General features: G+C 73.5%; 54 protein-coding genes and 1 riboswitch (1 of these 55 only partly in view). Of the genes, 27 read left to right on the forward strand and 27 right to left on the reverse strand.

What is annotated here, in order from left to right; translation table 11 throughout:
* Window positions 1-143: 143 nt before the first annotated feature.
* On the reverse strand, window positions 144-1,091 hold the full coding sequence (locus IF30_RS0110045; RefSeq protein ID WP_030235050.1) for an ROK family protein: 948 nt from the start codon (window positions 1,089-1,091) through the stop codon (window positions 144-146).
* A gap of 322 nt (window positions 1,092-1,413) precedes the next feature.
* On the opposite strand from IF30_RS0110045, the gene IF30_RS0110050 reads away from it, so the two are divergent.
* Entirely contained in the window at window positions 1,414-2,694 is a 1,281-nt protein-coding gene (locus IF30_RS0110050) for an extracellular solute-binding protein (protein WP_030235053.1), read from the forward strand.
* 54 nt (window positions 2,695-2,748) lie between these two features.
* Here IF30_RS0110050 and IF30_RS0110055 read toward each other — a convergent pair whose 3' ends face one another.
* Entirely contained in the window at window positions 2,749-3,159 is a 411-nt protein-coding gene (locus tag IF30_RS0110055) for a cupin domain-containing protein (protein WP_051709701.1), read from the reverse strand.
* Between the two features lie 102 nt (window positions 3,160-3,261).
* On the opposite strand from IF30_RS0110055, the gene IF30_RS0110060 reads away from it, so the two are divergent.
* Both IF30_RS0110060 and otsB read left to right on the forward strand, forming a co-directional pair.
* Window positions 3,262-3,489 (forward strand): DUF3263 domain-containing protein, encoded by a 228-nt coding sequence (locus IF30_RS0110060; protein ID WP_078891276.1) that lies wholly within the window; start codon window positions 3,262-3,264, stop codon window positions 3,487-3,489.
* Window positions 3,490-3,552: 63 nt separating this feature from the next.
* A complete protein-coding gene (gene otsB, locus IF30_RS0110065) occupies window positions 3,553-4,392 on the forward strand; it encodes a trehalose-phosphatase (protein ID WP_030235061.1) in 840 nt (279 codons plus the stop codon).
* Here the strand turns inward: otsB and IF30_RS0110070 are convergent.
* Together IF30_RS0110070 and IF30_RS0110075 are read right to left on the reverse strand one after the other, a co-directional pair.
* Entirely contained in the window at window positions 4,379-5,863 is a 1,485-nt protein-coding gene (locus IF30_RS0110070) for an alpha,alpha-trehalose-phosphate synthase (UDP-forming) (RefSeq protein ID WP_030235064.1), read from the reverse strand. The genes otsB and IF30_RS0110070 overlap by 14 nt on opposite strands.
* A gap of 38 nt (window positions 5,864-5,901) precedes the next feature.
* The gene (locus IF30_RS0110075; protein WP_037899557.1) at window positions 5,902-6,933 is read right to left on the reverse strand and encodes a glucosyl-3-phosphoglycerate synthase; all 1,032 of its coding nucleotides are present in this window, start codon (window positions 6,931-6,933) and stop codon (window positions 5,902-5,904) included.
* Window positions 6,934-7,081: 148 nt separating this feature from the next.
* A riboswitch (SAM riboswitch) is annotated at window positions 7,082-7,217 on the forward strand.
* Between the two features lie 17 nt (window positions 7,218-7,234).
* On the opposite strand from IF30_RS0110075, the gene thrC reads away from it, so the two are divergent.
* The 5 genes from thrC (at window position 7,235) to IF30_RS0110100 (ending at window position 12,201) form a co-directional block, all read left to right on the forward strand.
* Entirely contained in the window at window positions 7,235-8,530 is a 1,296-nt protein-coding gene (gene thrC, locus IF30_RS0110080) for a threonine synthase (protein ID WP_030235070.1), read from the forward strand.
* Window positions 8,531-8,711: 181 nt separating this feature from the next.
* Window positions 8,712-8,990, forward strand: a complete 279-nt coding sequence (locus tag IF30_RS0110085) for a ubiquitin-like small modifier protein 1 (protein ID WP_030235072.1) — start codon at window positions 8,712-8,714, stop codon at window positions 8,988-8,990.
* A gap of 556 nt (window positions 8,991-9,546) precedes the next feature.
* Window positions 9,547-9,753 carry a cold-shock protein gene (locus IF30_RS0110090; RefSeq protein WP_030235075.1) on the forward strand — a complete coding sequence of 69 codons (207 nt, stop codon included), beginning with the start codon at window positions 9,547-9,549 and terminating at the stop codon, window positions 9,751-9,753.
* 355 nt (window positions 9,754-10,108) lie between these two features.
* Window positions 10,109-11,731: a chaperonin GroEL gene (groL, locus tag IF30_RS0110095; protein WP_030235077.1), complete on the forward strand. Its 1,623-nt coding sequence runs from the start codon at window positions 10,109-10,111 to the stop codon at window positions 11,729-11,731.
* A 113-nt stretch (window positions 11,732-11,844) separates the two neighbouring features.
* Complete coding sequence (locus IF30_RS0110100; RefSeq protein ID WP_030235080.1) at window positions 11,845-12,201, forward strand: hypothetical protein; 357 nt, start codon at window positions 11,845-11,847, stop codon at window positions 12,199-12,201.
* Here IF30_RS0110100 and IF30_RS0110105 read toward each other — a convergent pair.
* Window positions 12,198-12,860, reverse strand: coding sequence for a hypothetical protein (locus IF30_RS0110105; protein ID WP_107054371.1), 663 nt, complete (start codon window positions 12,858-12,860; stop codon window positions 12,198-12,200). The genes IF30_RS0110100 and IF30_RS0110105 overlap by 4 nt on opposite strands.
* Before the next feature lie 64 nt (window positions 12,861-12,924).
* Here IF30_RS0110105 and IF30_RS0110110 point away from each other — a divergent pair, with 64 nt between their 5' ends.
* The 3 genes from IF30_RS0110110 to IF30_RS0110120 all read left to right on the forward strand — a co-directional run bounded on the left by IF30_RS0110110 (window position 12,925) and on the right by IF30_RS0110120 (window position 15,063).
* A complete protein-coding gene (locus tag IF30_RS0110110; RefSeq protein WP_051709703.1) occupies window positions 12,925-13,308 on the forward strand; it encodes a PadR family transcriptional regulator in 384 nt (127 codons plus the stop codon).
* On the forward strand, window positions 13,305-14,264 hold the full coding sequence (locus tag IF30_RS0110115) for a hypothetical protein (RefSeq protein ID WP_030235087.1): 960 nt from the start codon (window positions 13,305-13,307) through the stop codon (window positions 14,262-14,264). Before IF30_RS0110110 ends, IF30_RS0110115 begins: the two co-directional genes overlap by 4 nt.
* 112 nt (window positions 14,265-14,376) lie before the next feature.
* On the forward strand, window positions 14,377-15,063 hold the full coding sequence (locus IF30_RS0110120; protein WP_030235090.1) for a copper homeostasis protein CutC: 687 nt from the start codon (window positions 14,377-14,379) through the stop codon (window positions 15,061-15,063).
* Between the two features lie 51 nt (window positions 15,064-15,114).
* Here IF30_RS0110120 and IF30_RS0110125 read toward each other — a convergent pair whose 3' ends face one another.
* Window positions 15,115-17,190, reverse strand: coding sequence for a HelD family protein (locus tag IF30_RS0110125; RefSeq protein ID WP_030235093.1), 2,076 nt, complete (start codon window positions 17,188-17,190; stop codon window positions 15,115-15,117).
* A 427-nt stretch (window positions 17,191-17,617) separates the two neighbouring features.
* Between IF30_RS0110125 and IF30_RS47640 the strand changes: the two genes are divergently transcribed.
* The gene (locus tag IF30_RS47640; protein WP_158834905.1) at window positions 17,618-17,779 is read left to right on the forward strand and encodes a hypothetical protein; all 162 of its coding nucleotides are present in this window, start codon (window positions 17,618-17,620) and stop codon (window positions 17,777-17,779) included.
* A 76-nt stretch (window positions 17,780-17,855) separates the two neighbouring features.
* Here the strand turns inward: IF30_RS47640 and IF30_RS0110135 are convergent, their stop codons facing one another.
* Together IF30_RS0110135 and IF30_RS0110140 are read right to left on the reverse strand one after the other, a co-directional pair.
* Window positions 17,856-19,493, reverse strand: coding sequence for a DNA repair helicase XPB (locus IF30_RS0110135; RefSeq protein ID WP_030235096.1), 1,638 nt, complete (start codon window positions 19,491-19,493; stop codon window positions 17,856-17,858).
* Between the two features lie 171 nt (window positions 19,494-19,664).
* On the reverse strand, window positions 19,665-20,069 hold the full coding sequence (locus IF30_RS0110140) for a hypothetical protein (protein WP_030235098.1): 405 nt from the start codon (window positions 20,067-20,069) through the stop codon (window positions 19,665-19,667).
* A gap of 127 nt (window positions 20,070-20,196) precedes the next feature.
* Between IF30_RS0110140 and IF30_RS0110145 the strand changes: the two genes are divergently transcribed.
* On the forward strand, window positions 20,197-20,448 hold the full coding sequence (locus IF30_RS0110145; protein WP_030235101.1) for a hypothetical protein: 252 nt from the start codon (window positions 20,197-20,199) through the stop codon (window positions 20,446-20,448).
* Between the two features lie 110 nt (window positions 20,449-20,558).
* On the opposite strand, the gene IF30_RS0110150 is transcribed toward IF30_RS0110145, so the two are convergent.
* A complete protein-coding gene (locus IF30_RS0110150) occupies window positions 20,559-23,060 on the reverse strand; it encodes a helicase C-terminal domain-containing protein (protein ID WP_030235104.1) in 2,502 nt (833 codons plus the stop codon).
* Between the two features lie 458 nt (window positions 23,061-23,518).
* On the opposite strand from IF30_RS0110150, the gene IF30_RS0110155 reads away from it, so the two are divergent.
* Window positions 23,519-24,283, forward strand: coding sequence for a hypothetical protein (locus IF30_RS0110155; protein WP_158834908.1), 765 nt, complete (start codon window positions 23,519-23,521; stop codon window positions 24,281-24,283).
* Between the two features lie 121 nt (window positions 24,284-24,404).
* On the opposite strand, the gene IF30_RS49190 is transcribed toward IF30_RS0110155, so the two are convergent.
* On the reverse strand, window positions 24,405-27,224 hold the full coding sequence (locus IF30_RS49190) for a PKD domain-containing protein (RefSeq protein WP_030235109.1): 2,820 nt from the start codon (window positions 27,222-27,224) through the stop codon (window positions 24,405-24,407).
* 250 nt (window positions 27,225-27,474) lie between these two features.
* Complete coding sequence (locus IF30_RS0110165; RefSeq protein ID WP_030235111.1) at window positions 27,475-27,696, reverse strand: hypothetical protein; 222 nt, start codon at window positions 27,694-27,696, stop codon at window positions 27,475-27,477.
* 161 nt (window positions 27,697-27,857) lie between these two features.
* On the opposite strand from IF30_RS0110165, the gene IF30_RS0110170 reads away from it, so the two are divergent.
* The 4 genes from IF30_RS0110170 (at window position 27,858) to IF30_RS47645 (ending at window position 30,648) form a co-directional block, all read left to right on the forward strand.
* Window positions 27,858-28,907 carry a fatty acid desaturase family protein gene (locus tag IF30_RS0110170; RefSeq protein ID WP_030235113.1) on the forward strand — a complete coding sequence of 350 codons (1,050 nt, stop codon included), beginning with the start codon at window positions 27,858-27,860 and terminating at the stop codon, window positions 28,905-28,907.
* A 124-nt stretch (window positions 28,908-29,031) separates the two neighbouring features.
* A complete protein-coding gene (locus IF30_RS0110175; RefSeq protein ID WP_030235115.1) occupies window positions 29,032-29,787 on the forward strand; it encodes a DUF6879 family protein in 756 nt (251 codons plus the stop codon).
* Window positions 29,788-29,799: 12 nt separating this feature from the next.
* On the forward strand, window positions 29,800-30,198 hold the full coding sequence (locus IF30_RS0110180) for a Scr1 family TA system antitoxin-like transcriptional regulator (protein ID WP_267884523.1): 399 nt from the start codon (window positions 29,800-29,802) through the stop codon (window positions 30,196-30,198).
* Between the two features lie 297 nt (window positions 30,199-30,495).
* Window positions 30,496-30,648, forward strand: a complete 153-nt coding sequence (locus IF30_RS47645) for a hypothetical protein (protein ID WP_158834911.1) — start codon at window positions 30,496-30,498, stop codon at window positions 30,646-30,648.
* Between the two features lie 6 nt (window positions 30,649-30,654).
* Here IF30_RS47645 and IF30_RS0110195 read toward each other — a convergent pair whose 3' ends face one another.
* Window positions 30,655-31,515, reverse strand: a complete 861-nt coding sequence (locus tag IF30_RS0110195; RefSeq protein ID WP_030235118.1) for a helix-turn-helix domain-containing protein — start codon at window positions 31,513-31,515, stop codon at window positions 30,655-30,657.
* 260 nt (window positions 31,516-31,775) lie between these two features.
* Between IF30_RS0110195 and IF30_RS41255 the strand changes: the two genes are divergently transcribed.
* Window positions 31,776-32,138: an ATP-binding protein gene (locus IF30_RS41255; protein ID WP_051709709.1), complete on the forward strand. Its 363-nt coding sequence runs from the start codon at window positions 31,776-31,778 to the stop codon at window positions 32,136-32,138.
* On the forward strand, window positions 32,135-32,383 hold the full coding sequence (locus IF30_RS0110205) for a hypothetical protein (RefSeq protein ID WP_030235124.1): 249 nt from the start codon (window positions 32,135-32,137) through the stop codon (window positions 32,381-32,383). The genes IF30_RS41255 and IF30_RS0110205 overlap by 4 nt, the downstream gene beginning before the upstream one ends.
* Before the next feature lie 174 nt (window positions 32,384-32,557).
* On the opposite strand, the gene IF30_RS0110215 is transcribed toward IF30_RS0110205, so the two are convergent.
* Window positions 32,558-32,926, reverse strand: a complete 369-nt coding sequence (locus tag IF30_RS0110215) for a nuclear transport factor 2 family protein (RefSeq protein WP_030235127.1) — start codon at window positions 32,924-32,926, stop codon at window positions 32,558-32,560.
* Between the two features lie 297 nt (window positions 32,927-33,223).
* On the opposite strand from IF30_RS0110215, the gene IF30_RS0110220 reads away from it, so the two are divergent.
* Together IF30_RS0110220 and IF30_RS0110225 are read left to right on the forward strand one after the other, a co-directional pair.
* On the forward strand, window positions 33,224-34,201 hold the full coding sequence (locus tag IF30_RS0110220; RefSeq protein WP_030235129.1) for a PRC and DUF2382 domain-containing protein: 978 nt from the start codon (window positions 33,224-33,226) through the stop codon (window positions 34,199-34,201).
* A 129-nt stretch (window positions 34,202-34,330) separates the two neighbouring features.
* Window positions 34,331-35,218 (forward strand): LysR family transcriptional regulator, encoded by an 888-nt coding sequence (locus tag IF30_RS0110225; protein WP_030235132.1) that lies wholly within the window; start codon window positions 34,331-34,333, stop codon window positions 35,216-35,218.
* Here the strand turns inward: IF30_RS0110225 and IF30_RS0110230 are convergent.
* Window positions 35,215-35,802: a TIGR03086 family metal-binding protein gene (locus tag IF30_RS0110230; protein ID WP_030235135.1), complete on the reverse strand. Its 588-nt coding sequence runs from the start codon at window positions 35,800-35,802 to the stop codon at window positions 35,215-35,217. The genes IF30_RS0110225 and IF30_RS0110230 overlap by 4 nt on opposite strands.
* A gap of 160 nt (window positions 35,803-35,962) precedes the next feature.
* Here IF30_RS0110230 and IF30_RS0110235 point away from each other — a divergent pair, with 160 nt between their 5' ends.
* Entirely contained in the window at window positions 35,963-36,763 is an 801-nt protein-coding gene (locus tag IF30_RS0110235; protein WP_030235138.1) for a helix-turn-helix domain-containing protein, read from the forward strand.
* On the opposite strand, the gene IF30_RS0110240 is transcribed toward IF30_RS0110235, so the two are convergent.
* The 5 genes from IF30_RS0110240 to IF30_RS0110260 all read right to left on the reverse strand — a co-directional run bounded on the left by IF30_RS0110240 (window position 36,745) and on the right by IF30_RS0110260 (window position 41,797).
* The gene (locus IF30_RS0110240; RefSeq protein WP_030235141.1) at window positions 36,745-37,452 is read right to left on the reverse strand and encodes a VC0807 family protein; all 708 of its coding nucleotides are present in this window, start codon (window positions 37,450-37,452) and stop codon (window positions 36,745-36,747) included. The genes IF30_RS0110235 and IF30_RS0110240 overlap by 19 nt on opposite strands.
* 272 nt (window positions 37,453-37,724) lie before the next feature.
* Window positions 37,725-38,801: an iron-siderophore ABC transporter substrate-binding protein gene (locus tag IF30_RS0110245; RefSeq protein WP_051709714.1), complete on the reverse strand. Its 1,077-nt coding sequence runs from the start codon at window positions 38,799-38,801 to the stop codon at window positions 37,725-37,727.
* An 88-nt stretch (window positions 38,802-38,889) separates the two neighbouring features.
* The gene (locus IF30_RS0110250) at window positions 38,890-39,708 is read right to left on the reverse strand and encodes an ABC transporter ATP-binding protein (protein WP_030235147.1); all 819 of its coding nucleotides are present in this window, start codon (window positions 39,706-39,708) and stop codon (window positions 38,890-38,892) included.
* Window positions 39,708-40,754 carry a FecCD family ABC transporter permease gene (locus tag IF30_RS0110255; protein WP_030235149.1) on the reverse strand — a complete coding sequence of 349 codons (1,047 nt, stop codon included), beginning with the start codon at window positions 40,752-40,754 and terminating at the stop codon, window positions 39,708-39,710. Before IF30_RS0110255 ends, IF30_RS0110250 begins: the two co-directional genes overlap by 1 nt.
* Window positions 40,751-41,797, reverse strand: coding sequence for a FecCD family ABC transporter permease (locus tag IF30_RS0110260; protein ID WP_030235151.1), 1,047 nt, complete (start codon window positions 41,795-41,797; stop codon window positions 40,751-40,753). The genes IF30_RS0110255 and IF30_RS0110260 overlap by 4 nt, the downstream gene beginning before the upstream one ends.
* A gap of 99 nt (window positions 41,798-41,896) precedes the next feature.
* On the opposite strand from IF30_RS0110260, the gene IF30_RS0110265 reads away from it, so the two are divergent.
* Complete coding sequence (locus IF30_RS0110265) at window positions 41,897-42,526, forward strand: HAD family hydrolase (RefSeq protein ID WP_030235154.1); 630 nt, start codon at window positions 41,897-41,899, stop codon at window positions 42,524-42,526.
* Window positions 42,527-42,619: 93 nt separating this feature from the next.
* Here the strand turns inward: IF30_RS0110265 and IF30_RS0110270 are convergent, their stop codons facing one another.
* Entirely contained in the window at window positions 42,620-42,856 is a 237-nt protein-coding gene (locus IF30_RS0110270) for a hypothetical protein (RefSeq protein ID WP_030235157.1), read from the reverse strand.
* A gap of 471 nt (window positions 42,857-43,327) precedes the next feature.
* Between IF30_RS0110270 and IF30_RS50550 the strand changes: the two genes are divergently transcribed.
* Window positions 43,328-43,711 carry a cold-shock protein gene (locus tag IF30_RS50550; protein WP_030235160.1) on the forward strand — a complete coding sequence of 128 codons (384 nt, stop codon included), beginning with the start codon at window positions 43,328-43,330 and terminating at the stop codon, window positions 43,709-43,711.
* An 11-nt stretch (window positions 43,712-43,722) separates the two neighbouring features.
* Here IF30_RS50550 and IF30_RS0110280 read toward each other — a convergent pair whose 3' ends face one another.
* The 4 genes from IF30_RS0110280 to IF30_RS0110295 all read right to left on the reverse strand — a co-directional run bounded on the left by IF30_RS0110280 (window position 43,723) and on the right by IF30_RS0110295 (window position 47,421).
* Entirely contained in the window at window positions 43,723-44,577 is an 855-nt protein-coding gene (locus IF30_RS0110280) for a 1,4-dihydroxy-6-naphthoate synthase (RefSeq protein WP_030235162.1), read from the reverse strand.
* A complete protein-coding gene (locus tag IF30_RS0110285; RefSeq protein WP_078891278.1) occupies window positions 44,562-45,356 on the reverse strand; it encodes a futalosine hydrolase in 795 nt (264 codons plus the stop codon). Before IF30_RS0110285 ends, IF30_RS0110280 begins: the two co-directional genes overlap by 16 nt.
* Before the next feature lie 10 nt (window positions 45,357-45,366).
* A complete protein-coding gene (locus IF30_RS43395; protein WP_051709719.1) occupies window positions 45,367-45,897 on the reverse strand; it encodes a hypothetical protein in 531 nt (176 codons plus the stop codon).
* Window positions 45,898-45,969: 72 nt separating this feature from the next.
* The gene (locus IF30_RS0110295; protein ID WP_420791134.1) at window positions 45,970-47,421 is read right to left on the reverse strand and encodes an MFS transporter; all 1,452 of its coding nucleotides are present in this window, start codon (window positions 47,419-47,421) and stop codon (window positions 45,970-45,972) included.
* 445 nt (window positions 47,422-47,866) lie between these two features.
* Here IF30_RS0110295 and IF30_RS0110300 point away from each other — a divergent pair, with 445 nt between their 5' ends.
* On the forward strand, window positions 47,867-48,748 hold the full coding sequence (locus tag IF30_RS0110300) for a DUF3027 domain-containing protein (protein WP_030235170.1): 882 nt from the start codon (window positions 47,867-47,869) through the stop codon (window positions 48,746-48,748).
* A 173-nt stretch (window positions 48,749-48,921) separates the two neighbouring features.
* Window positions 48,922-52,218, forward strand: a complete 3,297-nt coding sequence (locus IF30_RS0110305; RefSeq protein ID WP_063752564.1) for a sacsin N-terminal ATP-binding-like domain-containing protein — start codon at window positions 48,922-48,924, stop codon at window positions 52,216-52,218.
* Between the two features lie 6 nt (window positions 52,219-52,224).
* On the opposite strand, the gene IF30_RS0110310 is transcribed toward IF30_RS0110305, so the two are convergent.
* From IF30_RS0110310 to IF30_RS0110320, 3 genes are all read right to left on the reverse strand, one after another.
* Entirely contained in the window at window positions 52,225-52,434 is a 210-nt protein-coding gene (locus IF30_RS0110310) for a hypothetical protein (RefSeq protein WP_158834917.1), read from the reverse strand.
* 112 nt (window positions 52,435-52,546) lie between these two features.
* The gene (locus tag IF30_RS0110315) at window positions 52,547-55,063 is read right to left on the reverse strand and encodes an HAD-IC family P-type ATPase (protein WP_037899563.1); all 2,517 of its coding nucleotides are present in this window, start codon (window positions 55,061-55,063) and stop codon (window positions 52,547-52,549) included.
* A 52-nt stretch (window positions 55,064-55,115) separates the two neighbouring features.
* Window positions 55,116-55,185, reverse strand: partial view of a DUF2530 domain-containing protein gene (locus IF30_RS0110320; protein ID WP_030235181.1) — the 3' end only. It continues 233 nt past the right edge of the window; only the last 70 of its 303 coding nucleotides appear in the window; its start codon lies off the right edge, out of view; its stop codon occupies window positions 55,116-55,118.

Genomic DNA, 55,185 nt, shown 5'->3' on the forward strand with positions numbered 1-55,185 from the left:
CAGGTCGAGGTCGCCGGGTTCGGTGTCGCCGCCGAGGCCCGCGATGCGGTCGCCCGCGATCGTGAGCCGGTCGCCGTCGACGACGCCGCCGGGCAGGACGAGTCGGGCGCCGGCCAGGGCGGTACGGTCACGGTCCGCGGTGGTCACGCGGTCACCTCCATGGAGAGCAGGTCCCAGGCGAGCAGGCCCGCGCCCAGGGACGCGGCGGTGTCTTTGAGCATGGCGGGTACGACCTTTGGGGGCATCTGGAAGGTCAGGCGCTCGGTGACCGCCGCCCGCAGCGGGGTGAAGAGCGTGTCCCCGGCCTCGGCCAGCCCGCCGCCGACGATCACCGTGGAGGGGTCGAGCAGGCTCTGGGCGAGGACGATGCCGTCCGCCAGGGCGTCGACGGCCCGCTGCCAGACCGCGAGCGCGCGGTCGTCCCCGGCGTCCACCGCGGCGGCGCAGGAGGCCGCGTCGGCGGCGGGGTCGCCGTCGGCCTCGGCCCAGGCGCGGGAGACGGCGGAGGCGGAGGCGAGCGTCTCCAGGCAGCCGCGGGCGCCGCAGCCGCAGGGGAGTCCGCCGGGCCGGACCACGACGTGGCCGATCTCGCCGCCGTAGCCGTGCGCGCCGGCCTCGATCCGGCCGTCGATGCCGATCGCGCCGGCGATGCCGGTGCCGAGGGCGACGAACAGGAAGCGGTCGACGCCCCGGCCGGCACCGAGCCGGCCCTCGGCCAGGCCGCCCGAGCGCACGTCGTGGCCGAGGGCCACCGGCATCGCGGAGCCGTCGGCGGCGGCCAGGCGCTCGCCGAGGAGCTTGCGCAGGGGGAGGTCCCGCCAGCCGAGGTTGGCGGAGAAGACCGCGATGCTGTTCTCCTCGTCGATCGTCCCCGGGACGGCCACCCCGGCCGCGAGCGGGGCGACGCCGAAGCGGCTGCGGCCCTCGTGCGCCAGGTCGGTGGCGAAGTCGAGGATGGCGGCGACGACGGCGTCCGGTCCGTGCTCCCGCCCGGTCGGTCGGCGTGCCTCGAACAGCACGGAGCCGTCCTGGGCGAGCAGCGCGGCCTTCATGCCGGTGCCGCCTACATCGAGTGCGATGACGTGCTTCACGGAGGACAGTTTCCCCCGGGTGGTAGAAGAGGTCTAGTCCAGTTGGGTGATTGGTCTGGTCCATACTGGGTGAGCTTTGTCGCAGCTGCGGGGGTGTGCGGCGCTTTGGGGTGGGGGCGTACGGAGGCGAACGGGGGCGGTCGGAGCCCGATCCGGGCGCTCGCGTTGCGCATCGTGCAACGACCCGGGGCACTTCGATAACTACTGGGGCGTGGCGGACCAGTGGTGTGGACCAGTGGTCCGCGACTTTGGCAGTGTGGCGATCCCCCTACCGGAGCCCCCCATTCCGGCAGCAGTTCTTCCCCGTAAGGCGGTACCCGCGTTGAACAGGCGCGTCCACGTTCCCACCCGTGTGCTCGGCAGTGTCCTGGCCGGAGCACTGGCACTCACCGCGGTCGGCGCGTGCGGCGGGCAGGGCGGCGGGACCGTCACCCTGAAGCTGGTCGCCGCGGACTACGGGGAGAACGCGGAGACCGGCTCCCAGCACTACTGGGGCGACATCGTCAAGGCGTTCGAGGCCGCCAACCCCGGGATCAGGGTCAGCGTCGAAGTGGACAGCTGGACCGAGATCGGCAAGAAGGTCGAGGACATGATCGCGGCCGGGAAGTCGCCGGACCTGCTGCAGACCGGCGGCTTCGCCGACCAGGTCGCGGCGAACCGGCTGTACCCGGCCTCGGACGTGCTCTCCGTGGACACCCAGGCCGACTTCCTGGACACCTTCGCCCACGCCGGGCAGGTGCTCGGGACGCAGTACGGGATCCCGTTCGTGTCCTCCTCGCGGGTGCTCTTCTACAACAAGGCGATGTTCCGGCAGGCGGGGATCGCGCAGCCGCCGACCACCTGGAGCGAACTGCGGCAGGACGCCGAGAAGATCAAGGCCAAGGTGCCGGGGGTGACTCCGTACGGGCTCCCGCTGGGGCCCGAGGAGGCGCCGGCCGAATCCATGCTGTGGACGCTGAGCGGCGGCGGGAGCATCTCCGACGACGTGGGCAACTACACCATCGACAGCACCCAGAACCAGGCGACGTTCAACTGGCTGAAGGCCAACCTGGTGAGCACCGGGCTGACGTACCCGGACCCGGGGAAGATGAACCGGACCCCGGTGTTCCAGGACTTCGCGACGGGGAAGGTCGCGATGCTGAACGGGCACCCGACGCTGCTGCGGATGGCGACCGGGGGGAACATCGACTTCGGGACGGCGCCGATCCCCAAGAAGGACGGCGTGGGGCGCACCGGCAGCCTCGGGGTCGCGGACTGGATGATGGCGTTCAAGGCGAACGGGCACAAGAACGAGATCAAGAAGTTCCTGTCGTTCGTCTACGGCCGGGACAACCAGCTGAAGTTCGACGAGCAGTACAACCTGCTGCCGGTCACCCAGGACGCGTTCGACCGGATGTCGACGGACCCCAAGCACGCGGACCTCAAGCAGTTCGCCGTCGGGCTCGGCAACGCGAGCTTCTACCCGTTCGGGGATCCCGCGTGGGGCGAGGTCAGCAACCGGATCAAGGCGGGGATCGGGCAGGCCGTGACGGGCGATCCCAAGCAGGTGCTCGGCGGGCTGCAGGACGCGGCGGTGAAGGAGGCGGCACGGGTCCGCAAGTAGGACCCGTCGGCGGCCCCGGCCCCGGACTCGGGGCCGGGCGCGGCGGCTCCGCCCTCAGGGCCGCGCGGCCCCGCTCTCGGGGCGCTCCCGGGGCAGCGTGATCGCGTAGGCCTTGCGCAGGGTCTCGTGGACCGTCCAGGTGGTGCGGTCGCCCTCGCGCAGGACCGCGCAGTCGCCGGGGCCGACCTCCAGGGTCGGGCCGCCCTCGATCTCGACGGTGGCCCGGCCGCTGAGGACCACGAACATCTCGTCGGCCTCGACGTCGGTGACCATGCCCGGGGTGATCTGCCAGATGCCGCGCAGCTGCCGGCCGTCGGCGGACTCGGTGAGCACCCGGCCGGTGACCTCGGGGGTGCCGGAGACGATCCGGGACGGGTCGAGCGGGTCGGGTTCGAGGTCGGCGGCGGGGACGTGCAGGGCGAAGGCGGGCGCGGCGGACGTGCTGGGCGTGGTCGGCGTGGTCATGGGGGCGACGTTAGCGGCGGCGCGGGAGCGGTGGGGCGAGCAGTGTGTGTCGGGGTCGCACGGGAGAATGACACTCCGTAGCGGTGGGCGGAGGTGTGCGCGGTGGGCGAGCTGAGTGAGCGGGACCGGGCGGTGCTGGCGCTGGAGGGGCGGCAGTGGCGGACGGCGGGGGCCAAGGAGCGGGCGATCCGGGAGGAGCTGGGGCTCTCCTCCACGCGGTACTACCAGCTGCTGAACGCGCTGCTGGACCGGCAGGAGGCGCTGGCCCACGCGCCGGTGCTGGTGAACCGGCTGCGGCGGATCCGGGCCGCCCGGCGCGAGGCCCGCTGAAGCGGGCGCGGGCGCCCGGGGCCGGGGGCGTTCCCGGGCGGGGCCGGGGGTATGGGCCCCGGTATGGAATTCGAAGAGATGTGGGTGCCGGGGACCGAAGCCGGGCGGGACGGGGTGCGCGCGATCCTGCGGGCGCCCCGGGACGCGGTGGTCGGATTGGACTTCGACGGGACGTTGGCGCCGATCGTGGCGGACCCGAGCCGGGCCAGGGCGCACCCGGGGGTGGCGGGGGCGCTGCGGGTGCTGGCGTCGGAGGTCGGGGCCGTGGTGGTGGTGACGGGGCGGCCCGCGGCGTTGGCGGTGGAGTACGGGGGCCTGGCCGACGTGCCGGGCGTCGTGGTGCTGGGGCACTACGGGGCCGAGCGGTGGGCGGACGGCGAGGTGACGGCACCGGAGGTGCATCCCGGCGTGGCGCGGGTGCGGGAGGAGTTGCCCGGGGTGCTGGCGCGGGCGGGGGCGCCGGAGGGCACGGCGCTGGAGGACAAGGGCCGGGCGGTCGCGGTGCACACCCGGCGGGCGGCGGCGCCGCAGGAGGCGCTGGAGCTGCTGCGGGCGCCGGTGGAGGAGCTGGCGGCCGGGTATGGGCTGGTGGTGGAGCCGGGGCGGCTGGTGCTGGAGCTGCGGCCGCCGGGGGTGGACAAGGGCGCGGCGTTGACCGGGTTCCTGCGGGAGCGGGGGGCCCGGTCGGTGCTGTACGCCGGGGACGACCTGGGGGACGTGGCGGCCTTCGCGGCGGTGGAGAAGCTGCGGGGCGAGGGGGTCGCCGGGCTGCTGGTGTGCAGCGCGGCGGTCGGGGACGCGCCCGTGCGCGAACTCGCCGACCGGGCGGACCTGGTGGTCCCGGGCCCGGCCGGCGTGGTGGAGCTGTTGGAGGCGTTGGGGGAGGCCCTCACGGGGAGTTGAGCGGGGCCAGCGCGTCGAGCTGGTCGAGGAACCACTGCTGCGGGGGCAGCGCGGTGGCCGCCGCCGCGAGGCGCTTGGTGCGGTCGGCGCGCTCCTCCGGCGGCATGGTGAGGGCGTCGTGGAGGGCGTCCGCGGTGGCGATGACGTCGTACGGGTTGACGCTGAGGGCGTCCCCGGCCAGCTCCGCGTGGGCGCCGGCCTCGCGGGAGAGGACCAGGGCGCAGCCGTCGTCGGAGACCACGGGCACCTCCTTGGCGACCAGGTTCATGCCGTCCCTGATCGGGTTGACCAGGGCGACGTCGGCCAGCCGGTAGGCGGCGAGGGAGCGCGCGAAGTCGTCGTCGACGTGGAGGATCAGCGGCTGCCAGGTGGGGGTGGCGAACTCGGCGTCGATCTCCTCGGCGAGCCGCCGGACCGTGGCGGTGTACTCCCGGTACTCGGCCAGGTCGGTGCGGGACGGGTAGGCGAAGGCGATGTGGACCACCCGGTCGTGCCACTCGGGGCGGGTGCGGAGCAGGTGCCGGTAGGCCAGGAGGCCGCGGACGATGTTCTTGCTCAGCTCGGTGCGGTCGACCCGGACGATGGTGCGGCGGTCGCCGACGGCCGTGCGCAGGGCGGCGAGGCGGTCGTCCACGTCGGGGCGGTGGGAGCGCTCGCGCAGGAAGTCGGCGTCGGCGCCGAGGGCGTGCACGCCGAGCCTGGTGGTGCGGCCGTCGAGGGTGACGGTCAGCGCGTCGTGGTCCACGGTGGCGCCGAGGAGGTCCTCGCAGCAGGCGGCGAAGGCGCGGGCCCAGCGCTCGGTGAGGAAGCCGGCCCGGTCGGCGCCCAGGATGCCGGTGAGGACGGCGCGGCCGACGTCGTCGGGCAGCAGCCGGTAGTAATCGGGCGGGGCCCAGGGGGTGTGCGAGAAGTGGCCGATCCGGAGGTCGGGGCGGGCTTCGCGGAGCAGGGCCGGGGTGAGGGACAGGTGGTAGTCCTGGACGAGGACCGCGGCGCCCGGGGCGGCTTCGGCGGCCAGGGCTTCGGCGAAGGCGGCGTTGTAGGCCTGGTAGGCGGCCCATTCGGTGCGGAAGTCGGCGTCGAAGGCGGGGGCGGTGGGGGTCGCGTAGAGCAGGTGGTGGACGAACCAGAGGGTGGAGTTGGCGACGCCGTTGTAGGCGCGGGCGAAGGTCTCGGGGTCGATGTCCAGCATCCGGACGGCCTGTCCGCCGACGTCGTGGCCGGCCAGGTCCAGGCGCCCCTCGGGGGCCTCTCCGGCGGCTCTGCGGTCCGCGTCGCCGAGGGCCGCGCAGACCCAGACGGCGTTCGGGTCGTCGATCGCGGAGAGGCCGGAGACCAGGCCGCCGCCGCCTCGTCGGAGGGTCAGCGTGCCGTCGTCGGCGGTGCTGAACGACACCGGTCCCCGGTTGGATGCCACCAGGACGGGGGCGGTGCCGGTTGCACTCGAACGTTCGGTCGTGAGATCGCCCATGGTTGGGATGTTGCCTGAGGCCAGGGGTGGCAAACCCCTCAGTGCCGGGTCGCGTATTCGGGGACGGTGTGCATGGGCGGCCGTTCCAGGGCGGTGATCGGGTGGGTGCTCGGGGTGAAGATGGGAGCCCCGCCGGCCGAGGCCCGGGGGACGGTTTCCGGGGCGCGGGCGAACTGGGTGAGGTAGGGGTGCACCAGGTCGGCGGAGGCCTTGAGCCGGTGGGCGCGGTCGAGCCGTTCGAGGGCGGTGCGGTAGATGGTGGCGGCCATCCGGCCGAGGGCCTGGCCGTCCTGGTGGCGGTGGTGCCGGACGCCGACGTCCACCTGCGCCAGGGCGTCCAGGCCGACCAGCTCCAGCGCGTCGACCAGCAGGCCGAGTTCGACCCCGTAGCCGGTGGGGAAGGGAAGCCGTTCGAGCAGCGAGCGGCGGGCCGCGTACTCGCCGCCGAGGGGCTGGACGAAACCGGCGAGCTCCGGCCAGTGGAGGTTGAGCAGGGGGCGGGCGACGAGTTCGGTGACCCGGCCGCCGCCGGCCGGGACGACGGCGCCGGACTCGGTTTCCAGCGGGCGGTCGTACATGGCCTTCACCAGCTGGATGGACCCGTCGGTCAGCAGCGGCCCGACGATGCCGGAGACGAAGGCCGGGTCGAACTCGCGCAGGTCGGCGTCCACGAAGCAGACGACGTCGCCGCGGGTGACCAGCAGGGAGCGCCACAGCACCTCGCCCTTGCCGGGGACGGCGGGCAGCCGGGGCAGGATGGCGTCGCGGTGCTCGACCCGGGCGCCGGCCTCGGCGGCGACGGCGGCGGTGGCGTCGGAGGAGCCGGAGTCGACCACGACGAGCTCGTCGACGAGCGGGAGGCGCTCCATCAGCTCCCGGCGGACGGTGCGGACGATGTCGCCGACGGTGGCCTCCTCGTCCAGGGCGGGCAGGACGACGCTGACCGTGCGGCCGGTCCGTTCCTTGGCCGCGAGGAGGTCTTCGACCGGCCGGTCGGCCGCGCTCCAGGACCGGCGGCGCAGCCAGGACGCGGCCTGCGGCAGGAGCTCGGGGGTCGGTTCGGCGGGCACGGAAGTCTCCTCGGCGGGGTCGGGTGGGACGGCTCATCTCGCGTGGCGGACGGTCCCGTTCGGGTTCGACGCCTTCGGATACAGTCTTCGTACAGCGGTCGGACCTTTGCACGCCGGGGTCACCGTTGAGCGCCACCACAATTTCACAAGCTCATCCAGAGGGACTGAGGGAACGGCCCGTTGACGTCCCGGCAACCTTCTCGCCCGCCCGTCGTCCACGGGCCCCGGCGGGACAGGTGCCAATTCCGGCCTGTGGCGCGACCGCGCCGCGGGGAAGATGAGGAGAGAGGCCTCCGCCACCATGGCTATCACCGTGACGACCCCTTCCGGTGCCGCACCCGTTGCCGTCGATCTCGGCCCCGCCGCCGCCCTGTCCTGCCGGGAGTGCGGAACCCGTTTCCCGCTCGGCCCCAGCTTCGCGTGCCTGGAGTGTTTCGGCCCGCTGGAGATCGCCTACGAGTTCGGCAGCGAGAGCGCCGAGGAACTGCGCAAGCGGATCGAGTCCGGACCGGCGTCCGTCTGGCGCTACGCGCCGCTGCTGCCCGTCCCGGCCGACGTGGCGTCCAAGCCCAACCTGAACCCGGGGTGGACCCCGCTGGTGAAGGCGGACAACCTGGGCCGGGAGCTCGGCTTCACCGCCCAGCTGCACATCAAGGACGACTCCGGGAACCCGACCCACTCCTTCAAGGACCGCGTGGTGGCCTGCGCCATCGAGGCGGCCCGGGCGTTCGGGTACACGACGCTGTCCTGCTCGTCGACCGGCAACCTGGCCGGCGCGGTGGGTGCGGCGGCCGCCCGGGCGGGGCTGCGCTCCTGCGTGTTCATCCCGCACGACCTGGAGCAGGCCAAGGTCGTCATGGCCGGGGTGTACGGCGGCGAGCTGGTCGGTATCGAGGGCACCTACGACGACGTGAACCGCTTCTGCTCGGAGCTGATCGGCGACCCGGCCGGCGAGGGCTGGGGCTTCGTCAACGTCAACCTGCGGCCGTACTACGGCGAGGGCTCCAAGACGCTGGCGTACGAGATCTGCGAGCAGCTCGGCTGGCGGCTGCCGGAGCAGATCGTGATCCCGATCGCCTCCGGCTCGCAGCTGACGAAGATCGACAAGGGGCTGCAGGAGCTGATCAAGCTCGGCCTGGTCGAGGACCGGCCGTACCGGATCTTCGGTGCCCAGGCCGAGGGCTGCTCGCCGGTGTCGGCCGCCTACAAGGCGGGCCGGGACGTGATCAAGCCGGTCAAGCCGAACACCATCGCCAAGTCGCTGGCGATCGGCAACCCGGCCGACGGCCCGTACGTGCTGGACATCGCCCGTCGGACCGGCGGTGCCGTGGAGGACGTCACGGACGCCGAGGTCGTGGCGGCGATCCGGCTGCTGGCGCGGACCGAGGGGATCTTCGCCGAGACCGCGGGCGGGGTGACCGTCGGCGTGCTGAAGAAGCTGGTCGAGACCGGGCAGCTGGATCCGGCCAAGGAGACCGTCGCGATCAACACCGGCGACGGGCTGAAGACGCTGGACGCCGTCTCCGACGCCGGGATGACCGCCGTCATCCGCCCGACGCTGGACTCGTTCCGCGCCGCCGGCCTCGCGTCCGCCTGAACCCGCCCGCCGCGCAGGGCCGCGCCGCCGCCCGCCGGCAGGCCGCACCCCGCAAGGCCGCACCCCGCAAGGCCGCACCCCCGCAAGGCCGCACCCCCGCAAGGCCGCACCCCCGCAAGGCCGCCCCGCCGCACCCCGCAAGACCGCACCTCCCGCAAGGCCGCACCCCGCTAGGAGAGCCATGAGCGCCAACGTCCGCATCCCGACCATCCTGCGCACCTACACCGGCGGCGCCGCCGAGGTGACCGCCGAGGGCGCCACCCTGGCCGAGGTCATCGCCGACCTGGAGAAGAACCACCCGGGCATCGCGGCCCGCGTGCTGGACGACACCGGCAAGCTGCGCCGCTTCGTGAACGTCTACGTGAACGACGACGACGTGCGCTTCGCCGAGGGCCTGGCGACCGAGATCAAGGACGGCGCCGGCGTCTCGATCATTCCGGCGGTGGCCGGCGGCTGCTGAGCCGTTCCCGCCCGCCTCGCCGGTCGGCCGCCCGTACCCACGGAATTCCGTTCTCCGTCGGTACGGGCGGCCGATCGCATTCCGGCGGGAATGTTTTCCGGTCGAGCCGGAGTAGAGTGTGGCTCGGCTGGGAACAGGACTTCCCTTTCGGCCCTCCGCGGATGTCCGCGCCGTTCCGCCCGGAGGACGTCCGGCCGGTGAGACCGGGCCGTGAAACATGTCAGGCGGATGTCAGAATTCCCGCAGGCATTTGGGTAATTCGTCCGCTATGTCCGACGTGAAATGCCGAGATCTTCCCGGTTCGGGCCGCCCTGTCCCTTCGTGCCGCAACGCAAAGACCGGCGGCTGACCCTGTTGCAGAGGGCGTCGATCCGGATACATTCAGCGGCGGTCGACGCAATCACCCGCTCACCGGGGGCCGTTGGGTGTTCCGTGCGGAGGGTTGCGGCGTGCACGGCTGCGCCCAGGGGGGGTTCCCCGGGCCGGCCTTCAAACCAACCCGGGCCCGCGACCTGCGGGCGCGTGAAGGGCCAGCACAGCACTAGGGGAGTTCGGAATGGCTCAGGGCACCGTCAAGTGGTTCAACGCGGAGAAGGGCTACGGCTTCATCGCGGTCGACGGTGGTGCGGACGTCTTCGTCCACTACAGCGCGATCCAGATGGACGGCTACCGCACCCTCGAGGAGGGCCAGCGGGTCGAGTTCGAGATCTCCCAGGGACAGAAGGGCCCGCAGGCGGACATGGTCCGCGCCGCGGCGGGCTGACCCCTTCCGACCCCAGGAGCTCGGCGCGGCCCCACGGCTGGTGACCACTCGCTTCTCGGCGGGCCCGTGCGACACGCGTCGTACGGGTCCGTCGGCGTTCCCGGGGGTTCTCCCGGGCGTTCCCGGCGTTGGCCGGGAAGTCCCGCCGACGGCTCGCGGGTCGCCCTCGGGGCTTGCACTCGACCACCGTGAGTGCTAATCATTGGCGTTAGCACTCACAGCGTGAGAGTGACAGCGGACCGGGTCGGTGAGGCCCCCGGGAGCGGTAGGGGAAAAGACCCCCGCACACCAGGGCCGTCCGTCGCGGGCACCCCTTGGTCCGAGCAGTCGACCGTGTCCCGGAGGACCACTTCTGATGGCCAAGATCATCGCCTTTGATGAGGAAGCTCGCCGCGGCCTTGAGCGTGGCATGAACCAGCTCGCCGACGCGGTGAAGGTCACGCTCGGCCCCAAGGGCCGCAACGTCGTGCTGGAGAAGAAGTGGGGCGCCCCCACGATCACCAACGACGGTGTCTCCATCGCCAAGGAGATCGAGCTCGAGGACCCGTACGAGAAGATCGGTGCGGAGCTCGTCAAGGAGGTCGCCAAGAAGACCGACGACGTCGCGGGCGACGGCACCACCACCGCCACCGTGCTGGCCCAGGCCCTGGTGCGCGAGGGTCTGCGCAACGTCGCCGCCGGTGCCAACCCGATGGCCCTGAAGCGCGGCATCGAGAAGGCCGTCGCCGCCGTCTCGGACCAGCTGCTGGCCCAGGCCAAGGACGTGGAGACCAAGGAGCAGATCGCCTCCACCGCCTCCATCTCCGCCGCTGACACCCAGATCGGCGAGCTGATCGCCGAGGCCATGGACAAGGTCGGCAAGGAAGGCGTCATCACCGTCGAGGAGAGCAACACCTTCGGTCTGGAGCTGGAGCTCACCGAGGGCATGCGCTTCGACAAGGGCTACATCTCGGCCTACTTCGCCACCGACCTGGAGCGGATGGAGGCGTCCTTCGAGGACCCGTACATCCTCATCGCCAACTCCAAGATCGGCTCGGTCAAGGACCTGCTCCCGCTGCTGGAGAAGGTCATGCAGAGCGGCAAGCCGCTCGTCATCATCGCCGAGGACGTCGAGGGCGAGGCCCTGTCGACCCTGGTCGTGAACAAGATCCGCGGCACCTTCAAGTCCGTCGCCGTCAAGGCCCCGGGCTTCGGCGACCGCCGCAAGGCCATGCTCGGCGACATCGCCATCCTCACCGGTGGCACCGTGATCTCCGAGGAGGTCGGCCTCAAGCTGGAGAACGCCGGCATCGACCTGCTGGGCACCGCCCGCAAGGTGGTCATCACCAAGGACGAGACCACCATCGTCGACGGTGGCGGCGACAGCGAGCAGGTCGCGGGCCGCGTGAACCAGATCCGCGCCGAGATCGAGAACAGCGACTCGGACTACGACCGCGAGAAGCTCCAGGAGCGCCTCGCCAAGCTGGCCGGCGGCGTCGCCGTCATCAAGGCCGGTGCGGCCACCGAGGTGGAGCTCAAGGAGCGCAAGCACCGCATCGAGGACGCCGTCCGCAACGCCAAGGCCGCCGTCGAGGAGGGCATCGTCGCCGGTGGTGGCGTCGCCCTGCTGCAGGCCGGTGTCGCGTTCGACAAGCTGGAGCTGGAGGGCGACGAGGCCACCGGTGCCAACATCGTCCGCGTGGCCCTGGAGGCCCCGATCAAGCAGATCGCGACCAACGCCGGCCTCGAGGGCGGCGTCGTGGTGGAGAAGGTGCGCAACCTCCCCGCCGGTCACGGCCTGAACGCGGCCACCAACACCTACGTCGACCTGATCGCCGAGGGCATCATCGACCCGGCCAAGGTCACCCGCTCCGCGCTGCAGAACGCCGCCTCCATCGCGGCGCTGTTCCTCACCACCGAGGCCGTCATCGCCGACAAGCCGGAGAAGGCCGCCGCGGCCGCCGGCGGCGGCATGCCGGGCGGTGACATGGACTTCTGATCCTGATCGTCCCGATCGGATCGGCTGGTTCCTCGTCCGTGTGGGCGGCTCCCTTCGGGGAGCCGCCCACACGGCGTTTCCGGGCTGCCGGTGTTTCGCGAGAAGATGGACGGATGGCTTCCGACGACATCGAGACCGCCCTGCACAACGCGCGGGCCCTGATCCTGGCCGACCTCACCGCGCGGGACGTGGCGGACGCCGCCGTCGTCTCGCTGGTGGAGCAGGCCGTGACGCACCGCCGCTGGTGGCTGGAGCAGTGGCCGGACGGCACCGAGTACGTGCTCGGGCTCATCGCGCAGGACGTCCAGGACGCGCTGCTGGAGGCGTACGGCCGCTGGCCGCTGTGCACCGGCTGCGCGGCCGACGGGGATCCGCACGCGCTGGGCGTGGAGCCGGAGCTGGGGCCGGAGCCGCACTGGGTGTGCGGCAAGCAGGGCGCGGTGGTCGCTCCGGTGGGGAAGCTGTCCTAGCCGGGCACTTCGAGCTGTTCGGGCCGTTCGAGCCGGGCGAGCTCCGCCGTGAGGTTGGCACGGGCGGCGTCCGCGAAGCGCTCCCGGGCGGCCCGGGTGCGGTAGAGGGCCGGGAGCGCGAGCAGCCGGCGCAGGACCGCGGCCCGGCCCGCCGTGAAGTCCGGCTCGGGGACGAAGCCGTACTCCTCCCGGACCGCGGCCGCGTACGCCGCGTACGCCTCGGGGCTGCCGCCGAGGACGGCGAGGTCCGCGTCGCAGAGCACTTCGCCGTCGCGGTCGCCCGGCGCCGGGTCGTGGGCGACGGTGAGCAGCACCAGCCGTTCGACCTCGGTGACGCGGGCGGCGGGCAGGCCGGCCCCGGTCAGGGCGCGGGCGGCCAGGGCGGCGCTGCGCTCCTCGTTCTCGGTGCGGTCGGGTCGGTAGACGGCGTCGTGGAACCAGGCCGCGAGGCGGACGGCGTCCGGGTCGGCGGCGTGCCCGGCGAGGTCGTCGACGTGCCGCAGGACCGCGTGCAGGTGCTCGGCGGTGTGGTAGCGACGTTGCGGTTCGGACCAGCGGCGCAGCAGTTCCCGGCCGTACGGTCCGGGGTCGGCGGTGGCACCGCAGCGGTGCAGCAGGGCGGTCCAGGCGGCGAGCAGGTCGTCCTCGGTGGTCGGCATGACCGTCATTGTGGCGGGTGGTCCCGGTGGACGTGATGTGCCGTTCAACGATATATGTAGACGTATGACAGAACGCTCCATGCAGGAGCCGACGCTGCTTCTGCTCACCGCGCTGGCCGACGCCCCCAGGCACGGCTACGCGCTCATCCAGGAGATCGCCGCGATCTCCGACGGCCGGGTCAAGATGCGGACCGGGACGCTGTACGGCGCGCTCGACCGGCTGCTGGGCCAGGGCCTGATCGAGGTGGCTGCCGAGGAGGTGGTGGACGGCCGGGCGCGGCGCACCTACGCGCTGACCGACGCCGGACGGGGCGCTCTCGCCGCCGAGGCCGAGCGCCTGCGAGCGGTCGCCACCGAGGCCGAGCGCCGGCTCACGAAGATCCGGTCGATGCTGCCGGGGAAGGCCGGGTCGCAGGGGCGGCCCGCCGCGGGAGGAGGACTCTCATGACCATGCCGGTGATCGGTCCCGCGCCCTCGGCGGTGCTGCGGGCCGCGTTGCAGCTCTACCCGGCGCAGTACCGCCGTGAGCGCGGTGAGGAACTGGCCGAGGTGTTCGCCGACACGACGGCCGCCGGCGGTCGCGCGGCGGTCGGCCGGGAGGTGCTCGGCCTGGCGGTGTACGGGCTGCGGGTGCGGCTCGGGCTGACCGGCGGGTCGGCGGCCGGACGGCTGCTCGCGCTGGTGGCGCCGATGATCGCCGGTGCCGTGGTCGGGGCCACCATGGTGCCCTGGGTGACCGCCCTGGAACGGACCACCAGGTGGCTGGCCTGGGACGACTCGTTCGGGAACCACCTCCGGGCCTTCGGCCCGCCGGCGGCCGCGCTGCTGCTCGGGGTGGCGGCCCTGCTGGGGCGGTGGACGGCCGTACGGGTCACCGCGATGCTCCTGGGCGCCGTCGGACTGTACGACCTGGGCGACGCCGCCTGGCAGACGTCCGGGCTCGACGTCTGGTGGGTCGGCTACGTCGGGATGGCCTCGCTGCCGTTCGTGGTGGCCGGGCTGCTGCTGGTCGCGGCGCCGACCGACCTGCTGCCGCGGCCCGGCCTGCGGACGGGTGGCCTGGTGCTGGCCTCGATGGTCGCGGGCGGCCTGCTGGAGGCGGTCCAGAACTGGGACGACACGACCTTCCCGCTGGACCGTCAGTGGTTCGTGGTGATGCTGATCGCCCCGGTGCTGCTGACCTTCGCCGGCCTGCGCGGGCGGATGGGGCCGGCGGCGGTGGGGCTGGCGATGCTGGTGCTGACCGGGCCCGGCAGCCTGTTCAACATCTGGCGGGAGTCCGGCGGGATCTCGCACCTGCTGCCGCTGGCGGTGCCGATGGTGGCTCTGCTGGCGCTGGTGGCGGTGGCGGAGCGCCGGTTCGGCCCACGGGAGAACTTCGGGATGGTGCCGGGGCGGGTGTGACGGGCGCCCGGGTGTGACGGGCGCCCGAGTGTGGCGGGCGTCCCCGGGCCGGCGTGACCGGAACCGGGGGCGCGGTCTCGCCGGGGGCGGGCGGGTGTGGCAACCTACTGATATGTCTAGACCAATTTTGGAAGTCATCGCGCTGACGCCGCAGGACGCCCGGGCCGCCGAGTCGGGCGGCGCCGACCGGCTCGAACTGGTCACGGACATGGCCGCCGACGGGCTCACCCCGTCCGTCGAGGACTTCGGCCGGATCCGCGCCGCCGTCGCCGTCCCGCTGCGCGTCATGCTCCGGATCCGCGACGGCTTCGCCCCCGGCGACCTGGACGGCCTCGCCGCCCGCGCCGCCGCCCTGCGGGCCGAAGGCGCCGAGGAGTTCGTCTTCGGCTTCCTCGACGCCGACGGCGCCGTCGACCTCGCCGCCACCGCGGCCGTCGCCGAGGCGGTGGCCGGCTGCCGCTGGACCTTCCACCGGGCGATCGACCACAGCGCCGACCGCGCCGCCCTGCGGGCCGCCGTGGGCGCGCTGCCCGGGCTGGACACCTTCCTCACCTCGGGCTCGGCCGCCGGGGTGGACGCCGGGCGCGAGGTGCTCGCCGCCGAGCTGGCGCGCGGCGGCGAACCCGGCTACCGGCAGCGGATCCTGATCGGCGGCGGTCTGCGGGCCGAACACCTGAAGGAGCTGCGGGCGGAGGGCTTCGACGCCTTCCACGTCGGCGGCGCGGTGCGGGCCGACGGCTGGCGGACGCCGGTGGACCCGGCCAAGGTCGCCGAGTGGCGGGACGCGATCGACGCCTGAGCCCGCACCGGCGGGGCCGGTCCCGCCGGTGCGGGGCCGGCCCCGCCGTCGTCAGCGCAGCTGCTCGGGCAGCGGCTCGCCGTGCAGCACGGTCAGCCCCGAGACGGCGCGGGTCAGCGCCACGTACAGCCGCCGAAGGCCGGTCCGCTCGTCCGGCTCGCCGGCGATCACCGCGGCCGGCTCGTCCAGCACCACGTAGTCGTACTCCAGGCCCTTGGCCAGCGACGCCGGGACGAGCGTGAGTCGGGCCCCGGCGCTGGTCTCGGCGCCGGGGGCCAGGTGCGGCAGGCCCGCCGCGGCCAGCGCCTCGGCGAGCAGCGGGATCCGGGCGTCGGCGGCGATCAGTCCGGTCGAGCCCTCGCGCGCCAGGGACTCCCGGCAGGCGGCGATCACCGCCGCCGTCACGCTCCCGTCCGCGACGTGGCGGACCGTCAGCGAGCCGGGCGCCTCGCGGACGGAGGTGGCCGGGGCCAGGCCCGGGGCGATCGCCGGGAGCAGCCGGGAGGCGTACACGATGACCTCCTCCGGCACCCGGAAGCCCTTGGTCAGCTCCTCGATGTGCGCGTCCGGCTTGCCGAGGTGGTGCAGTGCGTCCGGCCAACTGGCCGTCGCCCACGGGGTGGTGCCCTGGGCGAGGTCGCCGAGGACGGTCGCCGAACCGGTGGTGCACCGGCGGCCGACCGCGCGGTACTGCATCGGGGAGAGGTCCTGCGCCTCGTCCAGCACCACGTGCCCGAGCGACGGCGTGCGCTGCACCAGGTCCGTCGCCTCGTCCACCAGGACGGCGTCGGCCGGCGTCCAGCGGGCGGTCTTCACCGAGCGGCCGGGCTTGGGCCACAGCACCGCCGCCTGCTCCTCGGGGGTCAGCACGCCTTCGGCGCACGCGGCCAGGAACTCCGGGTCGGAGAGCAGCCGCAGGACCAGCTTCGCCGGATCGACGGCGGGCCAGCACTCCTTGACCACCGCCTTGACCGCGCTGTTGCGGGCCACCGCGTCCTGCACCCGGTCGTCCGGAGCCTCGCCGCCCTGCTCCATCTTCAGCAGCACGGCGTGTGCGATGCGCTGCGGCAGGGCGTCCCTGGCGGCACCGTAGCGGACCTCACGATCCTTCAACTCCTCGATGATATCGGCGAGTTCGTACGCCGGGACGCGCCAGCGGCGGGAGCCGCGGACCACCACGCAGGGCTCGTCGGGCAGCTTGATGCCCGCCCGCACCGCGCGGCGCAGCACCTCGGCCATCCTGGCGTCGCCCTTCAGCCGGGCCGCCTCCGGGCCGTCCTCGCCCCGGACCTCGACGTGCCCGACCAGCTGCTGCACGGTGGCCTGGGCGACCTCCAGCTCGCCGAGGGCCGGGAGCACCTGCTCGATGTAGGAGAGGAACGCGTTGTTCGGCCCGATCACCAGGGTGCCGGTGCGGGCCAGGCGCTCCCGGTGCGCGTACAGCAGGTACGCGACGCGGTGCAGGCCGACGGCCGTCTTCCCGGTGCCGGGCGCCCCCTGGACGCAGATGGTGCCCGTCATGTCGGAGCGGACGATCTCGTCCTGCTCGGGCTGGATGGTGGCCACGATGTCGCGCATCGGGCCGACGCGGGGCTTCTCGATCTCGGCGGCGAGCAGCGCGGAGGCGGTCGATCCCCCGGCGGAGCCGGTGAATGCCGCTGCCGCGGAGTCGGTGAGGTGCTCGTCCTCGTAGGCCGTGAGTTCGCCGCCGGTGTACCCGAAGCGGCGGCGGCGCTCGACGCCCATCGGCTCGGTGCGGGTGGCCCGGTAGAACGGCTGGGAGACCGGCGCACGCCAGTCGATGACCATCGGGTTGCCGTCGGCGTCGTGGACGTGGCGGCGGCCGATGTAGAAGTTCTCTCCCCCTCCGCCCTCGCTCAGTTCCTCGCTGACCGCGTGCAGGTAGTCCAGGCGGCCGAAGAAGAGCGGGGTGTGGGAGAGGTCGGCCAGGGCGGCGATCCTGGAGTCGATCTGGTCGCGCAGGACGGCGGCGGACACCCAGGTGCCGGTCACGTCGCGCAGGTCGAGCGACTCGACGTCCTCGCGCATCGCTCGCAGCGCGGCCCGGGACGAGGCCAGGTGATCGCGTTCGCGCTGGAGGGGGTCGGTGGTGGGGGTGGCGGGCACAGCGAACCTTCCCGGCTGCCCCGGTGGCGGGCGCAGCGGATCGATGGAGCTCACGGTGGGGTCAGCCGACCGGTTGCCGTGCGGTCGGCGCCTCCCCCGGCTGCCTGCGGGACTTCAGCAGGTACCACGGTGCGGGAGGGGGCAGACGGACGATCCTAGTCCCGTCCGCCCCGGGGTTTCCAGCGGTGCCGGTCCCGGAGCCGGCGCTCCGGGGCCCGGCGTCGCGGAGCCTGGTTCCGGGCGGCGGTTCTCGGGGTTCCGGGTCACGGTTCCGGGCGGCGGTTCTCGGGGTTCCGGTCGGGCGGGCTCGGGGTTCTCCCCGCCCGGATCTCGGGGGCGTCCGTACACCCGGAGGACGACCCCGGGCCCGGCGGGTACGGCCTTTGGAGTGATGCCGTCGGCCGGTCGGGTGCCTACCGTGGAATACATGAGCACCCGGAACCGCAACCCCCGAACCGGCCCGGCCGGCGCCACCGCCGCCCCTGGGCGCCACCGCAATCCGCTGAGCACCGTCGTCCGCAACCTCGGCATCGCCCTGGACACCGCCGCGCGCGTGATCTTCCTCGGGCGCGACGGCGTCCGCTTCTGAGCCCAGCGCGTCACACGGGCCCCGCGTCACACGGGCCCCGCGTCACACAGCCCTGGGTGTCACCGGGCCCTGGGCGTCACAGGACGTCGTCCGCGTCGATGATGCGGTACGCGTAGCCCTGCTCGGCCAGGAAGCGCTGCCGGTGGGCGGCGAAGTCCTGGTCCACGGTGTCCCGGGCGACCACCGAGTAGAAGTGGGCCGCATGGCCGTCCGCCTTGGGGCGCAGCACCCGGCCGAGGCGCTGGGCCTCCTCCTGGCGGGAGCCGAAGGTCCCGGAGACCTGGATGGCGACCGTGGCCTCGGGCAGGTCGATCGAGAAGTTCGCGACCTTGGAGACCACCAGGACGCCGATCTCCTTGTTGCGGAAGGCCTCGAAAAGCTTCTCGCGCTGGTTGTTGGTGGTCTCGCCCTTGATCACCGGGGCGTCCAGGGCCTCCCCGAGCTCGTCGAGCTGGTCGATGTACTGGCCGATGATCAGCGTCTGGTCGTTCTCGTGCTTCTTGACCAGCGCCTCCACCACCCGCCGCTTGGTCGCCGTGGTGGCGCAGAAGCGGTAGCGCTCCTCCGGCTCGGCGGTCGCGTAGGCGAGCCGTTCGGAATCGGTCAGGGTGACCCGCACCTCGCAGCAGTCGGCGGGCGCGATGTAGCCCTGCGCCTCGATCTCCTTCCACGGCGCGTCGAAGCGCTTGGGGCCGATCAGGCTGAACACGTCGCCCTCGCGGCCGTCCTCGCGCACCAGCGTGGCGGTCAGGCCGAGCCGGCGGCGGGCCTGCAGGTCGGCGGTGAACTTGAACACCGGGGCCGGCAGCAGGTGCACCTCGTCGTAGACCACCAGGCCCCAGTTGCGGGCGTCGAACAGCTCCAGGTGGGCGTAGACGCCCTTCCGCTTGGTCGTCATCACCTGGTAGGTGGCGATGGTGACCGGGCGGATCTCCTTCCGCGTCCCGCTGTACTCGCCGATCTCGTCCTCGGTGAGCGAGGTGCGCTTGACCAGTTCGTGCTTCCACTGGCGGGCCGACACGGTGTTGGTGACCAGGATCAGCGTCGTCGACTTGGCGTGCGCCATCGCCGCCGCGCCGACCAGCGTCTTGCCCGCGCCGCAGGGCAGCACGACGACGCCGGAGCCGCCGTGCCAGAAGCCCTCGACGGCCTGCGCCTGGTAGGGGCGCAGCTGCCAGCCGTCCTCCGCCAGGTCGATCGGGTGGGCCTCGCCGTCCACGTACCCGGCGAAGTCCTCGGCGGGCCAGCCGAGCTTGAGCAGCACCTGCTTGATCTGCCCGCGCTCGGAGGGGTGCACCACGACGGTGTCGGGGTCGACCCGGGCGCCGACCAGCGGGGCGATCTTCTTGGAGCGCAGCACCTCCTCCAGCACCGGGCGGTCGGTGGTGGTGAGCACCAGCCCGTGCGTCGGGTGCTTGAGCAGCTGGAGCCGGCCGTAACGGCCCATGGTGTCGGCCACGTCCACCAGCAGGGCGTGCGGCACCGGGTAGCGCGAGTACGTCACCAGGGCGTCGACCACCTGCTCGGCGTCGTGCCCGGCGGCCCGCGCGTTCCACAGCCCGAGCGGCGTCACCCGGTACGTGTGCACGTGCTCGGGCGCCCGCTCCAGCTCGGCGAACGGGGCGATGGCGCGGCGGCAGTCGGCGGCCTTGGGGTGGTCGATCTCCAGGAGGAGAGTTTTGTCGCTCTGGACGATCAGTGGTCCGTCGTTCACGCGGGGAAGCCCTCCACTGGCTGACAGGGTGGTTTGACGCAGACCCTCCAGTGTCGCGCATTCCGCCGGGAACGTGGGCGGGCTGCTTCAAGGGCCGCTCCCGGGGGCTTCCTGGGGGCTTCCGGCGTGCTTCGGGGGTGCTTCGGGGGTACTTCCGGGGCGCTTCGGGGACTACTTCCACTCGTGGAGGGTGCCGGTCATCTTTCCGGCGGGGTCCGTCTCGAACTCGAAGAGGCCGACGACGCCGTTGAGGCGTTCGAGCTGGGGCGAGGTGGTGGAGAAGAAGAGCGCGCCCCGGAAGCTGGTGCCGCCGCTCTCGGTGAAGTGGCCGATGCCGCTGCCGTGCCAGCCGACGCCCTGGCCGTCGGCGGTCATGTCGACGCCCTGGCCCTCGCCGTAGAGGGAGCCGTCGGCGCGCTGTTCGGATTCGTAGGTGGCGATGGAGCTGACCGTCGTGCCGTAGTAGCTGGCGGTGCCGCGGATGGACACCTCGACGATCGGGTGCCCGTCGCCGGTGGCGAGGACCCGCCGACCGGTCTCTTCGCCCTGTATCTCGCCGATCAGTTCGCCGAGCATGGTGGGTGCCTCCTTGTCCGAGAACCCCCCGCGTGGCCGGGAACCCCTCTTCCCGGACTACGCCGGTGGGAGCGGCCCGTCAATTGCTTCGAGTGACCACGGTGAGTGCTCGCTCGTTGAGCTGGTCATGAAGAAGTCGAAGCGCGTTCTCACCGCACTCGCCCTGATGGGCACGGCCTTCGCCGCCACCGCCTCCTCGGCCGGCTCGGCCCACGCCCTCGCGGGCATCGGCGAGGGGCCCGGCGGCCTGCTCGCGGCGCCCGGATTCCTCCTCGCGGACACCGTCACCGGGGGCGAACTGCCGGTCGGGCAGGGACAGATCGGCAGCCTGGCGGACCAGGCGGTCAAGGAGAAGATGAAGGAGTCGCAGGGGCACTGACGCAGGGCACGGCGTAGCGGCGCCGGACCAGGGCGCCGCGGCGGAGCACGTCGGGGCGGGGCCCACCGGGGCGGGGCACGTCGGGGCGGGGCACACCCGGGCGGGGCGTCCTACTCGTCCAACTCCGCGACGCCGGTGATGCGGTGGAGGGCGAAGGTGCGGAGTTCGTCGGCGTGGTGGTCGAAGGCGGTGACGAAGCCGCCTTCGACCTTCACCGGGTCGATGATGCGCTGGCTGGCGATGCCCTCGGCGTTGAGGTAGCCGATCCACATCCGCTCGCCGAGGAGGACGGCCGTCTGGAGGGCGGCCAGGGTCTCGGCGGCCGCGGTGCGGGGGAGGTGGCGCGGATCGGGGGTGGGTTCGCGGCGGGCGGCGGTGGCGGCCCGGTCGCCGGCCCGGATGGCCTTGACGGCGGCGGCGAGGAGGGTGTCGTCGGGGGTGGGCGGGCCGTCGGGGACGGGCGCAGGTGCCGTCCGGGGCGGGGTGCGGTGGCTGTCCGGGCGGGTGATCAGCACATCGCCCTCGGCGGATTCGGCGGCCGGTGCGTAGCCCATGGCGCGCAGCGCGGCGAGCAGGACGTCGGGTGCGGCCTGGGAGGCGAGGACGGTGGGGGCGAGCAGCCGCAGTCGCAGGTCGGCGGAGCGGCGGTCGGCGAGCACCTCGTTCAGCAGGGACGGGTCGTCGCAGCGCAGGTAGGAGGAGGCGGCGCCGACCCGGAGGATGCCGTGCCGGCGGGCGACGTCGTCGATCAGGTACGCGAGCGGCTGCGGGACGGGCGTACGGCTGTGCTGGTCCAGGAACGTCCGCAGGTCGGCGGCGGTGCGTCCGGCGTCGAGGGCGCGGCGGACGGACGCCGGGGTGAAGCGGTAGACGGTGGCGCCGCCCTTGGACTCGATGTCGGCGCACAGGGCGAGGGCGTGGGCGAGGGGGGTGAGCAGCGGGCCGGGGGCGATCGCGGTGAGGTCCGGCTGGAGGATCACGTGGTCGAGCGGTTGCGGGAGCAGCGGCGCGAGCACCTCGGCCGGGTCGGCTTCGGCGGTGAGCAGGGCGCGGGCGGGGGCGGCGAGGGCGCCGCGGCCGGTGACGCCGAGGAGTTCGGCCTCGTCGAGGGTCCAGGCGGTGAGGTGGTCGCGCAGTTCGCGGCCGTCGGGGCCGGTGGGGCCGCCGCGCAGCGGGCGCTGCCAGCGCAGGGTGGGGAGGAGTTCGTCGGCGGTGGCCGGGGTGCCGGGCGGGAGTTCGGCGAGCAGGGCGAGCGCGGCGCGGCGGACGGACGGGGCGAGGGTGCGGTCGAGTTCGGGGCCGAGGGCGGCGCGCGGCTTGCCCTTGCCGTCCGGGGTGCCGGTGAGGGCGGGGACGCGGGTGGCGGCGAGCCAGGCGGCGGCGAGGACGGACCAGCGTTCGGCGGTGTCCAGTTGCAGCCAGCTGTCGTACACCGGGGTGGGGGCCCACCGCTCGTCCACTTCGCCGTCGGGTGCCAGCAGGCCGGCGGTGTAGGCGAGTTCGAGCCAGAAGGCGGCCTGCTGCTCGGTGGTCTCCAGGGCTTGGGCGGTGCGCTTGAGGTCGCGGACGCCGAGGCCGCCGGCGCGCAGGGTGAGCGGCGGGGTGAGGCCCAAGCCGTCCAGCAGGTCCTCGACGGTCTTGACGGCGGTGTGCGCCTGTCCGGCCGCGGCGCTGTCCACGACCTGGGGGTCGCGCGGGGCGGCGGCGGGTGCGGGCTCGGGCTGCAGCGGCTCGACGGTGCGGTGGCTTCGGCCGCCGCGCAGGTGCAGGGCGAGTTCGCGGGGCAGGACCACGCTGCCGGGGCTGGTGGGCAGCAGCAGGCCGCGGGCGAGCAGCCATTCGACGGGGCTCTGCGCGTCCTCGGCGGTGACCGGGCGGGTGGCGTCCGGGACGGTGCCGGTGGGCGGGCCCCAGACCAGCCGGTCCAGCAGCCGCAGCGCGGCCTCGGGGGCGGTGTCGAGGAGCGCGGTGCAGGCGGCGCGGTCGGTGAGCTGGGCGGTGAGCGCGGCGACGGCGGTGACCGGGTCGGGGGTGGGGGGCTGCCCGGTCGAGGCGAGCAGCTGCTGCAGCCGGGCCGGGGACATGCCGACGGTGGCGTCGGCGAGGGTCGGGCCGAGGCCGGTGCGGCCGGGGTTGGCGGCGGTCGGGGCGAGCGCTTCGCGGACGGCGAGGACCAGCCGCAGGCCGTTGTCGGGCCCCCAGAGGAGCGCCCGGTCGCGCAGGGTGGCGATCGCGCGGGGCAGCTCGGCGGCGACGGCGGCCCGGTCGGCCGGGGTCAGCGGGGTGGCGCCGGGATGCGGTTTGACCTTGGCGGGGCCGGTCAGCAGGGTGCGGACGGTGGCCGCGGAGGTGCCGTCGGGGGCGGTGGCCAGCGCCTCGGCGACCTGCAGGGTGAACCGGTCGAGCCGCTCCAGGGCGCGCAGCGCGGAGGCGCGCGAGGAGAGCCGGGCGGACAGCTGCGTGAGGTCGCCGGGGACGGGGTTCAGCAGGTCGGGGCGGGAGCGGAGCAGGGCCGCGAGCCCGTCGTCGGGACGGGCGCGCAGTTCCTCGGCGAGGGTGCGCGGGCCGGTGGCGGACCTGCCCCGGCGTTGGTGGCCCTGCTGTGTGGTCATTCGACCTAGGTTAGTCGGGCGGGCGGACGGCAGGGTGTCCCTCGGGCGCGCGGACGCTCGGGGGCTCTTTCTGCCCGGGCGGCTCGGGCGGCACGGGCGGCGCGGGCGCTGTTGCCACTCGGGGCGGCTCGGGGCGGCTCGTACGCTCCGCCCCGGCGGCCCGTACGCTCCGGCCGGGCCGGTGGACTCGCGTGGGCGGGGGCCTGGTGGGTAGCGTCACGCCGAGGGCGGTTCGGTGGGCGGCCGGGTACGGGCGAGGCGGGGTGTCGGTGATGACGGACGGCGAGTGGTGGCGCAAGAGCGGGCCGTGGAGCGAGCGTTCGGGCGGGGCAGCGCAGGAGCAAGCCGCGCAGGGGCCCGTCACGCAGGGTGACGCCGGGCCGGGTGGTGCCGCGGGGGCGCCTGTCCCCGCGGACGCCGGGGACGCCCCGTCCGGGCCCGCCGCCGACCCTGACAGCGTGTACGACCCGCCGGCGCCGAGTGCCGGCGGGATGCCGTCCGTCCCGCTGTACCCGCCGGACGCCATCGACGCCGAGGCCAGGGCCGCCGCGATCCCGCCGCCCACGGTGAGCAGCACCGGCCCGTGGACCATGACGGTGTTCGACTTCTCGGACGGGCCGGAGCCCGCGCCGAAGCCGGTCCCCGAGCAGCGGGCGGCGGAGGCCGGACCGGCGGTGGGACCGGCCGGGGCGCCGGCTCAGCCCGGGGTGGATCCGAAGCAGTCGACGAAGCCGGGGCGGCCGAGGCTGAGGAAGGCCAAGGCGAAAGCGGCCGCCGAGGCGGCTGCTGCCGCCGCCGCTGCCGCCGCTGCGGGGAAGGACAAGGGCGGGGGCAAGGGCGCCGGCAAGGGTGGAGGCGCCCGCAGACCGTCTCCGCTGATCCTGCTCTCCAGCGCGCTGCTGGTCGGCGGCGCCGTCAGCGGCTTCTTCCCGGCCATGCTGGCCGGTTGGGGCCTCGGCTACCTCTCCCGCCAACTCTCCGACCTGATGCGCAAGTTCGTGATCCTGGGCATCCCGCTGATCACCATGAGCGGGACGACCCTGTACGCCATGCGGCAGGCCAAGCAGGGCGCCGGCCAGGGTGGTGGCGGCCTGCAGTCCGGCTCCCCGCTGGGGCAGATCAGCTGGTCGTCGGCCCCGGACGTGCTGCGGCTGTCGGCGGTGGCCTCGGCGGTGGTCCTGCTGCTGGTCGCGATGCGCCGCCGCCCGCCGCAGCAGGGCTGAGGCGGGCGGCGGAGGCCTGCGGCGGGCGGTGGGTGCGGGGCCGGGCCGGCACCCGAGGAGGGGTGGCCGGCCCGGCGGACTGCTTTCCGTTCTGCGTCGCCTGCTTGTCGTTCTGCGTGGCCTACTTGTGGATGAAGTAGCCGGAGCTGTCGACGACGGCGTGGGTGCTGCCGTTGTGGTTGTAGAGGGTGACGGTGCCGTCGCTGCCGACCGGCACGATGGCGTGGGTGGCGACGGTCTGGCCGGCGGCGAAGTTCACGTTGGAGACGTCGGGGCGATCGGTGCCGCCCGGGTAGACGGCGAGGAAACCGTCGCTGGTGGGCTCCGTGGCGGTGACGTTCAGGACGGCGCCGGTCGCGCCGGTGGGCAGGCCGCCGACCGGGATGCTGCTGTACGGCGCGAGCTTGCCCGGGCTGACGCGGGTGTCGAGCAGGCGGGTCGGGTCGGTGGCGACGAACAGGTGCTGACCGCTCGGGCCGTAGTAGCCGAAGAGGTCGGCGATGACGTGCAGGCTGCCCGCGTTGTTGCAGACCTGGACGGTGCCGTCGTCCGCGATCTTGGCGATGACCTGGTTGGACGTGGTCTGGCCGGCCTTGAAGTTGAGGTTCGAGCTGTACAGCGCCGACCCGTTGCCCACCGAAAGGTTGCCGTCCTGGTCGGGCTCGGTGGCGGTGACGTTGAGGACGACGCTGGTCGCGTCGTCCGGGACGCCGTTGGTGCCGCGGACCTTGAGCTTGGTCACCGGCACCGGCCAGGGGGTGCCGCACAGCGAGCTGATCCGGCCGGCCGGGACGCCGGTGCCGTCGCGGGAGTCCATGATGCGCTTCGGCTGGAGCGGCGAGTACAGGTTCGGGCCGCGAGGGGTGTACTCGCCCTGGATGTCGATCACGAGGTCGACCGCCGCGCCGGAGTCGGCGTTCCAGACGGCGATCTTGAAGTCGTTGCCCACCGGGACGGTGACCAGGTTGGGGACGGCCGCCCCCGGGACGTAGTTGAGGCTGGAGCTCTCCGGTCGGGGCCGGTCGTCCGGGCCGAGGCTCAGGAAGCCCTGCCCCTCGGCGTTGACCGCGGTGACGTTGACGACGATCGCGGTCGCGTCCCAACTGACCGGCCAGTACTGGTTCTTCAGGTCGATGGTGAGCTTCTGGCCGGGGGTGAGCTTGGGCGTGCCGTAGCTCGGCTGCCGGGTGTCCAGGGTCCGCTGGGCGCCGTAGCCGTCGAAGCCGGCGGGCTTGGTGGTCACGGTCAGCCGCTGGGACGTGCTGGCCTGCTCGCCGCCGCGGTTGGTGAACGTGAGGGTGACGGTGTACTCGCCCGGGTGCGGGAAGTCGTGCCGGACGGAGTTCGACAGGTAGGTGAGGTCGGTGCCGCTCCCGTCGCCGAAGTCGAGCCGCCCCTTGTCGACGGTCCAGGAACTGGTGGAGCCGGAGGTGTCGAACTCGTAGGAGAGCGGGCCGCAGCCGTTCGGGGCCGTGCACGGCTTCGCGGTGAACGACGCCTTGGGCGGTGCGGGCTCGGCCACCACGATCCCGTGATCCTGGACGGCGCGGTAGGTGAGCCCCTCGGGGGTGGTCACCGTCAGCTTGGTGGTGAACGTCCCGGCCCGGGTGTAGGTGTGGTCGGCGGTCGGCTGGGTGGTGACGGTCGGGGCCGTGCCGTCGCCGAAGTCGAAGCTGTAGGAGAGGGCGGCCGGCCAGTTCTGGCTGACGGTGGCCTTGGCGGTCACCGGTCGCGGGTACGGGCCGGTCTCGCCGGTGACGAGGACCGCCTGGCGGGTGACGCCCTGGCGTTCGATCGCCCCCCGGTCGCGGATGCCGCCGCCCGTGCCGGTGTTGGCGGCGCCCGGGTCGTCGGACGGGCTGTTGCCGTAGTAGTCGGTGGGCAGCACGCCCGGCGCGGCGGCATCGGCGGAGTCGATGGCGGGGGAGCCCTGGTCGGGCCCGTCGCTGAGGTGCGGGTCGCCCGCGAGGTCGTGTGCGCCCTGGCCGGTGGCGGTGCGCAGCGCGGTGGGGCCGGAGTAGGACTGGCCGTTCCAGAGGTACGGGACTCGGCCGTTTACTGCGCCGGGGTTGACGAGGTTGTAGTCCAGGCCGGTGCCCGGTACCGCCTCCGGAGTGACCTCGATGGCCGGGGCGGGCGCCACGCCGGTGCACGCGGACGCGCTGCCGGTGACGACGTTGTTGCGGATGGCGGAGCCGGTGGCGGCGCCGGTCAGCCGGATGCCCGAACCGCAGCCGTCGAGCACGGAGTTGGACGTCACCACCGAGCCGGGGGCGCCGGCCAGGACGATTCCGCCGGCCTCGGATCCGGTGATGTAGTTCGTCGACACCACGGTGTCGTGGACGCCGGCCTCGACCTGGACGGCGGCCGTGTGCGCGGCGTGGACGGAGTTGCGGCTCACGGTCACGTGGTCGCTCGCGCCGGTGACGTGGATCTCCGGGTCCGTACCGAAGGCCCGGGCCGTGTTCAGGTGGTCGATCGTGACGCGGGAGGAATCGGTGACCACGATCGGGGAGACGTTGGCCTGGGCGCCGAAGCCGTGGATGACGACGTCGGTGGCTCCCTTGACGGTGAACGCGGGGCCGTTGGTCGACTGGACGAGGGCTCCGAAGCCCTGGACCTCCGGATCGTCCGTCGTGCCGGTGGTGAAGGTGATCGGCTTCCCGGGCGCGCCCGAGCGGTTGATCAGCACCGACTCCGAATAGGACCAGGAGTTTCGGACCACCACCGTCTGGCCCGGCTGGACGGTCTTCGCCGCCGCGGAGATGGTGCAGAGCGGTAGGGCCGCGGAGGCGGGACCGGTGTCCGAGCAGGCAACCGAATTGTCGACGTAGAGCCGGTCACCGGGGGCGTCCGCCGCGGCCGCGAACGGCACGGGCAGGACGACTGCGGTGAGCAGGGCCGAAGTGCCCGCCAGCGAGGCGAGCCTTCCGACGTTCATGAGTGGATTCCTCCGAGGGGGTGGCCCGTGACGGGCGCCGCGCGCGACTGGAAGAGTCGCGCGGGAGGCATCTTGTCCGACCGTTGTCGAACTGTCACGCCGGTTCCGGGTGGAGCGTCCGGATGATCGGCATTGTCGGGATAGTCCCGAGCGATGTGGTGCGAGGGGTGCGGTGCGAGGGGTGTGGTGCGAGCTGTGGAAGACGGACTGCGGGGCGTGCGGCGACGGTCGTGGGCGTGACCCGGGGCGGTCAACCGGCCTGGTGGGCCGCCATGCCGAGGATCCCGGCGGCCACGGCGGCCGGATCGTCGGTGGGCAGGGCAGGGCAGGGCAGGGCGTGGCCGGCGTCGGGGACGAGCTCGACCCGCGCGGTCGGGGCGAGGAGGCGGAGCCGGGCTGCGGCCTGGGGGGCGTCGTGGAGGGCGCTGCGCTCGCCGAGGAGGACGAGGGCGGAGGCGCTGGCGGTCCTCACGCACCACCTGGACGAGCTGTTCCGGCCGGCCCCGTCCGCCGACTGACGGCGCCGGCGTCCCGGAGCAGGGGCCGCCCCCGCGCCCGGCCGGGGGTTAACACCCGTACGGGAAGGGTGCTTTCCCCGTTCTTCGGGCCGCCCCGCCGCACCAGACTCGGGGCATGCCCACACAGCCCCTGACGATGACCGAAGCCCCCGCCCCGAAGGCGGCCGGTGCCGGCAGCGACTTCGCCCAGCTGAGCCGCCGGATCGCCGACGAGGGCCTGCTCGACCGGCGCCCCGGCTACTACGCCGCTCGCATGGCCCTGGTGCTCGCCGCGTTCCTCGGCGGCTGGTGCGCCCTGTTCGCGCTCGGCGACACCTGGTGGCAGCTCGGCCTGGCAGCGGCGATGTCCGTCGTCTTCACCCAGGTCGCCCTGCTCTCGCACGACCTGGCGCACCGCCAGGTGTTCAGTCGGCGCCTGCCGAGCGAGATCGGCGGCCGGATCGCCGCCAACCTGCTGATGGGCATGAGCTACGGCTGGTGGATGAACAAGCACACCCGCCACCACGCCAATCCGAACCACGAGGAACGGGATCCCGACGTCGCCCCCGACCTCGTCGTGTGGTCCAAGCGGCAGGCCCGGCAGGCGAGCGGGATCGCCCGGTTCATCGGGCGCCGGCAGGCGTACCTGTTCGTCCCGCTGCTCCTGCTGGAAGGCCTCAACCTCAGCTTCAACAGCTTCCGCGCACTGCGCAGCCCCACGATGAAGCGGCCGGTGCTGGAAGGCACCCTGCTGGTCGTCCACTTCGTGGCCTACTTCGGACTGATCTTCGCCGCGCTCCCTGCGGGCAAGGCGATCGCCTTCTTCGCCGTCCACCAGGCGCTGCTCGGTGTGTACCTGGGCTCCGTCTTCGCCCCGAACCACAAGGGCATGCTGATGGTGACGCCGGAGATGAAGCTCGACTTCCTGCGCCGCCAGGTGCTCACCTCGCGCAACGTGCGGGGCGGCGTGGTCGTCGACTCGGTGATGGGCGGCCTCAACTACCAGGTGGAACACCACCTCTTCCCCAGCATGCCGACCCCCGCGCTCGGCCGGGCCGCCCGGATCACCCGGGAGTTCTGCGCGGAGAAGGACATCCCGTACTACGAGACGGGGCTGCTGCGGTCGTACCGCGAGATCTTCACCCACCTGCACCGGACGGGCGAGCCGATCCGCTCCGGTGGGTGAGCGAGTTCGAAACACGGAGGGAGTGGGAGGTCGGCCCCGCCGACCTCCCACTCCCTCCGGTGTCCAGGCCGCCAGTTGAAGTCGAACATGAGACGTTCCTGACTGTCGGAGACGGGAGAGAACCATGGCCAGGCGGTTGCGGGTGGTGGGCAGCACCTCGGGGGTCGGTGACTGCCCGACGCTGTACGAGGATGTGGACACTGGTGAGGTGGTGGTGCAGGGGCACGCGGTGACCGACCCGGAGGAGGTGGCACAGCTCAAGTACGTGAAGGACGATGAAGGCTTCGTAGTCGTGCCCCGCGAACTGCTCGTGAGGTTCGCACCGAAGGAGGCAGCACTCGTGCCGGAGTTCGTTCCCCAGCAGAAGATCACCGAGTTCATCAACGACGGCTTCGAGCACACCGCCTGGCGGTTGGAGACGAGGACCGGGTACCTCTCCGACAAGCAGATGCCCTCGTACGCGGAGTTCTTGCGCACGGGGGACACCGCAGGTGAGGTCGGGCACCCGTGGTTCGAGAACGTGCGCCGCATGATCGGCAAGGGCAAGAGGTTCGAGCGCGTCCGCCTGGTGGACAACCCGCCCACCGAGGGGCAGCGGTATCTGCTGGCATGCGCCCGGACCAACGTGGCTGCCGGCGAGGACATCCGGTACATGTGGCGATCGGGCGCCGAGGCGGCCGGGCTGGCCGGGCTGTCGGACTTCTGGCTCTTCGACTCCCGCACCGTCGCGCGCTTCCACTTCGAAGGAGAGCGGACCGTGGGCATGGAGCTGGTCACTGAGCCGTTGGAGGTCCTGCGAGCCTGCCAGGCCCGCGATGCCGCCTGGCACCACGCGACGCGCTACGAGGAGTTCAGGGCTCAGGTACCTTCCGGCATGTGAGCCCAGGCTGCGGTGGTCGCCCGTATGGAGCGACAGAGGGTGCTGAAGGATCGGTTCCGAGCGTTCCATTTCCTGGTGTGGGAAGGGGCTGTTGTCTCCCGTCTCTGCCCTCCGGCCGTACTCGCCGACCAACTGGAGTTTCTGGTGCCGTGGTTGGCGGGCGGGAACGTACGCCTTGGGATAGTGCCCTTCACCGCTCACCTGGGAGTTCCCGCGGGAGTGGGTTTCTCGATCCACGACGACACCTTGGTGGTGACCGAGTCATGGCACGCGGAGATGTGGCTGGACGATCCGGCGGACGTTGCGCTTCACATCCGGGCGTGGGATGCGTTGGCGGAGAGCGCTGTCTACGGTCCGGCTGCTCATCGCGTGATTGCCAGGGCCGCCCGTGCGCTTCGTGAGACGCATTGAGGAACCGCCCGGAGTTCTCCGCCTCAACATGGGAGGTGGCGTTGCGGCCCCTCGCGCGGCTGTGCGCGAGGGGCCGGGAACGGGTCAGGCGTGGTGGTCGAACTCGCCGGCCTTGATGCCGTGGAGGAGGGAGGCGAGGGCGGCGGGGGAGGTGCGGAGGATGATGTGGCCCTCGTCGGACTCGCGGAGCATGCCGGACCCTTTCGCAGGTTTCGAGCGGTCTTGCGAGCCACGTCGCGAGGGTCGTCCTCGCTCCGCGCCGAGGTTGCAGGGTCCGCCGCGATGGATCCGGATGGCGTGGCGCGATTCAAGCACGTGAAGGACGCTTGCTCCAGCCTGTCAGTGGTGGTCGAACTCGCCGGCCTTGATGCCGTGGAGGAGGGAGGCGAGGGCGGCGGGGGAGGTGCGGAGGATGATGTGGCCCTCGTCGGACTCGCGGAGTGGTTCTGAGGCATCTCAGCCTTTCAAGTCCTTGACTGTCCGGTGAATGAGGTCCCGCGATCTCTCTTCGCTGAGGGCAACCTTCTCGATGCGGTCGAATATCTTGCGGTAGGAGTCAAGGTCGTTCAGCGAGTCGAAGAACATCGGACCCGCTGATGTCTCCACCTCGACTGTGTCGAGTTCGGGTACCACTCCGAACGAGTAGACAAGATTCTCGATGGGGCCCGGATAGGTGTCAGCGGTGAACGGGACGACGTGGATTCTGACATCTTCCCTATGGGAGTCGTCGATGAGGGAGCGAAGTTGATCTATCAGTGTGTGGGTGCCTCCGAAGCGCGTGAGGAGGCTGGACTCGTGCAGGTAGACCTCGTGATTCCGGTGAGGGCTCCGAAGAATCTGGTTCCTGCGTTCCGCGCGGAAGTCGATGCGTAGTTCGAGTTCGTCGTCCGGAAGACGCGGGATGCGGCGGTTGAACATCCCCCGGGCGTAGTCCTTGGTCTGTAGGGGCCCGGGGATGAGAGGGGAGGTCCAGGACCTGATCGTTCCTGCAGCGAAGTCCTCGTGCTCGGCGGAGGCGAGCAGGGTGTCAGGGAGGCGATTGCGGTACTGCTCCCACCAGCCTTTGCCGCGTGAACTGATGATGTCGTTGAGAGCGCTGATGAGCGGCCGGTTCTCGGACTTGCAGGCTGTGGCAATGGTCCGGAGTCGATCTGCGCTGACGCTGGTCTTGCCGTTCTCCATCTGCGTCACCTGCGCTGGGCTCACTCCGAGTGCTCGCGCAAGCTCGCTGCCTCCGAGCCCGGCTTGCTCTCGCATCCTTCGGAGTTCACTGCCCAGGCGGCGCTGACGGAAGGTTGGGTTCTGGCGGCCAGGCATGGGTTCCTCTCTGCATCATGTGGGGTCAGTGTGCCGCTATCCCGGCTGAGGAGGCCATCTGTCCCTCGGAAGAGGGAACTTCGGCAGAACTACCTAATTTTAAGTAGTTCTGCGCTATGGTCGACCCAACTCGATCCGACGGATCGTCAGTAACGCCTGCTAGCAAGCACCGCAGAGCAGCCATGTCCTCTACCTGGCCTGGCTCACGGCGACATGTGTTCCGCCGGTTCTTCCCTCACTCACGCCTCGGGAGAAGTCCCATGCGTCACCTCAACACGCCCTCCATCGCCATCGCCCGTCAGTCCCTCCTCGACACCATGACCCGCGTCGGCTGGGCCCCGTCCGCCATCTTCGACGCGCAGCTCGCGCTCGTTGAGCTGCTGGTCAACGCCTGGAGGCACGGCGCCACCCCCGCGCCGGTCGTCCAGATCATCTCGATCGACGGCTCGCTCCGCGTCTCCGTCACGGACGAGAGCCCGGTTCCGCCCTCCCCGCAGCTGCTGGACCTGTTCGCCGAGTCCGGCCGGGGTCTCCAGCTGGTCGCCGGCCTCAGCCACCGCTGGGGCGTCGACCCGCAGGAGCGCGGGAAGTCCGTCTGGTTCGAGTTGGACGGTGCCGCGTGAACCGCCACCCGATGAAGCCGACCGACCCCCGGATCCGGCACTACACCGATCGGCACATCCGCACGCTCCTGGCCGAAGTCCAGGAGCGCGGCAGGAAGTTCGGCCTGATCTTTCCCTCGGCCGACACCGACAGGACCATCAACGGCCGCGTGCTCGTCCGTTTCAACACCGCGCCCGCGTCGACCCTCCTGAACCTCCTCACCCTCCTCCTCGACGCCGATCGCGAGACGTGGTGCGATTCCTGATCGGGGCGGCCTTCGCCGTCCTCCTCGCCCTCGCCTTCGCGACCGTCGCCCTGGGTGTCGTCACCGCCCTCCGCGCGCCCCCGCCCGACGAGGACGCGTAGGGGCACGCGGAGGAGGGCCGCGACCACCCCCGTTGGTCACGGCCCTCCTGCTCTCTCGCCCTTCCCTGCGGGCTCAGCGCTTCTTCTCGAAGCCGGCCAGCAGGCCGCGCGGGTCGAAGGTGACCCGGATCCGGGTGATCTTGCCGTTCTCCACGTGCATCCAGTTCACCGTCGGCGTGGGCTCCGCGATGCTGGTGTTCAGCTCGAACCAGGTGATGACCTCGTCGCCCTCGGCGACGCGCACCTTCACGTCGATCTTTTCCAGCACTTGCCCGAGGCCCCTCAGGCCGCCCAGGGCCTCTTCCACGCCCGAGGCCGTGCCCAGCGCTCCGACGAAGTCCACGTCGTCGGCCAGCAGTCCCCGGATCGTGTCGAAGTCGCCCGCCTCCCAGGCGGTGAAGTAGGTCTCGGCAAGCTCACGCGCTGTCTTCGTCGTCGTCATGACTCCATCCTTCCTCCGGCCCATTCATCCGTCCAACAGATGGATCGGATGCTTGTCATCACCACTGGTGATGAAGTTTCCCGAGTCGGGCGACCCGTCGGAGTGCGGGTGACACAGTGTGGGGCATCTCGGTGTTGACCGACAGTGATTACCGCAGGGTGCGGCGCGAGAAGCCACCTTCCGTCACGAGCGGATCCGCCGGGCCGAATCACACTGAGTGAATGTCAGATATGCACGTTTCGCCCGTTCCGCACCGGCAAGGAGCCGGTGTAGGAGAAGTGAAGGAGGCGTGAACCAATGATCACCGAACAGCAGGCTCGTTCCATGCTGCACCACCCCGTCCATGACGCACAGGGGAACAAGATCGGCAAAGCGGACCACATGTACCTCGACGACGCCACCGGCAAGCCGGAGTGGGTCAGCGTCAAGACCGGGTGGTTCGGGACGAGCGAGTCGTTCGTGCCGATCCGTGAGGCCCGGGTCGTGGACGACCACCTTGAGGTGCCCTACCCCAAGGACAAGGTCAAGGATGCGCCGAACGTCGACGTGGACGGCGGCGGACACCTCTCCGAACGCGAGGAGCGTCGGCTCTACCGGCACTACGGCATCGCCTGGGACGACGCCTGGAAGGCCGCCAACCAGCCCGGCAACGGCGGCTGGGCCCACGCGGGCAGCGGGACCGCAGCCGCCGCCGGCACCTCCGCCGCCGCCGGCACCTCCGCCGCCGCCGGCACCTCCGCCGCTGCCGGTACCTCTGCGGCCGCCGCCACCCCCTCCGCCGCCGCGCGGACGGGCCCGCGCCAGGGGCGGGACGACGACGCGATGACCCGTTCCGAGGAGCGGATGCGCGTCGGCGTCGAGCGGTACGAGGCCGGCCGCGCGAGGCTGCGCAAGTACGTCGTCACCGAGGAGGAGCAGCGGACGGTGCCCGTGCGGCACGAGGAGGTCCGCATCGAGCGCGAACCCATCACCGAGGCCAACCGGGGCCAGGCGCTGTCCGGCGAGTCCATCTCGGAGGCCGAGCACGAGGTCACCCTGCACGCCGAGCGGCCAGTGGTGCGCACCGAGGCGGTTCCGGTCGAGCGGGTGCGGCTGGTGACCGAGGAGCACGTCGAGGAGGAGGCCGTCACCGGGCAGGTGCGCAAGGAGCGCATCGAAGCCGAACTCCCGGACGGTGAGCCGGAGAAGATGCGAGGCGCGCAGACGCGAGGCACGCAGACGCGAGGCACGCAGAAGAGCAGCGGAGAGATCCCCGGCAAGGACCGTCGACGCTGACGGCCCCGCCCGCCACCCCCCGAGAACGCGGCTCCCGACGGCAGGGGCGGCGACCGTCACCGACGGTCGCCGCCCCTGCACGTGCATCAGCGGTACGGATGGGACACCCGTCCGTTATCGTCATCGGCTATGGAGATCCACCAACTGCGCTACTTCGCCGCCGTCGTCGACGAAGGCTCCTTCACGGCCGCAGCCGGGCGCCTGCACGTCAGCCAGTCCGGCATCAGTACCCAGGTCGCCAAGCTGGAGCGCGAGTTGGGGCAGCAACTCCTCGTCAGGTCCGGCCGCCGAGCCCGCCTCACCCCCGCAGGGGAGGCGGTGCTCCCGCTCGCGAAGAACGCCCTCGCCACCCTCGATGCCATCCAGCACACCGCCGCCGAGTTCGCCGAGGCGGTGCGCGGGCGAGTCCGGCTCGGCATGATCATGGGTTGCTCGATCCCGCCGTTCCTGGACGCCGTCGCCGAACTCGGCCGCACCCACCCCGGCATCGACCTCAGCCTGCACGAAGGCCACTCCGACCGCCTCCAGGCGCAGGTCCGGTCCGGCGGCCTGGACCTGGCCCTGATCGGTTTCGCGGGCGACGCCGACCCGGACCTGGACGTCGACGTCGTCGTGGACGAGCGGATCGTCGCCGTCGTCCCGGTCGGCCACCCGCTCGACCGCCACGAGCTCAAGCTCGCCGACCTCCAGGGCGAGAAGGTCCTCTGCCTCTCCCCGGGCACCGGTCTGCGGGCCGCCTACGAGGACTCCTGCCGGCGGCTCGGCCTCGACCCGCGCGTGGACATCGACGTCAGCTCCCCGCTCGCGGTGCTCCGCCTCGCCGAGCGCGGCGCCGGGGTCGCCGTCCTCAGCGCCTCCTCCGTGCAGGGCGCCGGCTTGCGGGCCGTACCGATCACCGACGCGGCGACGTACGCCCGGCTCGGCCTGGCCACCCGGCACGACCAGCACTCCCCGGCGGTCCGGCTGCTGCGCGACAAACTCCGTACGGCGCTCGCCGGTTCCCGCGCCCCGGCCTAAGCCTTCCAGCGCGGGTCGCGCCCGGAGGCGGCCAGCGCGCGGTCCAGCGCGGAGGCGCCGTCGGGCAGGGCGACCGGCTCGGCGAAGCCCTCGTACCGGCGGTACAGCTCGGCGTTCTCCGCCACGATCTCCCCGACCAGCTCGGCGAGGTCCGCGTCGACCTCGATCCGGCCGCCGGTCGCCCGGGCGACGTCCCAGCCGTGCAGCACCAGTTCCAGGATCAGCATCCGGGCGATGCCCGCCGCCGGTACCGGGGAGCCGCCGAGGTCGACGTCGCCCTCCCAGGCGGCCGGGTCGGCCCAGGCCGCGACGGCGCGGTCCAGCTGCGCCGCGTAGCCGGAGCGCCAGTCGGCGTCGGCCGTGAAGTCCCGCGAGACCAACTCCTCGGGCAGTTCGACCCGCCGTGCCCGGTGCTCCAGGCCGTGCGAGGTGTAGAGCACCCAGTGGTTGATCAGCCCGCGCGTGTCGAAGCCCGGGCAGGGCGTCGGCGCGTCCAGCGGGTGGCCGGCCGGGACTGCGGCGGCGACATCGGCTGCGGCGGAGGCGGCGCGGGCCAGGAAGGGGTGCATCGGGTGGGCGTTCATGGCCCCCAGCCTGCACCCGGCCATGCCACCCGGTCTTGAAGAAACGCGACGCCGGCCGTGACACCGAACCCCGCGCCGACCGACCCCGGCCGCGACGCTGCCCCGTGGCGCCGGCCGTGACGCTCCCCGCGACCCTGAACCCGGCGCTAACCTGGCCGTCATGGACCCTGCGGACTCGCCCGATCTCGGCCGCGGCGTGCTCCACCCGGCCCGGGCGGCCGAACTGATCGGCGTGGACCGGCTCGCGCCCGATCCCGAGGTGGCGCGGTTCGTCGAGTTCTACTGGGTGGTCCGCTGGGACCTGCACGGCCTGCCCCCGTACGAGCAGAAGGTGCTCGCCCATCCGAACGTCCACCTGGTCTTCGAGGAACCCCGGGCCCGCGTCTACGGGGTGGACCGCTCGCTGTTCGTCCGCCGCCTGGAGGGCGCGGGGCGGGTCCTGGGCGTGAAGTTCCGCCCGGGCGCCTTCCGGCCGTTCGCGGGCGGCCCGGTGAGTGCGCTGGCCGATCGATCGTTCCCGGCCGGCGAGTTCTTCGGGCCGACGGCCGACCGCCTCAACTCGGCCGTGCTGCAGGGGGACCAGGGCGATCCGGCGGCCCTCGCGGACGCCTTCCTGCTGCCCCGGCTGCCCGCGCCCGACCCGGTCGCCGAGGAGGTCGCCGCGATGGTGGACCGCATCACCGGCTCGCCGGACCTGCGCCGGGTGGACGACCTGGCCGGGGAGTTCGGCCTCGGCGTGCGCCGCCTGCAGCGCCTGTTCGCCGAGTACGTCGGCGTCTCCCCGAAGTGGGTGCTGCGCCGCGCGCGGCTGCACGAGGCGGCCGAACGGGCCGTCTCCGGCGGCGAGTTGGACCTGGCCGCACTCGCCGCCGAGCTGGGCTACGCCGACCAGGCGCACCTCACCCGCGACTTCACCGCCGCGGTCGGCGTCTCCCCGGCCCGCTATGCGGCGGCGGGCTGACCGGCTTCGGCCACGGCGGCCGCCTCGGCGGCGGCCCGGCCCCGGGCGCTGGCCCGCTTGGCGTAGACGATGGTGAAGTAGACCAGCCCGCCGAGCACCACGTACGGGAGGACGTTGTTGACCGTCACCACGGTGCCGTGCGAGAGCGTGTAGACCAACACGATCCGCAGCACGGCCTCCAGGACGAACGCCACGCCCCACACGATGGTCAGGTTGCGCTGGACCCGGCGGAAGCCCGGGTACTGCCACATGGAGTTCCACCAGGCGACCATCTCCGGCGTGCCGTCCGTGGCGAACTTGCGGCCGAAGTAGAACATGATCGGCTTCGGCGCGGCGAGCGAGGCGAGGTAGAGCACGCCGAGCAGGCCCGAGACGAAGGAGTCCTTGGCCAGCAGCATCTTCGGGTCCTGCGGCCCGATCAGCGCGACGACGAGGGTCAGGGCGACGAACACCAGGGAGACGATGGCGAACTCGTCCAACCGGCGGTGCCAGAGCAGGTAGATCACGGTGTCGACGACCGGCCCCAGGCCCGAGAGCAGGATGGCGGTGGACTCGCTGTAGCCGTGGTCGTGCAGCTGGTTGTAGATCAGGATCGGGGCGACGACGTTGAAGCCGATGCTGATCAGCCAGCCGAGGGCGGCCGCCCCGCCCTTCCGGGCAGGAGCCTGTGGTGCTGCGCTAGTTGACACTGTGTCGTCCCCCGGGGTGGTGAGCTGTGAATTTCGCGGATCATTCTGACGGGCCCGCAGGTCAGGCGTCTAACGCCGGACCGAATCGTGATCGATCGTGCCCGAGCGGGCCGGTCCCCGACGGGCCGGTCCCGCGCGGGCCCCGGCGCACGCCCCCCGGCACGCCCCCCGGCTCGCGCGCCGAGTCGTGTCCCGGCCCACGCCCCCGGGCCGCGTCCCGGCTCGTACTCCCCGGCCGGCTCACGCTCCCCGGCCGGCCCGACCCTCGCGGCTCACGCTCCGAGGAAGCGCTGCAGTTCGTCCAGCATGTAGTTGGCCCCGGTGTAGCCGATCCCCTGGAACCACAGCTGGTCGTCCACCGGGAACGCCCGGTGCGCCCGGACCGCCCCCAGCGCCTGCCAACCCGGGCTCGCCAGCGTCGCGTTGGTGCCCGCCGTCTCCGGATCGCCGTACGTCGCGTACAGCAGCAGGTCGCCGTCCGCCTTCCCGATCTGGTCCAGCGGGATCTCGAAGTCCGACTGGTCGACGTTCTGCGCGTCCGGCCGGCCCGCCTGCGCGTCGGCGAGCACCGTCCCGGGGAAGCTCTGCCGGCCGAACAGCCGGATCCCGCCGCCCTCGACGAACCGCACCAGGCTCACCTTCCGCCCCGACAGCTTCGCCGCCGAGAGTGCCTGCACCACCTGTGCGACGTGCTTCTGGTACGAGCCGACGAAGGCCGCCGCGGCGGCCTCCCGGCTCAACGCCTGGGCGTGCAGCTGGAAGTCGGACTTCCACGGCGCCCCGGTGGTCTGGGTGAGCACGGTCGGGGCGATGTCCCGCAGCTGGTCGTACCGGTCGCCGTCGCGGGCCTGGTTGGAGAGGATCAGGTCCGGCCGCAGCGCCCGTACGGTCGGCAGGTCCGGCGCGCCGGCCGGGCCGACCAGGCGGATCCCGGCGGTGCGGGAGGCCGGCCAGTAGTCGGGGTAGCGGGTGTCCCGGGCGGGGAGCGCGGCGCCGATCGGGGTGATGCCGAGGGTCAGCGCGGAGTCGAGCACGTCGGTGTCCAGCACGACGACCCGCATCGGTGCGCCCGGCACCTGCACGGGCCCGGTGGCGGTGTTCACGGTCACCGGTGGCACCGGCGCGGCGGACGGGCTCGCGCTCGTGCTCGCGGTCGCGCTGCTCCCGGCGCTCCCCGCACCCCCGGGGCTCACGGCGCTCCCCGCGCGCGCCGCGGTCTCGGCGCTCCCCGCCGCCGTGCCGGTGCCCGCCCGCGGCTCGGCGCCCGGACGCGACGCGCCGCCGGCGCACGCCGCGAGCGCGGCCCCGCCGAGGCCGGCGAGGAGGGTACGGCGGGCGATCCGGGGCATCGGCGGTCCTCAGGAGGCGAGGCGAGGGGCGGGCGCCGTCGATTATGTCCGAATTGGGAGGTGAAGTGCCGGTAAGCGTGCCGTGCCGTCAGGCGTCCACGGCCGTCGTCGCCGCGGCGGCCCACGGGGCACCGGGAACGACCAGTGGCGTGCCCGTGACCGGATCCGGGACGACGACCGAGTCCAGCCCGAACACGTCCCGTACGAGCTCCGCCGTCACCACGTCCCCGGGCGGCCCCTGGGCCACTATCCGGCCGTCCCGCATCGCCACCAGGTGGTCCGCGTACCGGGCGGCCTGGTTGAGGTCGTGCAGCACGGCGACGACCGTCCGGCCGCGCTCCACGTTCAGCCGGCGGACCAGGTCCAGCACCTCCACCTGGTGCGCGATGTCGAGGTAGGTGGTCGGCTCGTCCAGCAGCAGGATGTCGGTGCCCTGGGCGAGCGCCATCGCGATCCAGGCGCGCTGGCGCTGGCCGCCCGACAGCTCGTCCATGCTGCGGTCGGCCAGCTCCGTGGTGGAGGTGCGCTCCAGTGCCTCCGCGACCGCCGTCTCGTCCTCCGTCGACCACTGCTGCCACCAGCTCTGGTGCGGCTGGCGGCCGCGCGAGACCAGGTCGGACACCGAGATGCCCTCCGGGGCCGTCGGCGACTGCGGCAGCAGGCCGAGCCGCTGGGCGATCCGCTTGGTCGGGATCCGCGCCAGCTCCTCGCCGTCCAGCAGCACCGCGCCCGCGACCGGCTTCAACAGGCGGCCGAGGGCCCGCAGGAGCGTCGACTTGCCGCAGGCGTTCGGCCCGACGATCACCGTCACCCGCCCGTCCGGGACGCGGACGTCCAGGCCCTCGACGACCGTGCGCGCCTCGTAGGCCAGGGTGAGGCCCCGGGCCTCCAGGCGGTGAGCGGACATCAGGAACCTCCACGGCGGGATCGGATGAGCAGCCACATCAGGTACGGCGCGCCGACCATGCCGGTCACCACGCCCACCGGAAGCTCGGTCGGCGCCAGCAGCCGCCGGGCGACCAGGTCGGCGAGGGACACCACCAGCGCGCCGGTCAGCGCCGAGCAGAACAGCGGGACCTGCGCCGAGCGGGCCAGCCGCAGCGCGATCTGCGGCGCCGTCAGCGCGACGAAGTCCACCGGCCCGGCGGCCCCGGCCGCGCCCGCGGCCAGCACGACGCCCAGCAGCGCCATGCCCAGCCGGATCCGGTCCAGTCGCAGGCCGAGGCCGACGGCGGTCGCGTCGTCGAAGGAGATCGACCGCTGGGCGCGGGCCGCCCACAGGGCGACCGGCGCGGCGGCGAGCAGCAGCCAGGCGAGCCACCCGGCCTGGTCGTAGCCGGAGCCGTTCAGGCTGCCCGTCATCCAGACCTTGGCGGCCTGGGCCTGGAAGCCGTCGCCCTTTGTGAGGAACACGGAGGTGAGGGACGACAGGGCGACGCTGATCCCGATGCCGACCAGGACGAAGCGCTGCGCGTGCAGCCCCCGCCGCCACGCCAGGGCGTACACCAGCAGCCCGGCGACCACACCGCCGGCCACCGCCGCGTACGGCGCCTGACCGGTCGAGCCGACCACGCCGTACGCCATCAGGCCGACCACGGTCGCCGTCGCGCCCCAGGTCACGCCCACCACGTCCGGGCTGGCCAGCGGATTGCGGGCGACGGTCTGCACCAGCGCCCCGGCGAGCCCGAGCGCCGCGCCGACCAGCAGTCCGACCACCACCCGGGGCAGCCGGAACTCGCCGACCACCAGCTCGTCCGGGCTCGGCCGCCCGAGGACCACCTTCACCACCTCGGCCGGCGAGACGGTGGACTCGCCCAGGCACAGCGAGGCCACCACCGTCGCGGCGAGCGCCGCCAGCAGCCCGGCCACGGCGTACGTCGACCGCCGGTGCACCAGGAACGACGCCCGCCCGGCCCGCACCACCGAGTAGCCGCGCAGCGAGACGGAACTCATGCCGCCACCACCTTCCGCCGCCGGACCAGGGCCACCAGCACCGGGACGCCGACCAGGGCGGTCATCACGCCCGCCGGCACCTCCGACGGCGGGAACAGCACCCGGCCGAGGGTGTCGGCGAGCAGCAGCAGGGCCGGCCCGAGGACGGCGGAGAAGGCGAGGATCCAGCGGTGGTCGGCGCCCGCGACGGCGCGGGCCGCGTGCGGGACGGCGAGGCCGACGAAGGCGATCGGGCCGGCCGCCGCGACCGCCGAGCCGGTCAGCACCGTCGCACCGAGGGCGCCGGCCGCCCGGACCAGGCCGGTCTTCGCGCCCAGGCCCTTCGCCGTGTCGTCGCCGAGGGCCAGCGCGTCCAGTCCGCGGGCCACCGCGACCACCAGCACCGTGCCGACCGCCAGGAAGGGCAGCAGCTGCCAGGCGACGTCCGAGGTCCGCCCGGAGAGCGAGCCGACGTGCCAGAAGCGGAACTGGTCCATGGTGGCCGCGTCCGTGGTCAGCACCAGGGAGTTGAGCGAGGCGACGAAGGCGGACATCGCCGAGCCGGCCAGCGCCAGCTTGATCGGCGTCGCCCCGCCCCGGCCGCGCCCGGCGAGCCCGTAGACCAGCACGGTCGCGATCACCGCGCCCGCGAAGCCGAACCAGACGTACCCGGTCAGGGTGGAGACGCCGAAGCCGGAGATCGCGACGACCACACCGGCCGCCGCGCCCTGGGAGACGCCGAGGATGCCGGGATCGGCGATCGGATTGCGGGTCAGCCCCTGCATGACGGCCCCGGCCAGGCCGAGTGCCGCGCCGACGGCCAGGCCGACGACCGTGCGCGGCACCCGCAGCTCGCGGACCACCACGGCGTCGGCGGTGCCGCCGCCGTGCAGGAGGGCGTCGAGGGTCCGGTCGAACGGGATGGTCCGGCTGCCGACGGCGAGGCTCAGCAGCACCGCGGCGGCCAGGACGGCCAACGCGGCGGCGAGCCACGGTATTCGGCGCCGAGGGGCGCGGTGCGGCGTGCGGGGCGCGCCGGGCGGTGCTGTGGCGTCGTCGGTCATGAGCCCTCTCCGCAGACAACTCAGGTAAACCTAAGTTCCCCCGGGAAGCCTGGGCAAATTGCCTCGTGGTGCGGCCCGTCCGTTGGATAGCCTGGCGCCATGCCCGCGACCTCCCCCGCCCCGCTCACCGTCGGCTTCGACCTCGACATGACGCTGCTGGACACCCGGCCGGGTATCCGCGCCACCTACCTGGCGCTCTCCGCCGAGACCGGCACCCCCATCGACGCCGACCTGGCGGTCACCCGGCTCGGCCCGCCGCTGCTGGAGGAGATCCGCAACTGGTTCCCGGAGGAGGAGGTGGGGCGGGCCGTGACGCGCTACCGCGAGCTCTACCGCGACCACGCCTTCGCCCCGACCGTCCCCCTCCCCGGCGCCCACGCCGCCGTCGACGCGGTCCGCGGCCACGGCGGCCGGGTCGCGGTGATCACCGGCAAGTACGAGCCCAACGCCCGCCTCCACCTGGAGCACGCCGGCATGACGGCGGACGTGCTGATCGGCGACCTGTGGGCGGAGACCAAGGGCGCCGCGCTGCGCGAGCACGGCGCGAGCATCTACGTCGGCGACCACCTCGGCGACATCCGGGGCGCCCGGCACGCGGAGGCCGTCGCGGTCTGCGTGCCCACCGGCCCGTACAGCGCCGAGGAGCTGCGCGAGGCGGGCGCGGACGTGGTGCTGGCGGACCTCACCGAGTTCCCCGGCTGGCTCGCCGCGCACCTGGCCGCCGGTTAGGGCTCGGCCGGGGCTGCCGGCGCCCGGCCCGGCGGCAGACTGCCGCCAGGCCCCAGGCCCCAGGCCCCAGGCCCCAGGCCCCAGGCCCCGGGCCTACGGCTGCGGGTCGACCCGGCGGCGCTGGGCCCGCGCGTTGACGAACAGGCCGGTCAGCGCGGCCAGGAACCCGGCCGGCATCAGCATGCTCAGCCAGTACGCGGCCGTGGGCAGCGGCGTCAGGTGCAGGAACAGCGGGACGAAGGTGACCAGGGTGGCGAGTGCGCCGAGACCGAAGACGATCGCCCCGGCCTTGACGTACACGTCGCCGGGATCGGCGCTCTGGCTGCTCACGTCTGCTCACTCCTCGGGGCGGGGTAGGACCGCCCCCAGTCTGGCAGAGCGGCCGCCGGAGCCGCCCACCGGAGCGGGCCGGTCACGTTGCGCAGTTTCCCGGAAGCTCAACGTTTTGATCCCTGCTGGGCGGGGGTATGCAGGGGGTGCCGAGGGGCGCTGCAGGTGCGCCCCGTGTCCTCAGACCCGGGGGTGTGCCGATGGACCGCGCGCAGACGCGACCCGGCCGTGCCAGTACCGGGTCGCCCGCGACCGCGAGATCCCCGCGCCCCACCGCCCCGAACGGGCCTCGGACCGCGGATCCTTCGCGGAACGCGGATGAGGCAGTCACGGACCGTTAGTCTGCTCCTGACAGCGTGCTGACCATGAGCGCCCGCGGGCGCCGAGCCGAGGTCGGCCGCGTTCTTCCCACCACCCAGTGATCCCCGGCCAGGGCCGGGATCCCTCACACCCATTCGAGGACTGTTCGAGATGCCCACCGGCCAGGTCAAGTGGTTCAACGAGACGAAGGGCTTCGGCTTCCTGTCGCGCGACGACGGCGGCGACGTCTTCGTCCACACCAAGGCGCTGCCCGCCGGTGTCACCGTGCTGAAGCCGGGTCAGCGGGTCGAGTTCGGCGTGGTCGCCGGCCACCGCGGCGACCAGGCGATGGCCGTGCAACTGCTGGACGCGCTGCCCTCGGTGGCCGCCGCCCAGCGCAAGAGCGCCGACGACATGGCCCCGATCGTCCAGGACCTCATCACCACCCTGGACGCGGTGCTGCCCGGCCTCCAGCGCGGGCGCTACCCCGCCAAGCCGACCGGCCAGAAGCTGGCCGCCCTGCTGCGCGCGGTGGCCGACCAGTTCGACGTCTGAGCGGCCCGGAGTCACCCGAACGCGAGCGCACCCGGGTCCAGCGGGGGCACCAGCCCCTCCGCGGCGGCCCGGGTGAGCAGCGCGCGGACGGCCGCGTAACCCTCCTCACCGAGGTCCTCGGTGAACTCGGTCACGTACAGCCCGATGTGCTGGTTGGCGACGTCCAGGTCCATCTCCTGGGCGTGCTCCAGCACGTAGGCGCGGCCCGCCGCGGGATCCGCCCAGGCCTGCCGGACGGAGGCGCGGATCGCGTCGGTGACCGCCCGCAGCCGCTCGGCGCCGAGCGAGCGCTTGGCGACGATCGCGCCCAGCGGGATCGGCAGGCCGGTCTCCCGCTCCCAGGCCTCGCCCATGTCGGCCAGGCTGTGCAGGCCGTACTGCCGGTAGGTGAAGCGGGCCTCGTGGATCACCAGACCGGCGTCCACCCGCCCGTCCCGGACGGCCGGCATGATCTCGTGGAACGGCAGGACGACGATCTCGCCGAAGCCGCCCGGCACCGCCTTCGCCGCCCACAGCCGGAACAGCAGGTAGGCGGTGGAGCGCTCGGAGGGCACCGCGACGGTCTTCCCGGCGAGGTCGGCGGGGGACGCGACGCCCGGCAGGGTGAGCACCAGCGGGCCGCAGCCGCGCCCGAGCGCGCCGCCGCAGGGCAGCAGTGTGTACTCGTCCAGGACCCACGGCAGTGCGCCGTAGCTGATCTTCAGGACGTCCAGCTCGCCGCGCTCGGCCATGCCGTTGGTGACGTCGATGTCGGCGAAGGTCACCCGGGGGGCGTCCGCCCCGGGCAACAGGCCGTGCGCCCAGGCGTGGAAGACGAAGGTGTCGTTCGGGCAGGGCGAGTACGCGATGCTCAGCCGTTCAGCCACGGCCGGCCTCCTCGATCGGTTCGTGAAGCGGCAGCCAGTTCGTGGACGGGCAGCGCCGCGAAGGCCCGCTCCAGGGCGGTCAGAGCCTCGCCGATCCGCCAGGCGGCCCGGTCGCGCGGGCCCACCGGGTTGGACACGGTGCGCAGTTCGAGGGCGGGCACGCCGTACCGGGCGGCGGCCTCGGCCACGCCGAAGCCCTCCATCGCCTCGGCGGCGGCGCCCGGGTGGCGGGCGGCCAGCGCGGCGGCCCGCGCGGCGCTGCCGGTGACGGTGGAGACGGTCAGCACCGGGCCGGTGACGACCCCCGGGCCGCCCGGCCCGCCCAGCGCCTCGGCGAGGAGCGCCACGGCGGCCGGGGGCGGGGTGTGCCGGACGGTGCCGAAGCCCAGTTCGGCGACGTCGGCGAAGCCCTCGGGGGTCTCGGCGCCGAGGTCCGCGGCGACGATCGCGTCGGCCACCACCGTGGCGCCCACCGGGGCGTGCGGGGCGAAGCCGCCGGCGATCCCGGCCGAGAGGGCCACGGCGTACGGGTGAGCGGCCAGCGCGGCGGTCGCGGCGGCCGCGGCGGCGGCCGGGCCGACCCCGGCGGCCAGGACGTCCACCGGAGCGCCCCCGGCGCGGTGCAGCGTGCCGCCGGGCAGCGGCCGGGCGACGGCCCCGCCGGGCAGGCCGCGCAGCACCGCTTCGGCCTCCGCGGGCACCGCGACGACGACGAGCAGCCGGGCCCGCGCGGGGCCCGGCTGCCCGTGCTCGCCGTCTCCGGCGTCGTGCGCGGTCATCGCGGAACCGTCAGCTGTCCTGGGTCTTCAGCTGGAAGTACCAGACGGCGATCGGGTTGTCCGAGTTCTTGTCGCCCTCGACCACGGTGACCAGGGTCGTGCCGCTGGCGTTGAGCACCTTGTTCGCCTGCTGGGCACCCGACCAGGTCGGGCCCTTGGCGTACGAGGCCAGGCTGGTGCGCCCGCCGCTGCTCGACGAGCCGCCGTTGGTGAAGGCCCACCAGCCCGACTTCGCCACGTTGGGGGAGACGCCGACGCCGACCGAGTCGCTCGACACCACGTCCGAGGTCGGCAGGGAGCCGTCCTTCAGGGCCTGGGTGGCCTTGTCCTGGCACGCCTGCTGGAGGTCCTCGGTGATCGGGCTGCCGTTGTTCCAGCACAGCGGCTCCGCGACGGTCGAGCTGTTGCCGACCGTCAGGGTGGCCTGGTGGGAGATGTGCGCGGTCTGATCGGAGGCGATGGCGACGGAGGTGCCCACCGTGGCGGCGCCGACCACGACGACGGCGCCGATGGCGGCGATGGCACGGGCATTGAGGCTCATGGGTCAGAATCTACCGGGCCGCGCCGGTCGCGCTACGCGGGGGTCGGCCACCGCGTGTTGCCGTGCGGCCCGTCAGGCCACCCGGGGCGCCGTGGGGTGGCGCCGCCAGCCCACCCGGAAGAGCGAGCGGAGCGTCCACAGCAGCGCCGCGCCGACCACCGCGGCGGCGACCGACAGGCCCAGCGTCCCGTTCAGCGGCAGCAGGATGCCCACCGCGCCGCCCGCCACCCAGGACAGCTGCATCAGCGTCTCGGAACGGGCGAAGGCCGAGGTCCGCACCGCCTCCGGGACGTCCCGCTGGATCAGCGCGTCCAGCGCCAGCTTGCCCAGCGAGGCCGCCATCCCGGCCACCCCCGCGACCAGGATCACCGTCACCACGCCGTACCAGAGCGCGGCCGCGGCCGTCACACAGGTCGCCAGCAGCAGCATCGCGGTGACGGTCGCCTCCGGGCCCCGGGTGCGCAGCCAGGAGCCGAACACCGAGCCCAGCGCGTTGCCCGTCCCCGCCGCCAGCGCCACCAGGCCCAGCGCCACCGTCGGCTGCAGGCCGCCGATCGGCTCCTCCCGCAGCAGGAACGCCAGGAACATCACCAGGAAGCCGACCAGCCACTTCATCGCCGACATCGCCCGCAGCGCCAGCACCACCGACGGGCCGACGGTGCGCAGCGAGGCCTTGACCGGCGGATCGCGGTGGATCAGGTGCGAGCCCCCGCCGTGCACCTCGGCGTGCAGGACGGCCCGCTGCTCGCCCTTGGCCGAGTCCACGGTGTGCGGCAGGTGGAAGGCCATCAGGGTGCCGATCACGAACACCAGGAAGGCGCCGCGCAGCGGCCAGCCCGGGCCGATCAGGTGCAGCAGCCCGCCCACCGCCGCGGCCACGCCGGTGGCCAGCAGCCCGGCCAGGGTGACCCGGGAGTTCGCCTTCACCAGGGACAGCCGGCTCGGCAGCAGCCGGGGCACCACGACGCTGCGCACCACCCCGTACGCCTTGGACGCCACCAGGACGCCGAGCGCCTCCGGGTAGAGCGCGAGGCCGCCGCCGGAGATCACCCCGGCCATCGTCCACGCCAGCACCGCCCGGGCCAGCATCGCCATCGCCATGGCCGCCCGGCGGCCGTGCGGCAGGCGGTCCAGCAGCGGGCCGATCACCGGGGCGAGGAGGGCGAACGGGGCCATCGTGATCAGCAGGTACAGCGCGACCCGGCCGCGGGCCTCCCCGGTGGGCACCGAGAAGAAGATGGTCGACGCCAGCGCGATGGTGATCAGCATGTCGCCGAAGGAGTTGATCGCGTGCAGTTCGATCAGCTTCGCGAGTCCGGACTCGCCCGCGCCCTCGGCGGCGGTGGCCCGGCGGATCCTGCGGCCGGTGCCGTGCACCAGCTTGCCGGTGCGGGCGCCGACGGCGGAGACGGCGCGGACCAGGAACCGGCGGCGGGGCTCGGGGGCCTCCTCCGCGGCGCCGTCCGCCTGCGGGGCGCCGGCCGGCCCGGGGGTGCCGGGCCCGCCGTGCTTGGTCAGGTCCACGCGGGCCGCGGGCGCCTCGGACCCGTCCGCCGGCTGCGGTTCTCCCGCGCCGGGGACCGGAGGCTGCAGTCGCGGCACGGCGTCCTCCTGGTCGGGGCTGCCGGCCTGCGAGGCGTGCAGTGCGTGCTGCGACGGGTTGTGGTCCGCCACAAGCCCATCCTGCCCCAGAATCGCCGTTACAACGCGGGAATGCACCCCCTCGGCGCGGCCCGCGGAACCGGCGCGTCCGCCCCGGACTGTGCCGGGGCACCGACCGGCGGGTAGCCTGCCCAAGGTCCGACCACGGGCGCCGGAGCGCCGGCAGTCCGGTCGAGCGGCGCGGTCGGTACCCGAGGCGGCCCCCGGTCGCGCAGAATGGACGAGGGACTACCGAGCCGCGACGGAATGGGCAACACGCCGTGGGCGACAGAAGAACTGGGAGAGAATCGACGCCGTGAGTGCTGCGATGCGAAGCCGTACCCCCGACCGGCTCTGTGCCGAGGCCGTCGAACTCGCCCGCCAGGCAGCCGTGGAGGCCGTCGGGGCGGAGGTCGTCGGCGGGCACCGAGGTGTCCAGGCGGACGCCGACCGCGTCGTCACCCACACCTTCGCGTGCCTGGACGCGGCCTACCGGGGCTGGCACTGGGCGGTCACCGTGGCCCGCGCCCCGCGCGCCAAGAACGTCACCCTGGACGAGGTCGTCCTGCTGCCCGGCCCCGACGCCGTCCTCGCCCCCGAGTGGGTGCCGTGGAGCGAGCGGCTGCGCCCCGGCGACATGGGCCCCGGCGACCTGCTGCCGACCGACGCCGACGACGTGCGCCTGGAGCCCGGCTGGACCGGCGAGGACGAGCCCGCGCCGAACTCCGCGATCGCCCTCGTCGACGACGAGGACCTGGTCGTCACCGACCCGCACGTCCAGCCCGCCCCGGCCCGCGCCAGGATCGACGCCGTCGCCGAGGAGCTCGGCCTCGGCCGCAGCCGGGTGCTCTCCCGGATCGGCCTGCACCTGGCCGCCGAGCGCTGGGAGAAGGCCCACGGCCCGCAGACCCCGATGGCGCAGGCCGCCCCGGCGTCGTGCGCGAGCTGCGGCTTCCTCGTCCCGATCGGCGGCTCGCTCGGCCAGGCCTTCGGCGTGTGCGGCAACGAGTTCGGGCCGGCCGACGGACAGATCGTCTCCTTCGCGTACGGCTGCGGCGGGCACTCCGAGGCTGCCGTCATCCCGGCTCCGCCCGCGCCGTCCGAGCTGATCCTGGACGAGCTGGTGGTCGAGCCCATGCAGCTCCACCCGGACCGCACCTCCGGCTCCGTCGAGCCGGACGCCCCCGCCGAGGAACTCGGCCACTCCTGACACCCTTGCCGCACGGCCCGCCCCGGTGACGAACCGGGGCGGGCCGTGCGGCGTTCGCGGGCCGGGCGGCGGGGCGGTCGTCGCCCGGCCCCGCGAGGCCGTGGTCGGGAGCAGTCGGTGGGGCAGGGAAGAATGCCCTACGACGTACAGGGCGGCGGAAGGCGGCAGGTCCAGTGGAACCTCGGATCATCGGCAGCAGCACGGACGAGCACTTCGCGGACCCCTTCGGGAGCGCCGCGCTGCGCCGGCGGGTGCTGGACGCCTGGGCCGCCTCGCCGGCCCGGTTCCGGGAGGACGCCAACGCCGAGGAGGAGCTGGCGCTCGGCGGCTACCGGGACCGGCTGGTGGTCGAGTTGGCGCAGAACGCGGCCGACGCGGCGGTCCGCGCCGGGCACGGCCCCGGCCGGCTGCGGCTGACCCTCGCCGACGGCGTGCTCGCCGCCGCCAACACCGGCGCCGCGCTGGACGCGACCGCCGTCGAGTCGCTGTCCACCCTGCGGGCCTCCTCCAAGCGCGGCGAGACGCCCGCCGTCGGCCGGTTCGGAGTCGGCTTCGCCGCCGTCCTCGCCGTCACCGACGAGCCCGCCGTGCTCAGCGCCGCCGGCGGCGTGCGCTGGTCGCTCGGCGAAGCCCGGGCGCTGGCCGAGTCGCAGCCCGCCCTGACCGACGAACTGCGCCGCCGGGACGGCCACGTGCCGCTGCTGCGGCTGCCGTTCGCCGCCGAGGGCCCCGCACCCGAGGGCTACGACACGGTGGTCGTGCTGCCGATGCGGGACGCCGCCGCCGAGGACCTGACCCGCCGTCTGCTGGCCGGGATCGACGACGCGCTGCTGCTCACCCTGCCCGGCCTCGCCGAGGTCGTGGTGGAGACCCCGGAGAGCACCCGGACGCTCACCCGGTCCGCCGCCGAGACCCGCCCGGACGGCGTCACCGAGGTCACCATCACCGACGACGCGGGCGGCCGGCTGCGGCAGACGCTCTGGCAGACCGCCGGCGCCTCCGGCCGCCTCGACGCCGAACTGCTCGCCGACCGGCCCACCGAGGAACGCGCCCGCCCGTACTGGACGGTGACCTGGGCCGTCCCGGTCGGCGGGGACGGCACCCCGCAGCAGCCCGCCATCGCCTCCGTGCTGCACGCGCCCACCCCCAGCGACGAACCGATCGGCCTGCCCGCCCTGCTGATCGCCTCGTACCCGCTGGACTCCACCCGCCGGCACGTCGCCCCCGGCCCGCTGGCCGACTTCCTCACCGAGCGCGCCGCCGACAGCTACGCCGACCTGCTGCGTGCCCGGGGCGCCGACCTCGGCTCGCTCGGCCTCGTCCCCGGGCCGCTCGGCCAGGGCGCCCTGGACAACGCGCTGCGCACGGCGGTGTTGTCCCGGCTGCCCGACACGCCGTTCCTGCCGCACCCCGCGCCCGTCGAGGAGGGCACGCCCGCGCTGCGGCCCCGGGACGCCACGCTGCTGGAGGGCGCGGACGGCTCCGTGGTCGACGCGCTCGCGCCGATCTTCCCCGGCCTGCTGCCGGCCGGCCTGGAGCGCCGCACCGAGCTGCGGGTCCTGAACGTGCGCCGGGTACCGCTGGCCGAGGTGGTCGACCAGCTCGGCGGCCTCGACCGCGAGCCCGCCTGGTGGCGCAACCTGTACGCCGCACTCGGCGGCGCCGACCCGGAAGCCCTCGGCGCGCTGCCCGTCCCGCTCGCCGACGGCCGGACGGTCACCGGACCCCGGCGCGTCCTGCTGCCCTCCGAGGACGCCGACTGGGCGGCCTTCCCCGGCTACCCCGAATCGCTGGCCGGCGCGCTCGCCGCGCTCGACCTGCGCCTCGCCCACCCGGAAGCCGCCCACCCGCTGCTCGCCAAGCTCGGCGCCGGCACCGCCACCCCCGCCGGAGTCCTGGACACCCCCGAGGTGCGGGCCGCCGTCGCCCGCTCCTACCAGGTGGCCGAGGACGACCTGGACGCGGCGCTCGAACTCGCCGACGCCGTCCTGGCGCTGGTGAAGGCCGCCGCCGCGGAACCGGGCGAACACCCGTGGCTGGCCCGGCTGGCCCTGCTCGACGACGAGGGCGAGCCGGCCCGCGCCGGCGAACTCGTCCTGCCCGGCAGCCCGTTCGCCGCCCTGGCGCGCGAGGAGGACGCCGGCTGGCTGGACGACGAACTGCTGGAGCGCTGGGGGTCCGAGGTGCTCGCGGCCGTCGGCGTGCTGGCGGACTTCGTGCTGGTGCGCGCCGAGGACGTCGTCCTCGACCCCGACGACCTGGAACGGCTCGACCCCACCGCCCCGGCCGACCGGGCCGCCGGCGGCCACCCCACCGGCCTGCTGGACGAGGCGCCGGACGGGCTCGCCGACTGGGCCGAGGACGCGCTGGAGGCCCTGCAGGCCGACGAGGCCCTCGGCGTCCCGCCGGTGGCCGCCGAACTGCTGGCCGTGCGCGACCTCGACCTCGTCGACGACGACGCCTGGCCCGAGGCCCTGGCCGCACTGGCCCGCCCGCCGTACCGGGACGCCGTGGTCGCCCCGGTGCGCACGCTCCTGCCGGACGGCTCGTACGCCGACCTGCCGCCGTACACCGCCTGGTGGCTGCGCGACCACCCGGTGCTGGACGGCCGCGAGCCCGCCGGGCTGCGCGCCGCCGGGGCCGACCCGCTGCTGCGCGGCCTCTACGACGAGGCGCGCACCACCCTGGACGAGCAGTTCCTGCACGCGCTCGGGGTGCGCACCACCCTGGCCGCACTGCTCGCCGAGCCGCACGGCCCGGACGAGGTGCTGGACCGGCTGACCGACCCGGCCGCCGAGATCGGCCACCGCCAACTGCACGGCATCCACAGCGCGTTGGCCCGGGTGGCACCCGACCGGATCGAACCGCTGGACGTGGTGCGGGCGCTGCCGCCGCTGGACCCGGCCACCGGTCGCCGACCGGCCCACACGGTGGTGGTGGACGCCACCGAGGCGGTCGTCGCCGACGCCCCCGACCTGGTCCAGCTGCTGCACCCGTACCCGCTGCTGCCGGTCGCCCCGGCGCTCGCGGCCGACCTCGCCGAGCGGCTGCACGTGTCGCTGGCCAGCGAGGTGGCCGGCGGCCGGGTGCTCTCCGAGGGCGCGCTGCACCGCGTGCCCGCCGTGGTGCGCGAGCTGCTGCCCGGCTGCCCCGTCGCGTACGAGGAGCACGAGGAACTGCTGGTCGTCGGGCCGGACGGCGGCGAGGCCGCGGTGGACTGGCGCTGGGACCCGGAGGCGGACGCCCCGGAGGCCCCGTACGATCCGGAGCTGGCCGAAGCCGAGGACGAGGACGACGAGTTCGAGGTGCCCCCGGTGCCCGGCCTGCTGCACGCGGCCACACCGGAGGGCCTCGCGGCCGGTCTCGCCTGGTCCGTCGGACAGTGGCACCGCCGCTTCGAGGTCCTGGCCGCGCTCAGCGAGCCGGACCGCGCGTACGAGCTGTCGGCGGCCCGGGACTTCGAGGGCTGAGCCGGCTCAGCGGCCCCGGGCCCGCAGGCGCCCGTAGACGGTGGCGGCGACGGTCAGCCAGACCGCGCCGAGCGTCACCAGCGCCGCGGCCCGCAGCGAGGGTGTCGGCCTGACCACCAGGCCGACACCCGCCATCGCCAGCGCGGTCAGCGCCACCGCCAGCAGTCCGCCGAGGAAGGCGATGAACGCCTCCAATTCCCCACCTCTGCGCGCCATTCGGCACCCCCTCCCGGGCCATCATCCGATGCGCGCGGGCGGCTTGTCACGCACCAAGGGCACGTGGCCCGGTCAGGTGACGCGGTCGGGCGGCCCCGGTCGGGTGGCCCGCTCACTCCAGGCCGCGGCGCTTCATGAAGCGCCAGACGATCTCCAGGGCGATGCCGCAGACCACGGCGATGGCGACACCCACCAGCGGGTCGCGGACGCCGGTCAGGGAGAGCTGGAAGAACTCCTTCAGCGGCGGCACCAGCAGGACCAGGGCGAACGCGCCGCACATGGCGCCGATCAGCAGCAGCCGCCACCACGTGTACGGGCGGGCGACGATGGCGAGGACCCAGATGGCGATCAGGAAGAGCGTCAGGGTGGCCACGCTGGTGTCGGCCTTGAGGTCGGTCGCGTGGTCGGCGCGGGCGAGCGCGTAGGCGACGAAGGTGCCCGTCCCGGCGATGACGCCACCCGGGACGGCCAGCCGCAGCACGCGCTTCACGAAGCCGGTCCGCGCCCGTTCGTTGTTGGGGGCGAGTGCGAGGAAGAAGGCCGGCACGCCGATGGTCAGCGAGGACAGCACGGTGGAGTGCCGGGGCAGGAACGGGTACGGCGAGTGGGTGAAGATCACCAGCAGCGCCAGCAGGACCGAGTAGACCGTCTTCACCAGGAACAGGGACGCGACCCGTTCGATGTTGCCGATCACCCGGCGGCCCTCGGCGACCACCGACGGCAGGGTGGCGAAGGAGTCGTCGAGCAGCACGATCTGGGCGACCGCCTTGGTGGCGTCCGAACCGGTGCCCATCGCCACGCCGATGTCGGCGTCCTTGAGGGCGAGCACGTCGTTGACGCCGTCGCCGGTCATCGCCACGGTGTGGCCGCGGGACTGCAGCGCGCCGACCAGCAGGCGCTTCTGCCGCGGGGTGACCCGGCCGAAGACACTCGTCCGGTCGGCGGTCTCGGCCAGCTCCTCGGGGCCGGTGGGCAGGGTCCGGGCGTCCAGCGGGTGGTCGGCACCGGGCAGGCCCAGGTGGGCGGCCACCGCGCCGACGGAGACCGCCGCGTCGCCGGAGATGACCTTGGCCCGGACCTGCTGGCCCTCGAAGTACCGCAGGGTGTCGGCGGCATCGCCGCGCAGCCGCTGCTGCAGCACCACCAGGGCGAGCGGGGTGAGGTCGGCCGCCGGGTCGGGGGAGTCCAACGGGACGGGCGTGCGGCCCAGCAGCAGCACCCGCAGGCCCCGGGCACCCAGTTCGTCCACCTCGGCCAGTGCCGGGTGCCCGGCGGGCAGCAGGACGTCGGGGGCGCCCAGCAGCCAGCTGGCCTCGCCGCCCTGCGGCTCCAGCAGTTGCACGCCGCTCCACTTGCGGGCGGAGGAGAAGGGCATCGCCTCGATCACCCGCCAGCCGTCGCGGCCCGCGGGCCCGCCGGGGCCGCCACCGGAACCGCCGTCGCCGGCGCCCTCTCCGGGGCCGCCGTCGCTGCCGCCCTCGCCGCGCCCGTACGCGTCGATGACCGCCTGCATGGACGGGTTGGGGCGGGCGTCGGCGCCGGCCATCACGGCGAGCGCGTGCTCGACGGTGTCCCGGTCGACGGCGGCGGGCTCCCCGTCCGACAGCACCCGCAGGTCGACCACGTCCATGCCGCCCTCGGTCAGCGTGCCGGTCTTGTCCAGGCAGACGGTGTCGACCCGGGCGAGGCCTTCGATCGCCGGGAGCTCCTGGACCAGGCACTGCCTGCGGCCGAGCCGGACCACCCCGATCGCGAAGGCCACCGAGGTCAGCAGCACCAGGCCCTCGGGAACCATCGGGACGATGCCGGCCACCATGCGCCGCACGGCCTCGCGCCAGTCCCGGTCCTCGACGGCCAGCTGGCTGATGATCAGGCCGACCGCGGTGGGGATCAGCAGGTAGGTGATGAACCGCAGGATGCTGTCGATGCCGGTGCGCAGCTCCGACTTCACCAGGGTGAACTTGCTGGCCTCCTCGGCGAGCTGCGCCGCGTAGGCCTGGCGGCCGACCTTGGTGGCGGTGAACGCGCCCGCGCCGGCCACCACGAAGCTGCCGGACATCACCTGGTCGCCCGGCTGCTTGAGGACGGGGTCGGGCTCGCCGGTGAGCAGGGACTCGTCGACCTCCAGGCCGTCGGCCTCGGTGACCTCGCCGTCCACGATCACCTTGTCGCCGATGCCGAGCAGCACGGTGTCGTCGAGGACGATCTCGGAGACGCCGATCTGCTGGACGGTGCCGTCCCGGCGGACCTGGGGGCGGGCCTCGCCGATCAGGGCCAGACTGTCCAGGGTCTTCTTGGCGCGCAGCTCCTGGATGATGCCGATCGCCGTGTTGGCGACGATGACCAGGCCGAACAGGCCGTCCTGGATCGGGCCGACGACCAGGATGATCCCGAACATCACGCCGATGATCGCGTTGAAGCGGGTGAAGACGTTGGCCCGGACGATCTCCCTGGTGGAGCGACTGGAGCGCACCGGGACGTCGTTGACCAGGCCCTTCGCGGCCCGCTCGGCCACTTCGGCGGCGGTCAGCCCACCGCGCCGACCGGGCAGCAGCCCGAGGGGGTGGGCCCCGTCCGGGTGGTCCCGGTCGGTCGGCCGCTCTTCCGCTGGCTGGGCAGGCTGCGTCATGGCACCGACTCTACGGGCGCCTTATGTCCGATGCGTGCCGCTAACGGACGGTTCAGTCCGACCGGGTGGCCGGGTCCTGGCCGCCGTCGTCCGCGGGGTGTTCGGCCGCCGCGGCGGCGCGG

Origin of the sequence: Streptomyces sp. NRRL S-350, from assembly GCF_000719705.1 — a bacterium.
Lineage (GTDB): Bacteria > Actinomycetota > Actinomycetes > Streptomycetales > Streptomycetaceae > Kitasatospora.

Bases quoted from the DNA above. Each gene is read 5' to 3' on its own strand.
- IF30_RS0110055 (WP_051709701.1), bottom strand. From the start codon at position 3,159: ATGACCACGCCGACCACGCCCAGCACGTCCGCCGCGCCCGCCTTCGCC.
- otsB (WP_030235061.1), top strand. From the start codon at position 3,553: ATGGAATTCGAAGAGATGTGGGTGCCGGGGACCGAAGCCGGGCGGGAC.
- IF30_RS0110070 (WP_030235064.1), bottom strand. From the start codon at position 5,863: ATGGGCGATCTCACGACCGAACGTTCGAGTGCAACCGGCACCGCCCCC.
- thrC (WP_030235070.1), top strand. From the start codon at position 7,235: ATGGCTATCACCGTGACGACCCCTTCCGGTGCCGCACCCGTTGCCGTC.
- IF30_RS0110085 (WP_030235072.1), top strand. From the start codon at position 8,712: ATGAGCGCCAACGTCCGCATCCCGACCATCCTGCGCACCTACACCGGC.
- IF30_RS0110090 (WP_030235075.1), top strand. From the start codon at position 9,547: ATGGCTCAGGGCACCGTCAAGTGGTTCAACGCGGAGAAGGGCTACGGC.
- groL (WP_030235077.1), top strand. From the start codon at position 10,109: ATGGCCAAGATCATCGCCTTTGATGAGGAAGCTCGCCGCGGCCTTGAG.
- IF30_RS0110100 (WP_030235080.1), top strand. From the start codon at position 11,845: ATGGCTTCCGACGACATCGAGACCGCCCTGCACAACGCGCGGGCCCTG.
- IF30_RS0110105 (WP_107054371.1), bottom strand. From the start codon at position 12,860: ATGCCGACCACCGAGGACGACCTGCTCGCCGCCTGGACCGCCCTGCTG.
- IF30_RS0110110 (WP_051709703.1), top strand. From the start codon at position 12,925: ATGACAGAACGCTCCATGCAGGAGCCGACGCTGCTTCTGCTCACCGCG.
- IF30_RS0110115 (WP_030235087.1), top strand. From the start codon at position 13,305: ATGACCATGCCGGTGATCGGTCCCGCGCCCTCGGCGGTGCTGCGGGCC.
- IF30_RS0110120 (WP_030235090.1), top strand. From the start codon at position 14,377: ATGTCTAGACCAATTTTGGAAGTCATCGCGCTGACGCCGCAGGACGCC.
- IF30_RS47640 (WP_158834905.1), top strand. From the start codon at position 17,618: ATGAGCACCCGGAACCGCAACCCCCGAACCGGCCCGGCCGGCGCCACC.
- IF30_RS0110140 (WP_030235098.1), bottom strand. From the start codon at position 20,069: ATGCTCGGCGAACTGATCGGCGAGATACAGGGCGAAGAGACCGGTCGG.
- IF30_RS0110145 (WP_030235101.1), top strand. From the start codon at position 20,197: ATGAAGAAGTCGAAGCGCGTTCTCACCGCACTCGCCCTGATGGGCACG.
- IF30_RS0110150 (WP_030235104.1), bottom strand. From the start codon at position 23,060: ATGACCACACAGCAGGGCCACCAACGCCGGGGCAGGTCCGCCACCGGC.
- IF30_RS49190 (WP_030235109.1), bottom strand. From the start codon at position 27,224: ATGAACGTCGGAAGGCTCGCCTCGCTGGCGGGCACTTCGGCCCTGCTC.
- IF30_RS0110170 (WP_030235113.1), top strand. From the start codon at position 27,858: ATGCCCACACAGCCCCTGACGATGACCGAAGCCCCCGCCCCGAAGGCG.
- IF30_RS0110175 (WP_030235115.1), top strand. From the start codon at position 29,032: ATGGCCAGGCGGTTGCGGGTGGTGGGCAGCACCTCGGGGGTCGGTGAC.
- IF30_RS0110195 (WP_030235118.1), bottom strand. From the start codon at position 31,515: ATGCCTGGCCGCCAGAACCCAACCTTCCGTCAGCGCCGCCTGGGCAGT.
- IF30_RS41255 (WP_051709709.1), top strand. From the start codon at position 31,776: ATGCGTCACCTCAACACGCCCTCCATCGCCATCGCCCGTCAGTCCCTC.
- IF30_RS0110215 (WP_030235127.1), bottom strand. From the start codon at position 32,926: ATGACGACGACGAAGACAGCGCGTGAGCTTGCCGAGACCTACTTCACC.
- IF30_RS0110220 (WP_030235129.1), top strand. From the start codon at position 33,224: ATGATCACCGAACAGCAGGCTCGTTCCATGCTGCACCACCCCGTCCAT.
- IF30_RS0110225 (WP_030235132.1), top strand. From the start codon at position 34,331: ATGGAGATCCACCAACTGCGCTACTTCGCCGCCGTCGTCGACGAAGGC.
- IF30_RS0110230 (WP_030235135.1), bottom strand. From the start codon at position 35,802: ATGAACGCCCACCCGATGCACCCCTTCCTGGCCCGCGCCGCCTCCGCC.
- IF30_RS0110235 (WP_030235138.1), top strand. From the start codon at position 35,963: ATGGACCCTGCGGACTCGCCCGATCTCGGCCGCGGCGTGCTCCACCCG.
- IF30_RS0110245 (WP_051709714.1), bottom strand. From the start codon at position 38,801: ATGCCCCGGATCGCCCGCCGTACCCTCCTCGCCGGCCTCGGCGGGGCC.
- IF30_RS0110250 (WP_030235147.1), bottom strand. From the start codon at position 39,708: ATGTCCGCTCACCGCCTGGAGGCCCGGGGCCTCACCCTGGCCTACGAG.
- IF30_RS0110255 (WP_030235149.1), bottom strand. From the start codon at position 40,754: ATGAGTTCCGTCTCGCTGCGCGGCTACTCGGTGGTGCGGGCCGGGCGG.
- IF30_RS0110260 (WP_030235151.1), bottom strand. From the start codon at position 41,797: ATGACCGACGACGCCACAGCACCGCCCGGCGCGCCCCGCACGCCGCAC.
- IF30_RS0110265 (WP_030235154.1), top strand. From the start codon at position 41,897: ATGCCCGCGACCTCCCCCGCCCCGCTCACCGTCGGCTTCGACCTCGAC.
- IF30_RS50550 (WP_030235160.1), top strand. From the start codon at position 43,328: ATGCCCACCGGCCAGGTCAAGTGGTTCAACGAGACGAAGGGCTTCGGC.
- IF30_RS0110285 (WP_078891278.1), bottom strand. From the start codon at position 45,356: ATGACCGCGCACGACGCCGGAGACGGCGAGCACGGGCAGCCGGGCCCC.
- IF30_RS43395 (WP_051709719.1), bottom strand. From the start codon at position 45,897: ATGAGCCTCAATGCCCGTGCCATCGCCGCCATCGGCGCCGTCGTCGTG.
- IF30_RS0110300 (WP_030235170.1), top strand. From the start codon at position 47,867: ATGCGAAGCCGTACCCCCGACCGGCTCTGTGCCGAGGCCGTCGAACTC.
- IF30_RS0110310 (WP_158834917.1), bottom strand. From the start codon at position 52,434: ATGGCGCGCAGAGGTGGGGAATTGGAGGCGTTCATCGCCTTCCTCGGC.
- IF30_RS0110315 (WP_037899563.1), bottom strand. From the start codon at position 55,063: ATGACGCAGCCTGCCCAGCCAGCGGAAGAGCGGCCGACCGACCGGGAC.